This is a genomic window from Lawsonibacter hominis (assembly GCF_014287895.1).
GTDB lineage: Bacteria > Bacillota > Clostridia > Oscillospirales > Oscillospiraceae > Lawsonibacter_A > Lawsonibacter_A hominis.
In genome coordinates, this window is the sequence record NZ_JACOPP010000005.1 from 168,804 (window position 1) to 212,590 (window position 43,787).

Annotated in this window: 40 protein-coding genes; 24 read left to right on the forward strand and 16 right to left on the reverse strand. The window is 62.1% G+C overall.

The annotated features are described in order from the left end of the window. The first annotated feature begins 66 nt into the window (after positions 1-66). From glyA to H8S57_RS05980, 5 genes are all read left to right on the forward strand, one after another. Positions 67-1,308: a serine hydroxymethyltransferase gene (gene glyA / locus H8S57_RS05960; RefSeq protein WP_287881102.1), complete on the forward strand. Its 1,242-nt coding sequence runs from the start codon at positions 67-69 to the stop codon at positions 1,306-1,308. A 60-nt stretch (positions 1,309-1,368) separates the two neighbouring features. Continuing rightward, on the forward strand, positions 1,369-1,935 hold the full coding sequence (locus tag H8S57_RS05965) for a GNAT family N-acetyltransferase (protein WP_186907157.1): 567 nt from the start codon (positions 1,369-1,371) through the stop codon (positions 1,933-1,935). Between the two features lie 473 nt (positions 1,936-2,408). Then, entirely contained in the window at positions 2,409-3,182 is a 774-nt protein-coding gene (locus tag H8S57_RS18020; RefSeq protein ID WP_186907158.1) for an S-layer homology domain-containing protein, read from the forward strand. A gap of 84 nt (positions 3,183-3,266) precedes the next feature. Beyond that, on the forward strand, positions 3,267-4,547 hold the full coding sequence (locus H8S57_RS05975) for a replication-associated recombination protein A (RefSeq protein WP_186907159.1): 1,281 nt from the start codon (positions 3,267-3,269) through the stop codon (positions 4,545-4,547). After that, entirely contained in the window at positions 4,544-4,930 is a 387-nt protein-coding gene (locus H8S57_RS05980; protein WP_186907160.1) for a DUF3795 domain-containing protein, read from the forward strand. The genes H8S57_RS05975 and H8S57_RS05980 overlap by 4 nt, the downstream gene beginning before the upstream one ends. Positions 4,931-5,084: 154 nt before the next feature. Here H8S57_RS05980 and H8S57_RS05985 read toward each other — a convergent pair whose 3' ends face one another. Further along, positions 5,085-6,014, reverse strand: coding sequence for a S1 RNA-binding domain-containing protein (locus tag H8S57_RS05985; RefSeq protein ID WP_243204725.1), 930 nt, complete (start codon positions 6,012-6,014; stop codon positions 5,085-5,087). Positions 6,015-6,152: 138 nt separating this feature from the next. On the opposite strand from H8S57_RS05985, the gene H8S57_RS05990 reads away from it, so the two are divergent. The 6 genes from H8S57_RS05990 to sigE all read left to right on the forward strand — a co-directional run bounded on the left by H8S57_RS05990 (position 6,153) and on the right by sigE (position 10,639). Next, the gene (locus H8S57_RS05990; protein WP_186907161.1) at positions 6,153-6,353 is read left to right on the forward strand and encodes a DUF951 domain-containing protein; all 201 of its coding nucleotides are present in this window, start codon (positions 6,153-6,155) and stop codon (positions 6,351-6,353) included. Continuing rightward, positions 6,350-7,408, forward strand: a complete 1,059-nt coding sequence (gene hisC, locus H8S57_RS05995) for a histidinol-phosphate transaminase (protein ID WP_186907162.1) — start codon at positions 6,350-6,352, stop codon at positions 7,406-7,408. Before H8S57_RS05990 ends, hisC begins: the two co-directional genes overlap by 4 nt. Beyond that, the gene (locus tag H8S57_RS06000; protein ID WP_186907163.1) at positions 7,405-8,277 is read left to right on the forward strand and encodes a radical SAM protein; all 873 of its coding nucleotides are present in this window, start codon (positions 7,405-7,407) and stop codon (positions 8,275-8,277) included. Before hisC ends, H8S57_RS06000 begins: the two co-directional genes overlap by 4 nt. Positions 8,278-8,287: 10 nt before the next feature. Next, positions 8,288-8,626, forward strand: a complete 339-nt coding sequence (locus H8S57_RS06005) for a DsrE family protein (RefSeq protein WP_186907164.1) — start codon at positions 8,288-8,290, stop codon at positions 8,624-8,626. A 297-nt stretch (positions 8,627-8,923) separates the two neighbouring features. After that, the gene (locus H8S57_RS06010; protein ID WP_186907165.1) at positions 8,924-9,781 is read left to right on the forward strand and encodes a sigma-E processing peptidase SpoIIGA; all 858 of its coding nucleotides are present in this window, start codon (positions 8,924-8,926) and stop codon (positions 9,779-9,781) included. A gap of 135 nt (positions 9,782-9,916) precedes the next feature. Then, a complete protein-coding gene (sigE, locus tag H8S57_RS06015; protein ID WP_186907166.1) occupies positions 9,917-10,639 on the forward strand; it encodes an RNA polymerase sporulation sigma factor SigE in 723 nt (240 codons plus the stop codon). Between the two features lie 468 nt (positions 10,640-11,107). On the opposite strand, the gene H8S57_RS06020 is transcribed toward sigE, so the two are convergent. The 4 genes from H8S57_RS06020 to H8S57_RS06035 form a co-directional block, all read right to left on the reverse strand. After that, positions 11,108-12,874 (reverse strand): alpha-amylase family glycosyl hydrolase, encoded by a 1,767-nt coding sequence (locus H8S57_RS06020; RefSeq protein ID WP_186907167.1) that lies wholly within the window; start codon positions 12,872-12,874, stop codon positions 11,108-11,110. Between the two features lie 210 nt (positions 12,875-13,084). Next, positions 13,085-13,942: a carbohydrate ABC transporter permease gene (locus H8S57_RS06025; RefSeq protein ID WP_186907168.1), complete on the reverse strand. Its 858-nt coding sequence runs from the start codon at positions 13,940-13,942 to the stop codon at positions 13,085-13,087. Continuing rightward, a complete protein-coding gene (locus H8S57_RS06030) occupies positions 13,939-14,823 on the reverse strand; it encodes a carbohydrate ABC transporter permease (protein WP_186907169.1) in 885 nt (294 codons plus the stop codon). Before H8S57_RS06030 ends, H8S57_RS06025 begins: the two co-directional genes overlap by 4 nt. Before the next feature lie 91 nt (positions 14,824-14,914). Beyond that, positions 14,915-16,240 (reverse strand): ABC transporter substrate-binding protein, encoded by a 1,326-nt coding sequence (locus tag H8S57_RS06035; RefSeq protein ID WP_186907170.1) that lies wholly within the window; start codon positions 16,238-16,240, stop codon positions 14,915-14,917. A gap of 220 nt (positions 16,241-16,460) precedes the next feature. On the opposite strand from H8S57_RS06035, the gene H8S57_RS06040 reads away from it, so the two are divergent. Genes H8S57_RS06040 through H8S57_RS06050 form a run of 3 tightly spaced genes read left to right on the forward strand, consistent with a single transcriptional unit; the run spans position 16,461 to position 21,460 of the window. Then, complete coding sequence (locus H8S57_RS06040) at positions 16,461-18,260, forward strand: cache domain-containing sensor histidine kinase (RefSeq protein ID WP_186907171.1); 1,800 nt, start codon at positions 16,461-16,463, stop codon at positions 18,258-18,260. A 4-nt stretch (positions 18,261-18,264) separates the two neighbouring features. Then, on the forward strand, positions 18,265-19,818 hold the full coding sequence (locus H8S57_RS06045) for a response regulator transcription factor (protein WP_186907172.1): 1,554 nt from the start codon (positions 18,265-18,267) through the stop codon (positions 19,816-19,818). Further along, complete coding sequence (locus H8S57_RS06050; protein WP_186907173.1) at positions 19,805-21,460, forward strand: glycoside hydrolase family 13 protein; 1,656 nt, start codon at positions 19,805-19,807, stop codon at positions 21,458-21,460. The genes H8S57_RS06045 and H8S57_RS06050 overlap by 14 nt, the downstream gene beginning before the upstream one ends. A 103-nt stretch (positions 21,461-21,563) precedes the next feature. Here the strand turns inward: H8S57_RS06050 and H8S57_RS06055 are convergent, their stop codons facing one another. Beyond that, positions 21,564-21,941, reverse strand: coding sequence for an MmcQ/YjbR family DNA-binding protein (locus H8S57_RS06055; RefSeq protein WP_186907174.1), 378 nt, complete (start codon positions 21,939-21,941; stop codon positions 21,564-21,566). Positions 21,942-22,098: 157 nt separating this feature from the next. Here H8S57_RS06055 and sigG point away from each other — a divergent pair, with 157 nt between their 5' ends. Beyond that, the gene (gene sigG, locus H8S57_RS06060; protein ID WP_186907175.1) at positions 22,099-22,869 is read left to right on the forward strand and encodes an RNA polymerase sporulation sigma factor SigG; all 771 of its coding nucleotides are present in this window, start codon (positions 22,099-22,101) and stop codon (positions 22,867-22,869) included. Between the two features lie 128 nt (positions 22,870-22,997). Then, on the forward strand, positions 22,998-24,086 hold the full coding sequence (locus H8S57_RS06065) for a putative NPN-dependent ornithine cyclodeaminase (RefSeq protein ID WP_186907176.1): 1,089 nt from the start codon (positions 22,998-23,000) through the stop codon (positions 24,084-24,086). 186 nt (positions 24,087-24,272) lie between these two features. Here the strand turns inward: H8S57_RS06065 and H8S57_RS06070 are convergent, their stop codons facing one another. Then, positions 24,273-25,544, reverse strand: a complete 1,272-nt coding sequence (locus H8S57_RS06070) for a sensor histidine kinase (RefSeq protein ID WP_186907177.1) — start codon at positions 25,542-25,544, stop codon at positions 24,273-24,275. Next, complete coding sequence (locus H8S57_RS06075; RefSeq protein ID WP_186907178.1) at positions 25,541-26,218, reverse strand: response regulator transcription factor; 678 nt, start codon at positions 26,216-26,218, stop codon at positions 25,541-25,543. Before H8S57_RS06075 ends, H8S57_RS06070 begins: the two co-directional genes overlap by 4 nt. A 472-nt stretch (positions 26,219-26,690) precedes the next feature. Between H8S57_RS06075 and H8S57_RS06080 the strand changes: the two genes are divergently transcribed. From H8S57_RS06080 to H8S57_RS06095, 5 genes are read left to right on the forward strand one after another with little or no spacing between them, the layout of a single operon-like run. Further along, positions 26,691-28,493 carry an HlyD family efflux transporter periplasmic adaptor subunit gene (locus H8S57_RS06080; protein ID WP_186907179.1) on the forward strand — a complete coding sequence of 601 codons (1,803 nt, stop codon included), beginning with the start codon at positions 26,691-26,693 and terminating at the stop codon, positions 28,491-28,493. Between the two features lie 15 nt (positions 28,494-28,508). Continuing rightward, positions 28,509-29,246: an ABC transporter ATP-binding protein gene (locus H8S57_RS06085; RefSeq protein ID WP_186907180.1), complete on the forward strand. Its 738-nt coding sequence runs from the start codon at positions 28,509-28,511 to the stop codon at positions 29,244-29,246. Next, the gene (locus H8S57_RS17270) at positions 29,243-29,830 is read left to right on the forward strand and encodes an ABC transporter permease (RefSeq protein ID WP_243204718.1); all 588 of its coding nucleotides are present in this window, start codon (positions 29,243-29,245) and stop codon (positions 29,828-29,830) included. The genes H8S57_RS06085 and H8S57_RS17270 overlap by 4 nt, the downstream gene beginning before the upstream one ends. After that, on the forward strand, positions 29,758-30,423 hold the full coding sequence (locus H8S57_RS18025; protein WP_369807599.1) for an ABC transporter permease: 666 nt from the start codon (positions 29,758-29,760) through the stop codon (positions 30,421-30,423). Before H8S57_RS17270 ends, H8S57_RS18025 begins: the two co-directional genes overlap by 73 nt. Positions 30,424-30,447: 24 nt before the next feature. Then, entirely contained in the window at positions 30,448-32,487 is a 2,040-nt protein-coding gene (locus H8S57_RS06095) for an S-layer homology domain-containing protein (protein WP_186907181.1), read from the forward strand. A 44-nt stretch (positions 32,488-32,531) separates the two neighbouring features. Here the strand turns inward: H8S57_RS06095 and H8S57_RS06100 are convergent, their stop codons facing one another. Further along, on the reverse strand, positions 32,532-33,005 hold the full coding sequence (locus H8S57_RS06100; protein ID WP_186907182.1) for a superoxide dismutase family protein: 474 nt from the start codon (positions 33,003-33,005) through the stop codon (positions 32,532-32,534). 255 nt (positions 33,006-33,260) lie between these two features. Between H8S57_RS06100 and H8S57_RS06105 the strand changes: the two genes are divergently transcribed. Beyond that, a complete protein-coding gene (locus H8S57_RS06105) occupies positions 33,261-34,295 on the forward strand; it encodes a PBECR3 domain-containing polyvalent protein (RefSeq protein ID WP_186907183.1) in 1,035 nt (344 codons plus the stop codon). Here the strand turns inward: H8S57_RS06105 and rpmB are convergent. The 5 genes from rpmB to H8S57_RS06130 form a co-directional block, all read right to left on the reverse strand. Continuing rightward, positions 34,279-34,467: a 50S ribosomal protein L28 gene (rpmB, locus tag H8S57_RS06110; RefSeq protein ID WP_033116638.1), complete on the reverse strand. Its 189-nt coding sequence runs from the start codon at positions 34,465-34,467 to the stop codon at positions 34,279-34,281. The two genes, H8S57_RS06105 and rpmB, sit on opposite strands and share 17 nt — an antisense overlap. 109 nt (positions 34,468-34,576) lie before the next feature. Next, on the reverse strand, positions 34,577-37,057 hold the full coding sequence (locus tag H8S57_RS06115; protein WP_186907184.1) for an ABC transporter permease: 2,481 nt from the start codon (positions 37,055-37,057) through the stop codon (positions 34,577-34,579). Beyond that, on the reverse strand, positions 37,054-37,725 hold the full coding sequence (locus H8S57_RS06120) for an ABC transporter ATP-binding protein (protein ID WP_186907185.1): 672 nt from the start codon (positions 37,723-37,725) through the stop codon (positions 37,054-37,056). The genes H8S57_RS06115 and H8S57_RS06120 overlap by 4 nt, the downstream gene beginning before the upstream one ends. Positions 37,726-37,884: 159 nt before the next feature. Then, positions 37,885-39,030 carry a HAMP domain-containing sensor histidine kinase gene (locus H8S57_RS06125; protein WP_186907186.1) on the reverse strand — a complete coding sequence of 382 codons (1,146 nt, stop codon included), beginning with the start codon at positions 39,028-39,030 and terminating at the stop codon, positions 37,885-37,887. Next, positions 39,018-39,692, reverse strand: a complete 675-nt coding sequence (locus H8S57_RS06130) for a response regulator transcription factor (RefSeq protein ID WP_186907207.1) — start codon at positions 39,690-39,692, stop codon at positions 39,018-39,020. Before H8S57_RS06130 ends, H8S57_RS06125 begins: the two co-directional genes overlap by 13 nt. A gap of 148 nt (positions 39,693-39,840) precedes the next feature. On the opposite strand from H8S57_RS06130, the gene hprK reads away from it, so the two are divergent. Beyond that, positions 39,841-40,797: an HPr(Ser) kinase/phosphatase gene (gene hprK / locus H8S57_RS06135; protein ID WP_186907187.1), complete on the forward strand. Its 957-nt coding sequence runs from the start codon at positions 39,841-39,843 to the stop codon at positions 40,795-40,797. Between the two features lie 72 nt (positions 40,798-40,869). Here hprK and H8S57_RS06140 read toward each other — a convergent pair whose 3' ends face one another. Further along, the gene (locus H8S57_RS06140; protein WP_186907188.1) at positions 40,870-42,147 is read right to left on the reverse strand and encodes an MFS transporter; all 1,278 of its coding nucleotides are present in this window, start codon (positions 42,145-42,147) and stop codon (positions 40,870-40,872) included. Between the two features lie 64 nt (positions 42,148-42,211). Further along, the gene (locus H8S57_RS06145) at positions 42,212-43,012 is read right to left on the reverse strand and encodes a DAPG hydrolase family protein (RefSeq protein WP_186907189.1); all 801 of its coding nucleotides are present in this window, start codon (positions 43,010-43,012) and stop codon (positions 42,212-42,214) included. A 236-nt stretch (positions 43,013-43,248) separates the two neighbouring features. Here H8S57_RS06145 and H8S57_RS06150 point away from each other — a divergent pair, with 236 nt between their 5' ends. Next, positions 43,249-43,443: an RNA polymerase sigma factor gene (locus H8S57_RS06150; RefSeq protein ID WP_186907190.1), complete on the forward strand. Its 195-nt coding sequence runs from the start codon at positions 43,249-43,251 to the stop codon at positions 43,441-43,443. The last annotated feature ends 344 nt before the right edge of the window (positions 43,444-43,787 follow it).

Genomic DNA, 43,787 nt, shown 5'->3' on the forward strand with positions numbered 1-43,787 from the left:
CAGAGGCGTATTTTGTATAATATACTAAGCTAACGCGTAACATTTGGAAAGGTGGCGACAGGGGAATTGGTCAACGATATCATGGACTTCATCGCATCCCGCGATCCGGAGGTGGGCGCGGCCATCCGGGCCGAGTATGACCGCCAGCGGCGCAATATCGAGCTGATCGCGTCGGAGAACTTTGTCAGCGAGGCGGTGCTGGCCGCAGCGGGCACGGTGCTCACCAACAAGTATGCCGAGGGCTACCCCGGCAAGCGGTACTACGGCGGCTGCCAGTGCGTGGACGTGGTGGAAGACCTGGCCCGCGACCGGGCCTGCAGGCTGTTCGGGGCCGACCATGCCAACGTGCAGCCCCATTGCGGCGCCAATGCCAACTACGCCGTCTATCAGGCCCTGTGCGAGCACGGGGACACCGTGCTGGGCATGGATCTGGCCAACGGCGGGCATCTGACCCACGGCTCCCCCGTGAACTTTTCCGGAAAGAACTACCATATCGTGGCCTACGGCGTCAACGATCAGGGCTATATCGACTATGACCAGGTGCGGGACCTGGCGAAGAAGCATAAGCCGAAAATGATCCTGGCCGGCGCCTCCGCCTATCCCCGCGTCATCGACTTTAAGACCTTTGCCGAGATCGCCCATGAAGTGGGCGCCTACCTGTTTGTGGATATGGCCCACATCGCCGGCCTGGTCGCCGCAGGGCTGCACCCCTCTCCCGTGCCCTATGCCGACGTGGTCTCCACCACCACCCACAAGACGCTCCGCGGTCCCCGGGGCGGCATGATCCTGTGCAAGGAAGCGCTGGCCAAGAAGATCGATTCCGCCATCTTCCCCGGCAGCCAGGGCGGTCCGCTGGAGCACATCATCGCCGCCAAGGCCGTGGCGCTGGGCGAGGCGATGAAGCCGGAGTTCAAGCGCTATCAGGAGCAGATCGTGAAGAACGCCGCCGCCCTGGCCCAGGCCCTGATGCAGGAGGGCTTCGATCTGGTCTCCGGCGGGACCGACAACCACCTGATGCTGGTGGATCTGCGTCCGGCCCATCTGACCGGCAAGGAGATGGAGAAGCGTCTGGACGAGGTGAACATCACCGTCAACAAAAACGCCATTCCCAACGACCCGGAGAAGCCCTTTGTCACCAGCGGCATCCGGGTGGGCACGCCTGCCGCCACCACCCGCGGCTTCCGGGAGGAAGACATGAAGGTGATCGCCCGGCTCATGTGGCAGACCGCCACCGCGTTTGAGACCCAGGCCGGCGAGATCCGCGCCCAGGTGGCCCAGCTCACCGGGAAATATCCCCTTTACAACTGACCGGCTGAGCCGCCCCGCCGTCTGCGGCGGGGCGGCTTTCTTGGTTTTGGAGAGACGAACATGGAAATTCGCTTTGCCGGGGCGGCGGATGCCCAGGACCTGCTGGGACTTTACGGGCAGTATATCGATACCCCCATCACATTTGAATGCGCCCTGCCCTCCCGGGCGGAGTTTGCCCGGCGGATCGAGGGCATTGGCCGGGCATACCCCTATCTGCTCTGCCGGGAAGGGGAGCGGACCGTAGGCTACGCCTACGCCCACCGGCAGATGGAGCGGGAGGCCTACCAGTGGAACGCGGAGCTTTCGGTCTATCTGGACCGGGCGTTTACGTCCCGGGGACTGGGCGGGCGGCTCTACCGCGTTCTGATGGAACTGCTGCGGCTTCAGGGCGTGCGGACGGCCTACGGCTGCGTGACCCTGCCCAATGAAAAAAGCGAGGGCCTCCACCGGGCTCTGGGGTTCCGGCAGCTGGGCGTTTACCGGAATACCGGCTATAAATGCGGCGCCTGGCACGACGTGGCCTGGTTCGAGAAAGCCCTCGGGCCCTACGGCGGCGCCCCGGAGCCGGTCCGGCCCTTTCCCGCTGTGCCGGAGGAGGCGGTACGGGCGGTGCTGGCGGCCTTTTGAGGGCAGCGCCGCGGGCGGGCTTATCTCTTTTCCCTTAATTGTGCATTTAGAGTACCCTTGGTCAAAATAGCAGGGGCAGCCTCAAAAATGAGGCTGCCCCTGCAAATCCAGATTTACCTTTTATTACTTCCGATCCAATAGCAGCCTGTGCCGATTACGGTTCCCAAAAACCTTATCTCACGGCTTGGCACTCCGATACACAACGACAAAAAGTAAATTACCGCAAATACAGCGACGGAAATAAGCGCTCTTTTAATGGTATCGTTCATTTTCTGTTCCCCCTCAGATCCTGATTTATCACGCTTTTATACATATGTGTATGTTATCATACAGGTAAATGTTTTTCAATGTGTCGTGAAATCGCCCGAGATCTGGCCCGCGCGCAAATCGAGGAAAAGGGAGGCGGGCTTTGCAAGCTTGACGAAGGCCGCCGGGCGTGTTATTTTAAGAGTAAAAACAAGGAGTGGACGCCTGTGAAACGTATTTTGGCCCTGCTGATGACAATTGCAATAACGGTGGGCGCGCTGCCGCCCGCCATGGCCGCCTCCAGCAGTGCTGCCGACGGAAGCGCGGTGGTGCTGCCGGAGGACGTGCCCTCGCCCTGGGCGATTGAAGAGGTCACCCAGGCCATCGTGCTCGGCATGGTCCCTTCCAACCTGCAAAGCCGCTGGCGGCATTCGGTCACCCGCATTGAGTTTGCCCAGATGGTGGTTCACTTCCTGGCGTTCCAGTACGGCTATGACGACGACGGCTCCTTCCTGGGGGTGTACTGCTCCAGCGCGCTGGACCGGGACGGGATGCCCTTCGGCAATTCCAGCAGTTGGTGGAACCAGTTCTGCGGTCAGCTGGAGACCTTCCGCGATCTGGCCAAGCCCGAGGACCGGGGCTACGGCAACGCGGCCTACGCCCTGGGGATCGTCAACGGCCGCGGCGCCGGCACCTTTGACCCCAACGGCCTGATTACCCGGCAGGAGGCCGCCGCAATGCTCATGCGCTGCTACCGGCGCTATGGCGGCGCTTATGACGCGGCGGACCCCTCCGCGGCCCTGACCGACTGGAACAGCGTGGCCGACTGGGCGCAGGCGGACGTGGCCGCCGTGCTGGAGCTGGGCGTGATGAACGGCACGTCGGAGACCACGTTTGGAGCCCTGGGCACCTATACCCGGGAACAGGCAGTGGTCACGCTGCTGCGCCTGTACGCCAACGGCCCGGTAAGCCGCAGCAACCAGAATCTGCCCGCCATGTGACCCCTTTACGGATAATCGAACATGTGTTAGAATGGAGGAGAATTCGGTTCTCCTCCATTCTGCAGTAATAAGGGAGGCTTTTCCATGCCATACCGGCCCTTAGCGGACGAAATACGGCCCCAGACGTTGGACGAGGTGGTGGGACAGCGCCACATCCTGGGGAAAGACGGCCTGCTGCGCCGTATCATCGACAGCGGCAGTATTCCGAACCTGATCTTTTACGGCCCCTCCGGCACGGGGAAGACCACCGTGGCCAATATCATCGCCAAGCGTACCAACCGCCCCCTGCACCGGCTCAACGCGACCACCGCCTCCATCTCGGATATCAAGGACATCATCGGGGACATCGGCACCATGCTGGCCCCCGACGGGGTGCTGCTCTATCTGGACGAGATCCAGTATTTCAACAAGAAGCAGCAGCAGTCCCTGCTGGAATTCATGGAGAACGGGAAGATCACCCTCATCGCGTCCACCACGGAAAATCCCTATTTCTATGTCTATAACGCGGTGCTCTCCCGCGCCTCTGTGTTCGAATTCAAGCCCCTGGAATCCGCCGATGTGCTGCCCGCCGTGGAACGGGGCGTCCGGCTGATGGGGGCGCGGCTGGGGGCGGAGGCGCTCTGTGAGGACGGGGTGCAGCAGCACATCGCCTCCGCCTGCGGCGGGGACGTGCGCAAGGCCATGAACGCGGTGGAGCTGCTGCTGAACTCCGCCCGGCGGGAAGGGGACCGGCTTCTGGTGACCCTGGAGGACGCCCGCATGGCGGCCCAGCGCTCCGCCATGCGGTATGACCGGGCGGGAGACGACCATTATGATATCCTCTCCGCCCTGCAAAAGTCCATCCGCGGCTCTGACCCGGACGCGGCCTGCCATTATCTGGCCCGGCTGCTGGAGGCGGGAGACCTGATCTCCGCCTGCCGGCGGCTGATGGTCATCGCCTGTGAGGATGTGGGCCTGGCGTATCCCCAGATCATCCCCATCGTCAAGGCCTGTGTGGATGCGGCCAATCTGCTGGGCCTGCCCGAAGCCCGGATCCCGCTGGGAGACGCGGCGGTGCTCATGGCCACCGCGCCCAAATCCAATTCCGCCCACATCGCCCTGGACCATGCCATGGCCGACGTGCGCGCGGGCAAGACCGGGGACTACCCCCGGCACCTTCAGAACAGGCACGCCGACTCGGCGGGGCAGGAGCGGGAGCAGGGCTATCGGTACCCCCATGATTTTCCGGGCCACTGGGTCAGCCAGCAGTATCTGCCCGACGCGCTGGCGGGCAAACGGTACTACGAGTACGGAGATAATAAGACCGAGCAGGCCGCCCGGCGGTATTGGGAGGAGATCAAGGGCCGGGAAGGCGGCGGGACGTGAAGCGCGCGCTGGGCTTTGGCTACTGCGGCTTGGCCTGCTGCCTGTGCAGCGAGCAGGAGGGGTGCCCCGGCTGCCGCAGCGGGGGCTGTCCGGACAAGGCGTGGTGCAAAAGCTTCCAGTGCGGCCTGGCGCGGGGGCATGCGGGCTGTTGGGAATGCCCGGAGTTTCCCTGCCCGGGCGAAATTCGGGAGAAAACGCGCGTGCGGGCCTTTGTGGAATTCCTCCGGCGGCATGGAGAGACGGCCCTGCTGGACTGCCTGGAGCGTAACGAACGGGCGGGGCTGGTCTACCACTATCCCGGTCGTCTGACCGGCGATTACGACGTGCCGGAGACCGTGGAGGAGATCCTGGAATTGATCGAACGGGGCGCCGGCAATCCGTAGGAGGTGCGCCGCATGCGTCCGGGTGCGGCGGCCGGATCCAAGAATACCCGTAGGGGCGGGGGCTTCCCCCGCTCCTACGGGTATCTGCATTTGGCGCGGCAGGCTGTGGGCGACCCTGTCCCTGCCTGCGCGCAGGGCCCGGATCGGGGCCGGCTCAGGGCGCAAACACTGTTTCCGCGCCTACTTTGCTGCACCCCTCGGGGGCGTACTTCCATTTGCGCAGCGGTCCGCTGGTGATGAAATACTCCAGCGGCTCGGGCTTCTCCAGCGGCGGCAGGGCGTCGATCGCCAACAGCTTGATTTTCATCCGCTCGGGCAGGATGGCCTTCAGATAGACGGAAAAGCGGTCGCCCTCTTTCAGTCCGGGGCGCAGCTCGGCCAGACCGGACAGGTTGGGCGTCAGCTCGACGAAGGCGCCGTACTCCTTGATGCCCCGCACGATGCCGGGCACCGTCATCCCCGGCTGGAAGCGGGCCGCGTTTTCCGCCCAGGTGCCCAGCAGCTCCTTGTGGGTCAGATACACCCGCCCGGCCCGCCGGTCCAGGTCGAGCACGGCGGCGAAGATCGACTGCCCGGGCGAGAAGCGCTCCGCGGGGTGGGGGATGCGGGAGACGGAAATCGCTTCGATCCCGATCATGGAGGTCACGCCGCAGCCGATATCCACGAAGGCGCCGAAGGGCTCCAGGTGGGTGACTACGGCGGGAATCACCTGGCCGGGGGAGAGCTGGGCGAGCATGGCGTCCAGGGCCTTCTGCTGCGCCAGCCGCCGGGACAGCGTCAGGCGCACCGTACCGCCGGTCTCCTCCACGGCGGTGACCACGAAGCAGACCGGCTTGCCGACCCGGGAGAGGATGGCGATCTCACGGGTCGTGCCGTCGGTGATGCCCAGGGCGGCCTCGGCGCGGGGGATGCGGCCCTGATACGGGCCAACCGTCACCAGCAGGTTGTGCTCCGCGTCGCACAGGCGCACCATTCCTTCCAGGATCGTTTCCTCTTCCATGGCCCTGCGCAGGGCGGCGGGGGAGGCGCAGGCAGCCTGATGTTCCGGCAAAGAGAGCAAATGGCCCTCGGGCAAAAAGCGCATCGTCAAGATGACCAATCCTTTCCAGCGTCCATGGGCTTTTTTTCTTGATAGCCCACTATATGCGCAGCGCAGCCTTGAATTGACAGCGGGCGGGCTGGAATTTATAATGATAGAGATACAGGGAAGGGGGGAGCGGTCATGGACATCCATGTGGGTGACATGCTGGAATTGAAAAAGGCGCACCCCTGCGGCAGCCATACCTGGCAGGTGCTGCGGGTGGGGATGGACTTCCGCCTGCGCTGCCAGGGGTGCGGTCATGAGCTGATGATCCCGCGCAGCAAGGCGGAGAAGAGCATCAAAAAATGGATCCGTAATCCGGAAGGAGCACCGCAGGAATGAAGGAATTTTGGAGCAGCCGTATCCGGGGCCTGACCCCGTATACGCCGGGGGAACAGCCCCGGGAGCGGAAATTCATCAAGCTCAATACCAACGAAAACCCCTATCCCCCCTCGCCCATGGCCCTCTCCGCCATCCGCGCGGCGGCGGACGAGCCGCTGCGGCTCTATCCCGACCCGGATTGTACCCAGCTGCGGGAAGTCATGGCGGCCACCTGCGGCCTGAAGCCGTCGCAGGTCTTTGTGGGCAACGGCTCGGACGAGGTGCTGGCCCTCTGCTTTCAGGCCTTTTTTGACCCGGACCGGATCCTTCTCTTTCCCGACGTGACCTACAGCTTTTACCCGGTCTTTGCCGCGCTCTACGGCCTGCAATACCGGCAGGTGCCGTTGGACGAGGGCTTTGGGGTGCCTGTGGAGTCCTTCTTGGCCCCCAACGGCGGGGTAGTGCTTGCAAACCCCAACGCGCCCACGGGCCGGGCCCTCTCTCTGTGTGCCATTCGGCGGATACTGGAGGGCAATCCCGGCGCGGTGGTCCTGGTGGACGAGGCTTATGTGGACTTTGGCGCGGAGTCGGCGGTGGAGCTCATCGACCGCTATCCGAACCTTGTCGTGGTGCAGACCCTGTCCAAGTCCCGCTCCCTGGCCGGGCTGCGGGTGGGGTTTGCTCTGGCCCAGGAGAACCTGATCGCCGCGCTCAATTGTGTGAAGAATTCCTTCAATTCCTATCCCCTGGACCGGCTTGCCCTGGCGGGGGCGGAAGGCGCCCTGCGGGATCCGGACTATTTCCGCACCACCACCGCTCAGATCATCGCCACCCGTGACCGTACCGCGGCCCGGCTCAAGACACTGGGCTTCGACGTGTGCGAGTCTGCGTCCAATTTCCTTTTCATCGCCCATCCGAAGGCGCCTGCCAAGGTCTTGCTGGATGGCCTGCGGGAGCGGGGCATTCTGGTGCGCTGGTGGGATCAGCCCCGCATCCGGAACCATCTCCGGGTGAGCGTGGGCACCCAGACGGAGATGGACGCCCTGTACGACGCCCTGTCGGAGCTGGTGCGGTGAGGTACGAGGGCAGCATCTACCGCCCGCCCGGAGAACACGGCAGCTATCTGCTGCAGGTCACCGTGGGCTGCTCCCACAACGGCTGCACCTTCTGCGGCATGTATCGGGACAAGCGCTATCATGTGCGCCCTCTGCCGGAGATCTTTGCGGATATCGCCCTGGCCGGGGCTTATTACGGCGGCGTGGAGCGGGTCTTCCTCTGCGATGGGGATGCGGTTGCCATGGACACGGCGGACCTGCTGGCGGTGCTGGAGCGCCTGTACGGCAGCTTCCCGGGGCTGAAGCGGGTCAACGCCTATGCAGGAGCGCGCAGTACCCTGGCGAAAACGGATGGGGAACTGGCCGCCCTGCGGGAGGCGGGGCTGGTGCGGCTCTACCTGGGGGTGGAGAGCGGCAGCGACGCGGTGCTCCGGGCGGTCAACAAAGGGGTGACGGCCCCGGAGATGCTGACGGCCGGACAGCGCCTGGTCAAGGCGGGCTTTGACCTGTGGACCATGGTCCTCATCGGCCTGGCCGGACCGGGGGAGAAGAGCCGCTCCCATGCCCTGGATACGGCGGCGCTGATCAATGCCATGGGCCCACGGCATTTGTCCGCGCTGACCTATCTGCCAACGCCGGGAACGCCGCTGGCCCGTCAGGCGGAGCGGGGGGAATTCCAACTGCTGGATGCCCGGGAGGCACTGGAGGAGACCCGGCTGCTGCTGGAGAGCCTGCAGGTGTCTCCCCTCCATTTTACCAGCGACCACGCCTCCAATTACCTGCCGCTCAAGGGCGGCCTGCCGGAGGAGCGGGAACGGCTGCTGGCGCTCCTGGACGGGGCGCTGGCGGGCAGACAAGACGTCCGGCCGGAATTCTGGCGGGGATTGTGAGGAAAAGACGATGGAGGAGCATCTGCATATTCTCTGGACCAACGCCGATCCGGTGGTATTTGATAAAATGGTGCTGATGTACGCCGTCAACAGCCTGACCCACGGCTGGTGGGAGAAGGTCACCGTTATCCTTTGGGGGGAGAGTGCACGGCTGGCGGTCGAAGATCCGGCAGTGGCCGGGCGCATCCGCCTGGCCCGGGCGCAGGGCGTGGCATTCTCTGCCTGCGTTTCCTGCGCCCGCGAGCTCGGGGTGGAGGAGCAGCTGCGGGAGATGGGATTGGAGGTCATCCCCTGGGGCGAACCGCTGACCCGCCTCATCCGGTCCCGTGCCCCGCTGCTTACCGTGTAAAGGGAAATCACATTCGCCCAATACCGCGGCAGCAATATGGAAATTCATAAGGAAAAGCAGAAGGTGACAAGCTAAAAGGCTTGTCACCTTCTTTTTGCAGCGCGGCCCGAATCTGACCTTTTTTGAGAGCGGCTTGCCGTATAATGATCTCTGCTGGACGAGACCGCTGCCGCCGTCGCTGGCAAAGATACCGGCGCATGCCGCGTGAGCGGAAGCGAGAGGCAAGGCGCGGGAGCATCGCTCCGCAGGCATACAAAGGAGCGTCGGCCAGACAGGACGAACAGGGGGACGCGCAGAATGACGGTGGTGTATATCGACGCGCTGTTCCTGCTCAACTTTGTCGTGGATTATCTGCTGCTGCTGTGCGCGGGACGTTTGGCGGGCGAGGTGCTCCACCGGGGGCGGCTGGCATTGGGCGCGGCGCTGGCAGGCGCGTACGCCGCCGCCGTCTTCCTGCCGGGGATGGGCTTTCTGCTCCATCCCCTGTGCAAATTGGCCGCGGCGGTCCTGGCCCTGCTGATCGGTTATGGGGGAAGCCGCCGTCTGCTGCGGGTAACGCTGGTCTTCTTTGCGGTATCCGCAGCCTTTGCCGGCGGGATCCTGGCCCTGGAGCTGTTGGGCGGGAGGGGGCTCACGCTGGAAAACGGCGTATTCTCCTCCGCCATGGACCTGCGCCTCATCCTGCTCTCGGCGGCGGGGTGCTACGTGGTCATCACCCTGCTCTTCCAACGCTCCGCCCGCCACACCGCCGCACGGCAGGAGCTGGTGCCTGCGGTGCTTACCCTGGACGGGCGGCGGGTGGCATTGACGGCCCTGGTGGATACCGGAAACACCCTGACGGACCCGGCTACGGGCCGCCCAGTGATGGTGGCGGAGGGGGAGAAGGTGGCGGGATTGTTTCCCTCCGGGCAGGCGCCGGACGAAGCGGACCTGCGCGACCCGGTGGCGGCGCTGGAACGCTTGTCCCAGGCGGGCTTTCTGGGGCGGTGCCGCCTGCTGCCCTATCAGGCGGTGGGGGTGGAGTGCGGCATGCTGCTCTCTCTGCGGCTGGACGGGGCCAGGGTGGGCCGGGAGGATTACGGAACACTGCTGGTGGCGCTTTCGCCCAACCGCCTGTCCGACGGCGGGGGCTATAGCGCCCTGATCGGTACATAGATCCTGCCGGGACCACGGGAAACGCCCGGCCGGGGGGCCTTCTGCGTCAAACGCGGCGCCGGTGTTCCGCGCCGCCGGGCAGGTCCCCATGGCCTGAACGAGGCGGAAGAAAAAGAATGATTTGGGAGGCTGGATATGAGCGCCTGGCTTTTGCGCTGTTACGTCCGTGTGCAGCAGGCCCTGGCACGGCTGGGGCTGAAGCTGCCGGGAAAGATCATGTACATCGGGGGGAGCGACACCCTTCCGCCGCCCCTGTCCAGAGACGAGGAGTCGGACCTGATCGCACGGCTGGAAGAAGGGGACGAGGCGGTCAAGTCCCAGCTCATCGAGCGCAACCTGCGCCTGGTGGTCTATATCGCCCGGCGGTTCGAAAACACCGGCGTGGGCATCGAGGATCTGATCTCCATCGGCACCATCGGTCTGATCAAGGCAGTGAATACCTATCAGCCTGCCAAGAACATCAAGCTGGCTACCTATGCCTCACGGTGCATCGAAAATGAGATTCTGATGCATCTGCGCAAGATCGTGAACCTGAAGAGCGAGGTCTCCTTTGACGAGCCGCTGAACACCGACTGGGACGGCAACGAGCTGCTGCTGTCCGATATCCTGGGGACGGAAAACGACCTGGTGATGAAGCCGATCGAGGATGACGTGGATCGTAAGCTCCTCTTCGACGCAATGGAGAAGCTGGAAGCACGGGAGAAGCAGATCATCACCATGCGCTTTGGGCTGGACGGCCGGCCGGAGCGGACCCAGAAGGAGGTGGCCGATTCCCTTGGGATCTCGCAATCTTATATCTCGCGCCTGGAAAAGCGCATCATCAACCGTCTCAAGCGAGAGATTTTAAAAATGCTGTGATCCCGGTGCAGGCAAAGCCGGGCGGCGCTGCCGCCCGGCTTTGCTTGTCGAAAAAGGCCTTTGGCCTTTTTCGACAGAGGAATACATGACGGACAGGGCTCGATTCTGGCAGAAAAGTCGCCCTGTCCGTCATGAGAGGTGTCATTTCCGACGCACGTGTCGCCGGAAATGACGGAGCTTCCTTTCCTTCCGTCGTCTGCGGACGACTCAACTCTGCGGGGCTCTTCTCCAGGAGGGGGTTTCGACAGCCTGGCAGGCGGAGGCGTGGAAGCGGAAACCTGCTTCCACGCCTCCGTCTGCGCGCTCCCCCAAACCCTCCAGGGGTTCCGTGCTGCGCGGATACCATGGCGCACCTGCCGGGCGCAGGCAGACGGCGAGGTAAAGCTCAAATCGTTTACGGGACGAGCCCGTCGCTTCCTTTGCGTTGACCGCCCATCTGCGTGATCGGTTACGTACTGCAATGCCGGGTCAGAAGCTGGGCCAAAGTTCGATTGTGCCGCCCGCCTGGACGACGTGGTTATTTCCGGATTCCCAGGTCGTGTCGTTCAGGAGGACCTTGAACGCCAGGTTGCCGGAGACGGGGCGCTCCAGGATGAACTGCCACGTAGCGGCGTCGACGTTTTCGCACCTCTGCCCGAAGTCCCAATGGAGCGGCAGGGTGTCGCCGCGGATCGAAAGGGTGTTGCCGAATCCGGTGTCGTAATGGATGATGACCCTGGTCTGGGTATAGACGGGCTGATGGTATTCGGCCGGGCAGCCGCTGGTCAGCATCCTGGCGCTGTTCGGAGGCAGCGTAACCGTGATGCTCCGGCTGTTCGGAACGTCCCCCTCCTGGACTTGAATGACCGAGTCGGTATTTAAAAGGTCGGTGAGCTGGGCGCCGGTCGTGAAGCTGGCGCCCCCCGGGTTGAGTGTGATGGTTCTGGTCTGCTCGGAAGCGGAATTGTTGAAGAGACAGATCAATTCATTGCCGTTTTTCTCGTTTCGGCGGCTGAACGCATACACGGGGTCGCCGTGAGAGTAATAGAGCTCACGCTGTACGCCTTGCGTAAAAAGGTCGCTGTATTCCCTGCGCAGCCGGTTGAGCCGCCGGAGATACTGAAAGGTGGTCGTATTCTCGCTGAAGCTGCTCATCATCTCACGGTTGTAGTAATTGATGGTGTCCTCCGTATATTTGAAGTCGCCCGCCATATTTTGTTCCGTGCCATAGTACACGACCGGGATACCGCGCACGGCATACTGGAAAGCCAGCGCCAGACGCAGCTTGGCCCAGTTGTCGCCCGCATTCGCAAGGAAACGGGAACGATCATGGTTATCCAGGAAGGTGAAGAGCCGGTTCGTGTCGTTGTACTTATCATCCTGGTCCAGCACCCACTTGACGCCGCCCCACGCTTCGCCCTTGCAAAACACCTTGTTCATCTGGAAGTAGAGCGGAAAGTCGAGCATGCCCCACATATAATTCTGGAATGCGGCATTGGCATCTACCGAGCCGGTAAACGCTTCCCCAAAGCTGGGCTTGCCGGTGTGCTGCTCATAGAGGGCGAGGTACTGCGGCGGAATCTCGATGACCGCGTCGACCCGGGAGCCGGCAAAGCCATAGCTGAACCAGCCGCTGTCCGTGTCCGGATTCCAGTAGGCATCCATGAGCGCCTGCCAGCAGTCTGGATTTTCCTGCGCCAGATCGTCCAGGCCGCCAAGACTGTAATTTTGGGCCTCATTGGGGTCGTCAAAATTTACGATGTTGGGGGTGTTGTGATACCAGGCGGGATTGTCGAAGGGGGCCGCCGGTTTGTAATCAGCGGGGGAGTAAGTGGTGGAAGGGTACTCCAGGTAATCCGCGGTATGGTTGAGCTGGGCATCGATGATAATCTTTAGACCGAGATTATCTGCGGCTGCAATAAGCGCCTTGAGTTCCGCTTCCGTACCGAAATGCGAATTGGGGCGGTTGAAGTCTTTGGTATAGTAACCATGATATCCGGCCTCGTCGCCGGAGCGGCTGTACTTTTCGTTCTCCTGGGGGGCGGAGATCCAGATTGCGGTAAAGCCCAGGTCCTTGATGTACTGTAATTTCTGCGTCAGGCCGGCCCAGTCGCCGCCCTGGTAGTAGTGCAGGTCCCCGGGACGGTACTCTTCTCCAAGCGTACCGTTGTTGTTGGGATTCCCGTCAAAGAAACGGTCGGTCAAAAGCATATAAACGGTATCGTTCTCGCTTAGGCTGCTGGCAGAATAGCCCACGGATGCGTCACCACCTGAGTCAGAACTTGCTGCGGCTGGGGAAGGCTGGAATAGGGCAAGGCGAGCTGCAAGGGCAAGCGTTACCGTGATCCCGTTTCTCCGCGTCCGCTTCCTTGCCGGCGCCGGTCTCGGCTCGCCGGAAGGCGTGTTGTCCCTTGCCCTGTGAGGGTGCTCCAAACAGATACATCGCCCACGCGCGATCCGCGCCCGTCATCCCTTGACGGCGCCGGCGGCGATTCCATTGATAATATGCTTCTGCATGAGCAGAAAGAAGAGCACGACCGGGATCGTGGAGACAACAAACCCAGCCATGATAAGATTCCATTGCTGGTTGTACTGACCGTAAAAATACATCTGGCTGAGCGGAATCGTGACGGGCTTTGCAAGGATCAGGTAGGGGAGCAGAAAGTCGTTCCAAATCCAAAGAGCGTTCAAAACGGCGACAGTGGCCAGGATGGGCTTAAGCATGGGCAGGACGACGGAAAAGAACAGACGGACGGTGCCGCAGCCGTCTATCATGGCGGCCTCCTCCAATTCCTTCGGCACGCCGTCCACGAAGCCCTTTATTAAAAAGATGGGGATCGGGCACTGAAGCCCGCAGTAAATCAGGATGAGCCCGTAAATGTGACCGGTAAGGTGCATGCCTTTGGCGGTGGTCAGCAGCGAGATCATGATCGTGTGGAACGGAACAAACATGGACGAGAGGAAGAGCAGCGTCAGGACATCGGCCCAGACGGAGTTCCAGCGGGCCAGCGCGTACCCGGCCAGCGTGCTTACGATCAGGTTCAGGACGATTCCGCCGCCGGTAACCAGGCAGGAATTGAGAAACGCGGTCGGGAAATGGGACGCCTCCAGTACCGTTCGGTAGTTTTCAAGGGTCGGCGCCTGAGGCAGCGTGAGGGCCGAGGCAATGATTTCGCCCTTGTCCTTGAAGGAATTGAGCACGGCGATTAGAACGGGGAAGAAGAACACCAGCGCGATTAAGGCGGTCACGACGGTGATCCCAACGCCGCGCCGCTGGCGGCGCAGGCTCCGCCGGCGCGTATGGAGCGTAGCGACGCGGTTCATGTATCCTTGGCCCCCTTTCGATTCTGGAAGATAGAAAGGACCGCTGTGATGGCGCAGATGATAAGAAATAGGATGACCGATTGGGCGGTCGCATAACCGGTCCGGTTGGCCCGAAATCCGGTGTTGTAGATTTGAAGCGCAATCGTGGTGGTCGCGCCGGCAGGACCGCCGGAGGTCATCGCCATCGGGATATCGAAGGTTTTCAAGCAGGCGGTCACCAGAAGGATCGTATTCATGAAAATAACAGGGGCCAGCAGAGGCAGCTTGATCTTGCGGACAATGTTCCAGGAACTGGCGCCGTCGATCTGTGCGGCTTCGATCAACTCGTGCGGGACGCTTTGCAGCCCGGCGATGTAGATGAGCATATAGTAGCCGGCACACTGCCATACCGCGGTGATCCCCATGGAGATAAGAGCCATATGTTCATTCCCCAGCCAACTGATTTGAAGCGCCTCCGGGATCTGCAGCAGTTCCGCGAAGGACTGGTACACGCCGCCGTAGAGGAAGACCCAGACAAAACTGACGATAATGAGGCTCATTAGGTTGGGAAGAAAGAAAATGGCCCGAAACAGCTTTTTAAAATGGACGTTGCCGTCCAAGAGAAAGGCGAGGCCCAGGGCGGCCAGATTGGCAAGGACCGTAACAAAGAGCGTGTATTTCAGGGTGATCCAAAGCGCGTTCTTAAAACTCGGATTGGAGAGGGCCTCCTGATAATTCTTAAGCCCGATCAAATGCACATCAGGGTTATAGCCATAGGCGTCGGTAAAGGAGAGCCAGAGGCTTTTCAAAAACGGAAAAATAAAAAAGGATACGAAAAAGAGCATCGCTGGAAGGATGAATGCGAAATAAGTAAGGCTGCGCCTGCGTTTTGTACGCTGCATGACCAACGCTCCTTCAAGAAGGCCGGGGCATGGAGGACGCCCTGTATCGCGTCTCCACGCCCCGGCCCATATCAGCTATTGATCCATAGGGTCAGGACTGGCTGGCCGCTTTTGCGGTGTCCCAGGCGGAATCCAAGCTTTTCAGAATATCCGGCAGAGAGGCCTTGTCCAGCAGGTAGTTCGGAAGAGCGGCCTCGAACTCCGGCTGGAAGGCGGTCGGCCAGCCGCGGTCGGCCTGTGTGCTCACCATGCCCGCGTCAATGTAGGCGTTGACATCGGCCGCCAGGGGATCAAAGTCCACCGATACGCCCTTCACCGCGGAAAACAGCTTTGCAGTGCTGCACCAGAGCTCCGCGCTGTCAGGCCGGGTCAGGAATTCCAGGAATCGTTTGCACGCTTCGGGATGCGGGGTGGAGGCAGAGATGGAGAGGCCGAAGTCGGGGAACTGGAACAGCTTGGTGTCATCCGGATTTTCGGAGACCGGCATTGCCATCATGCCCAGGTTTACATCGGGGTTGACGCTCTTGATCGGCTCCAAAGCCCAGAGCCCCTGCACCATCATTGCCGCTTCGCCCCGGGCCACCATGGCGCAGGCGCCGTTGTAATCGGTGTCGAAGGCGGTCTTGGTGTTGCCGTTCTCATAGACCTTTTTCAGCAGTTCAAAGGAGGTGGTCCAGGCAGGCGTATCCGCAAAGGCTGCCTGGCCGGAACTCTTTTTCGCGTTCCAATCGGCATCGATCGCGTAGACCGCAGGCGAAGCCGCGACCAGAGCGATGGGCTTGATGGTCCAGGCGTCTTTAAACCCGAGGGCAAACGGGGTGACGCCGTTGTCCCTCAGGGTCTCGAGCAGGGCGTCAAACTCGGAGAGGGTTTTGGGAGGCGTAAGGTCATACGCTGCAAAGATATCCTTGTTATAGAAGATGCCCTCGCAGCTGCCGTCCACCGGCATGGCCCAGGTGTGTCCGTCCGCGTCTGTAAAGGAGGCGTCGCGCAGCGCCTCGCCCGTAATGTTGTCCAGGAAAGGCTCTCCCGCCAGATCCATGATGTAGCCGCCCTGGGCGATATCCATGGTGTCGAGGGCGCCCTGGAAAATATCAGGCACCTCATCTGTGGCGATGCGCGCCTTCAAGATGGCGGAGGGGTCGTTCGTGACGATTTCCTGTTCCACCGTGATGTAGGGATACGCGTCGTGGAAGGCGTCTATGATCTTTGCGAAGGTCTCTTGGGCCTCCTGCTTTTGATGGAAAAGGTGGATGGTCACCGGCTCCTGAGCGGGGGTGTTGGAGGCGGCCTGGGCGGGGTCGGAAGAAGACGTGGAGGGGGGCGCGGTTTCACCGGCGCCCTGCTTTGCGGAACACCCGGCAAACAGGGTCAGCACCATTGCCAAACACAGGAGCAAAGACAGGTTTCGTTTCATCTATGGGGACCTCCTTCTGATATGATTGAGTAATGCGCGGCAGCCGCTCCGTCAGTTATGATTATAGCAGACAATCGCCCGGAAGCATTGAAACGATTTAGCGTGCGATTGAAATCATTTAGCATCTTGGATGATGTGCCCGAAAAACGCTTTGTTTTATAACGCAGATTTGCTATAATCACAAGGAACACGGGAACGATCGGATGGGTGGTGGAGCACGATGCCGAATGCAAAAAAGCTGCGGTATAAACTGATCGCAGTAGTCACAGTACTGATGACCGCCACACTGGTTGCCGTCGCCGCCATTACGCACAGCCAGTCGCTTGCGGTGATCCGGGAGCAGTCGCTGACGCTGAACAGCCGTCTGGTGGAGGCCGGGGTGGAAAAGCTGGGCACGTCCTATTCGCAGCTCAACAACCTGTTTCAATCCATCTACCTCAATGAGAACTTTGAAGCGTTCCTGCGCACCCGCGGACGGCGGGAAGGACACAGCACCTTTCAGGACGCCGCGCTTATGAAGACGGTCTTTCTCTCGACGCTGAGCAGCCGTTCCGATTTATACAGCATCATCTTCGTTGACTGGAACGGACGGCTGTTTTATGCCACCCGCGATGAAGCGGGATTTTATGAAAGCTATCTGGCGTGCGGCCTTCCAGAGACATACCTGGCCCAGCTGGAGGGGGTTGACGGCTGGGAGCATGGCCTTCGCATGCTCCCGACGCAGCTGCACATTCCCCTGCGCAGCAACAGGTCCCAGCCCCCCTATGTCTATACCGCCGCACGGAAGATCGTCAATACGGAAAAACGGTTTGAACCGGTCGGCGTCATGTTTATTACCGTGGACTTGAGCGATCTGGAGCGGCTGACGAATCTGATCCGTCCGGACGAGCAGGCGATCACATACATCGCAGGCGCCGGGGGCAGGGTGATCTTTGACTCGTCAGGGGAGCGGACCGGGGGAGTGCTGCCGGACCGGCTCGCCGGACGTCTGGGCGGGGAAACGAAGCAGGACGTAGTCCTGGAGGACGGCCGGACCTATGTGATGGTCTCTGCGAAGGCGGCCGATCTGGATTGGTATGTCATGACCCTGATACCGGAGGCGGCCTATACGGCCGATGCGCTTTCCGTATCGACGAGCATCGTGGTCACGGCGCTCCTTGCGCTGCTGATTGCGATTCTGATCACGACGGTCTCCTCTCGGGCGATCAGCAGGCCAGTGGAAGAATTGGCGGCGGTTATGGGCCGCTCGGGGCTCCAAAACCTGAGCCAGCGCGTCGAGGTGCACGGCGCGGATGAAATTGCCCAGCTCGGAGAAAGCTTCAACCACCTCATGGACAAGCTGGAGACCTCCATCCATAACGAATATGTGATGAATATCCGTCAAAAGGAGGCGACCATACGGGCGCTGCAGGCACAGATGAATCCGCATTTCCTCTACAACGTGCTCCAGTCCATGGGGAGTATTGCGCTGCTGAACCACGCGCCGGAAATCAATACGATGGCAATGGCGCTGGGAAGTATCCTGCGGTACAGCATCCAGGGGGAGGATTCCCTTGCAACGGTGCGGGAGGAGATCAAGCACGTCAGAAACTACCTGTCCATCCAAAAGATCCGTTATGGAGACCGCCTCCATGCTCTCATCGACGTCCCGGAATATGTCATGGATTATCTCCTGCCCCGGGTTTCTCTTCAGCCTATGGTGGAAAACGCAATTATCCACGGGTTTGAACAGCGTCAGGAGCCGGGCAATATTTCCATCCGGGGTTGGATGGAGGAGGACAGGCTGATGTTCGAGGTTGCCGACGACGGACAGGGAATACCGCCGGAGCGTCTGGCTGAGATCAAAGCGGATCTTGCGGATTGCAGCGGCGCAGGGGGCGGAAAAGAAGGCGGCATCGGCATCAGCAACCTGAATGCCCGGCTGAAGCTGCTCTATGACAAGCAGGGCGCTCTGGAACTGGAAAGTGATCTTGGGATCGGCACGGTCATTCGGATCGAGGTCACTGCCGTGAGAAGGTGAAACGATGTACCAGGTGTTGATTGTAGAAGATGAGGATTGGATCAGGCGGGGGATCGTTCAAAGCATTCGCTGGCGGGAGCTCGGCATGGAATTGGCAGGAGAAGCGGAAAACGGTGCGCGCGCCCTGCAGATCCTGGAGCGCCGGCCCGTTGATATCGTGCTGACCGATATGAAGATGCCGGTCTGTGATGGCCGGGGGCTGCTCCGGGAGATGAAGGATCGGAAGCTGGACTGCGAAGTCATCGTACTCAGTGAGTATACCGACTTCGCATATACCCGTCAGGCGATCCACGCCCGCGTAGCCGAGTATCTGCTCAAGCCCATTGATCCGCGCCAGCTCAACGAGGTGTTGTGCTCCGCCGCCAAACGGCTGACGGAAAAAAGCCTGTCCCGGAAAAGGGACGCCGATCCATATGACGCGGTATTCCGGACGACCATCGCCCGTACGTCGCAGGAACAGCTTGAGACAGTGTGCCTGCGCCACCAAGGTGCCTTCCGGAATCGATGCGTCGTGATTTCGTGCATACAGCCCGAGATCAGCCAGAGCGGTACGGCAGGCTATCAGGAATCGCTGGAACGCCTGGCGGCGGAAGCGCCCTATCCAACAAAGGTATACCCGTATCACGATGATCGGAATATCATTTGCCTTTTTTCCCTGGCTGCCTGCCCATACAACGCGGGAGCGAAGCTCGCCTATAACAACTGGCTGCGTCTTTTTTTTCAAAATTATAAAACGATGTGGGGCGGCGATCTCCGCATCGGGACCGGCAGAGAGGTGAACGAAATCGCCCGCCTGCGAAGCGGACTGGACGCGGCCCTGGCCGCGCTCCGGTTCCTCCACCGCGGGCGGGGAGCAATCATATGCTGCGATAGTGCGCAGGCCCATAAGAATGCGCCCGAGGAGCCCGTCATCAGCGAGCAGCAGATCACAGAACTGCTCGCGCGCTGTAAGAAAGAAGAAGCGTCAAAGCTGAGGCAGGCCATCATTGGAACGCTGAGTCGATCCGAGTACGTTTACCTCCCCGCAATGCGGCAAGTGCTGATCGACTTTACGCTTACCCTTGAAAAATGCAGCAGCAGGGCCGGCTATGCGGTGAACATTACCACTGCGATCGGTGAAAACTACATTGACCGGATCAACCGTATTGAGTGGATGGCGGACGCCGATGCTTTTTTGAGTCAGGTCTTCGACCAGGTGTTCCGGAATATCGCGGCCAAACGGGCCTTAACGACTGCAGATGTGGTGGAGGAGGTCATCCGGCGCATCGAGACGAACTACATGGATGAGATCAACCTGATGCAGATTTCCCAACAGTATCATATCAACTACGTCCATCTGAGCAGGCAGTTTAAAGAGCGCACCGGCGAGACATTCATTGATTTCCTCCTGCGGGTCAGGATGAGCAGGGCCAGGGAGCTCATCGAGAACAACGGATTGAGCGAAAAAGAGACCGCGGCCCTGGTGGGATATTCAAACCCCTATTACTTTGCGGCGAGCTATCGAAAATATTTCCATGCGGGGACACAAAAGGAGGATGCTGCGGATGGAAGAGCATGAGTGGTGGAAGGACGCCGTCGTCTACCAGATATATCCCAGGAGTTTTCAGGACTCGAACGGGGACGGCGTCGGCGACCTGCAGGGGATCCTGCGGCGGCTGGACTACATTGCGGAGCTTGGCGCCAATGTTATTTGGTTATGCCCGATATATGCCTCGCCCAACGAGGATAACGGGTATGATATCAGCGATTATCAAAAGATACAGCCCGATTTCGGTACGATGGAAGACTTTGAGTGCCTGCTGCGGGAAGCGCACAAGCGCGGGATCCGGATCATACTGGACCTTGCCGTCAACCACACGTCGGATGAGCACCGGTGGTTTGCGCACAGCCGCGCCGACCGCGGCAATCCCTGCCGTGACTACTACATCTGGCGGGAGGGACGCGGCGGCGGCCCGCCGAACAATTGGAATTCCTGGTTTGGCGGGTCCGCCTGGCAGTATGACGCTCCCAGCGGGATGTACTATCTGCACATCTTTTCCCCGAAACAGCCGGATCTGAACTGGGACAACCCGGCCGTGCGGGAGAGCGTCTTTCAAATGATGACCTGGTGGCTGGATAAGGGAGTGGACGGTTTTCGCATGGACGTGATCAGCCTGATCTCCAAACCCGAGACGCTGCCGGACGGGCCGGGCGGCGACCTGTCTCCGTTTTGTATCAATGGACCCCATGTCCATGCGTACCTGCAGGAGATGAACGAGCGCGTCCTCTCCCGCTTCGATATCATGACGGTGGGCGAATGCCCGGGCGTTACGGTGGAGGAGGCAAAAAAATATGCCGGCTTCAGCCGGGGCGAGCTGAATATGGTGTTTCAGTTTGAGCACACCAGTACGACGGACGGGCCTTATGGAAAGTGGAGCGACCGGCGCGTCTGGCTGCCGGATCTCAAAAAAATCTTTTTCCATTGGCAGAACGGCCTGAAGGGCGCGGCGTGGAACTGCCTCTTTTGGGGCAACCATGACCAGCCCCGGGCAGTCTCCAAATTTGGTGACGAGCGGGAGGAATACCGCGCCCGGTCGGCAAAGATGCTGGCCACTTGCCTTTATCTCATGCAGGGCACGGTATTCCTCTATCAGGGAGAAGAGCTGGGCATGACCAACGCGGCGTTTGATTCCCTTGGAGATTACCGGGATATCGAAACGAGGAACGCCTATCGCGACCTGGTAGGCGGCGGATGTGTCACCCATGATGAAATGATGCGGTATATCCACCGGGTGAGCCGGGACAACGCGCGCACGCCGATGCAATGGGACGCATCTCCCAATGCAGGCTTTACCACAGGCACGCCCTGGATTGGAGTAAATCCAAACTACAAAGAGATCAACGCCCAACAGGAGCAAAGCGACGACCGCTCCGTGCTTTCTTACTATAAGCGGCTTCTGCGGTTCAGACGGGAGAACGCGATCGTCCGGGACGGAGACTTTATGCCGTTCTGGCCGGAGCACGATAAGATTTTGGGGTATACCCGCTCGCTCAACGGGGATACGCTCTACGTCCTCTGCAATTTCACCGATGAGCGGATGCCGCTGCTTGAGATCGATACCCATGGCAGATATCTGGAAACGGTGTTCTGCAATTATGAGGAACCGGGCCCGTGGGCACTGCGGCCGTTTGAGGCAAGGGTGTACCTGGTCAGAGCCTGATTTCCCATCGTCCTGGGCTGCGTCGGGCGTCCCAGGGCCTGGATCCCTGGCGCAGCCCAAACGCTGACGGGAGCCCCGGCAAAGCCGGGGCTCCCGTCTTCCGTTATTCGGTCAATTCCCGCTGAACATACTTGGGCAGCTTGGCCGCCACCAGCTGGTAGGACATATCGCACAGGTCGCGCAGTACCTGCTCCGGCACTGCGCCGTCCAGATAGACTGAATTCCAGGTGCGCTTATCGGAGTAGAACCCCGGCACGATATCCGGGTACTCTGCCCGGAAGGCCTCGGCAAGCCGGGGATCGCATTTCAGGATGACCATGGTCCGTCCGGCGTGGGGCCGGTGCTCCGGGCCGGGCGTACATACCGCGGCAAACAATTTGCCGCGTACCATATACCGCTGCCACTGCCACTCAAGCTTAAAATCCTGCTCCGCGCCGGGCTTGGCCATCAGGTAATCCTCCAGCCAGGGGTAAAGATTCATAAAGACCGCCTCCTTTTCAGCGTATCCAGCATACCATAAACGAAGTCCATCGAAAAGCGTCCCACGATAAAAAATATCGTTGCGTTCCCAGCCGTATGAAAGCTACCGCCCCGGAAATACTGTTAACACAGTTTTTCAGCAGGAGGGAACCATGGGAATGCAGGGCAAGGTAGAGATCTGCGGGGTGAACACCTCCAAGCTCAAGGTGCTCAAAAGCGAGGAGACCATGGAGCTGTTGAAGCGTGCGCGCGGGGGGGATATGGAGGCCCGGGAGCAGCTCATCGCGGGCAATCTGCGCCTGGTGCTCTCGGTGATCCAGAAGTTCACCAACCGCGGTGAAAATGTGGATGATCTGTTTCAGGTGGGGTGTATCGGGCTGATTAAGGCCATCGATAATTTCAATACGGATCTGGATGTGCGCTTTTCCACCTACGGCGTACCCATGATCGTGGGGGAGATCCGCCGCTATCTGCGGGACAACAGCTCCCTGCGGGTGTCCCGCTCCATGCGGGATACGGCCTATAAGGTACTGCAGGCGAAGGAGAAGTATATCAGCGAGCACCAAAAGGAGCCCACGATCGAGGAGATCGCCAAGATCCTGGAGATCAAGCGGGAGGAGGTCGTCTTCGCGCTGGACGCCATCGTGGACCCGGTCTCCCTGTATGAGCCGGTCTATGACCACGGCGGGGACACCATTTGCGTGATGGATCAGGTAAGGGATTCCAAAAATACGGACGAGAGCTGGCTGGAACAGATCGCCCTGAAGGAGGCCATGAACCGCCTGAGCGACCGGGAGCGGAAGATCCTGAACCTGCGCTTTTTCGAGGGCAAAACCCAGATGGAAGTCTCCGCCGAGGTCGGCATTTCCCAGGCCCAGGTCTCCCGCCTGGAAAAGAACGCGATCAGCCAGATCAAAAAGAACCTGTAGAGGCTTCGCCGCAAGTGCGGCCAGCCGAGCGCTTTGCCGCAGACCAAGCCGCCGCCGGGCGGCTTTACATAGGGTGGCCTTCCGTGCTATACTGCTTGCAGAAAGCAAAATGAGGGAGGTCTTTTTTCATGTCCTTTATCCTGCCGGAATACCGCGCGCCCGATTTCAGCCAGGCACGCTTCCAAACGGTCCCGGACGCCATCCTGCGTCCGGCGCCCCGGGATGGGGTAGCCCCGGAGGGCTACCACGCCACCACGATCTTTCCGGAATATTTCAAGATCGGCGGCCGGTGGCTGCTGGCCGAAGAGAGCCGTATGGACTGTGTGGCGGTGCTTCGGGGCGGGGCGGTGGCAGCGGTGGAATTCCGCAACCTGAAAGCGGGCGAGCCGGTGGTGGTGGGGCGCACCGAGGACGGCTCTGAGGGGATCTACGTCCACGCCGCGGGCTTTGAGCAGCCCGGCGGGGAAGGGGAGACCTTTGCCTTCCGTCAGGGGCGCTCCCGGGAGACGGCCTATTCCATGGATTACGACTCGATCTACGAGCTGCTTCGGTATGAAAAGGAGCACGGGTATATCGTCTGGGTGCTGGGACCCGCCTGCGCCTTTGACGCGGACGCCCGCAGCGCCTTTGCCGCTCTGGTGCGGGGAGGCTATGTCAACGCTCTGATGGCCGGCAACGCCCTGGCCACCCATGATCTGGAGGCGGGCTACCTGCGCACCGCGCTGGGCCAGGACATTTATACGCAGAAGAGCCAGCTCAACGGCCACTACAACCATATCGACACCCTCAACGCGGTCCGGGCGCTGGGCTCCACCGCCGCTTTTGTGAACAGCGGGAACGTAAAAGACGGCATCCTCTATGAGTGCGTGAAAAACCAGGTGCCCTATGTGCTGGTGGGCTCCGTACGGGACGACGGCCCGCTGCCCGAGGTCTACGGCAACGTGTATGAAGGCCAGAATGCCATGCGGGAGCAGGTCAAGCGCGCCACCACCGTCATCTGCATGGCGTCCACCCTCCACACGGTGGCCACCGGCAATATGACTCCGTCCTACCGCGTCGTGGACGGGGCGGTCCGGCCGGTCTACTTCTACTCGGTGGATATTTCGGAGTTTGCGGTGAACAAGCTGCGGGACCGGGGCAGCCTTTCCGTGCGGACCATCGTTACCAACGTGCAGGACTTTATCGTCAACGTGCAAAAAGGCGTACTGGCGAAGTGAGCGCCGGTTCAGCCGTAAGAAGGGCCCCCTGCCTGTGCGCCGGTGGTCCGAAAACGAAAAAAGCATCCTGTCCGGTATCAAACCGGACAGGATGCTTTCCGTTTTCGACCTGCTGCAGCTGCCGATGCCGATGGCCCGAACCTTCCGCGTTGCGGGCCGGAGCCCGTTGCAGCGGGGCCGCTGCGCTTATTTGCGCGGCAGGACGACGGTGAAGCACGTACCCGTCCCGGCGCTGCTGGAGACGGTGATTTTTCCGTGGTGGGTCTCGGCCACGCTTTTGGCGATGGCCAGGCCCAGGCCGTACCCGCCCTGCGCCCGGTCCCGGGCCGCGTCCACCCGATAGAAGCGCTCAAACAGATGGGGCAGGTGTTCCGCCGGGATGGGAGCGCCGGTGTTGTGGACCGTGAGGCGGACCTTGTCCTGCTGCCGGACGAGGGTGAGCGCGGCGCGGCCGCCGGACCCGGCATACTTGACGGCATTGTCCAGCAGGATCATCACCAGACGGCGCAACTGTCCCTCATCGCCCAGCACGCTTACGCCGGGGGCGATCGCGCTCTCCAGGGATACCCCCGCCTCAAAAGCCACCGATTCGAAGGGGAGCAGGCAGCCCAGAGCCAGCTCGCTCAGGGAGACCTCCAGGGGGCGGGTGGTGCGGCGGGCGTCGTCGCTCTTGGCCAGGAAGAGCAGATCATCCACCAGGCCTTTCATCCGGGCGGCCTCCTCCCGGGTGTACTCCAGCCACTTGGCCTGGGAAGACACCGTATTCTCCTTATGGGAGAGGACGATGCCGGTGTTGGCCAGGATCACGGTGAGCGGGGTCTTGAGCTCGTGGGAGGCGTCGGCTACAAACTGGCGCTGCTGCTTCCAGGCCTTTTCCACCGGACGAACCGCCAGGGAGGCCAGAAAGAGGCTGATAAAGAAGAAACCCACCATAGCCAGGGCCCACACCAGAAGACAGGTGAGCACCAGGTTGCGCAGCGAAGCGCTCTCCCAGCTGCAGTCGGCAAACGCGATGCGCGATGCGCCGCCGGAGCCGTGCTCCACCTGAAAGCGCAGGCTCAGCCCACGCAGCACGCCCTGGCCGGAACCGGACGACAGGACCTCCTGGACGGCTTGGGAGGCCACCTCGTCGGATACGGCCACCTGGCCGCCGTCGTTGATGGCCGTGACCCGGCCGTCCTCCACCGTCACCACGAAAACGGGAACCATGGAGAAATGCTGGGCCTTGTTTTCCCGGCCGGAGCGGTCCGGTTCCCAGCCGTCGGGCGGAGATGCGATCTCAAAGCGGGGCGGAGAGCCGCCGTCGGCCCACTCCAGGGCCATGCGCAGCGAGACCCGGCTCTGCTCGCCCAGCCGCTGGGCGTTGGAGCCCACCAATACGCCGAATACCACCGCCAGCACCAGGCCCACCAGCAGCAGATTGATCAGAATGAATTTTCGCCGCAGAGAGCGGATCATAGCACGGGCACCTCCAGATGATAACCCACCTTGCGCACCGTGCCGATGGATACCCGGGAGCCCAGGAAGGCGAGCTTTTTGCGCAAAAAGGAGATGTACGCCTCCACGTTGTTGTCCTCCGCCTCCGAATCCAGCCCCCACACCTTGGCGATGATGTCCTCCTTGGGAACCACCGCCTTTGGGGTGGACATGAGCAGCCGCAGCACATCGTACTCCTTAAAGCCCAGCCGCACGGATTTGTCCCCCCGCCGCAGGCTGCGGCTGGTCAGATCCAGCGTCAGATCCCCGGCGGAGAGCTGCTCGGTGAGCACCTCCCCCTGCCTCCGGGTGAGGGCCCGCACCCGGGCCAGCAGCTCCCCTGCGTCGAAGGGTTTGGTCATATAGTCGTCTGCCCCGTGGTCCAGCCCGGCGATCTTGTCCGGCACCTCGTCCCGGGCGGTGAGCATCAGGATCGGGGTGGATACATGGGCGCACCGCAGCCGCCGCGCCACCTCGAAGCCGTCCAGCTTGGGCAGCATCACATCCAGAACGATCATGTCGTACTGGCCCGTCAGGCCGTAGTCCAGCCCGTCCGCCCCGTCGTATACCAGGTCGGCCTGATAGCGCTGCTCCTCCATGATCTGGCCCAGCGCCTCGGCCAGCCGCCGCTCGTCCTCCACGATCAGTATCCGCATATCGCTCGTTCCTTTCCGGTTGGCTCGTTTGGTCCCTATTATAATGCGTACGGAACAAAGCCAAAGGCCTTGAATCCCAAGGTTTTCAAGGCCGATTGGCGTTGTTCGGGCGCAAGGCTTTTGGCAGATGAGCCGGAAAACCTTGCCCCTTCCGCTGGAGCAATACGGCGCTTTGGCGGAAATACGCATTGCAACAATGTCTAAACTTCATCAAACGGGCTGTTTATAGCCCGTTTTGATGAAGTTATGCGGCAGTGGCCGCACGAATCAACCGCCTGGCGGTTGATTCAGTAGACATTATTATACACAAATATCTGAAATCTGTCTGAAAAACTTTGCCTTCGAACGAAAAAAGCTGATGGGACAGGGGAAAGCGTCCCGTTCACAAATTCTTTACCAACAGTTTCAGGGTAATTTCAGGTTGTCACGCTATACTCCACACTATCAAGCGGACGAAGTGGAGGATGCGCATATGCCAATCATGGAACAAAACGGGAAACCGGCCGAGGAAAAAACGGCTGGAACGGCAAGGCGGCCCCGGCGGAAATTTCCGAAGAAGCGCCTGATCATCCTGGTCGTGGCATTCGCTCTGGCGGGCGGAGCGGCGTTTGGAGTCAAGGCCCTGTTCTTCCGTACCGAAGGGGCCGCAGCCCTGACCGAGCGTACGACCTACGGTTCCCTGTCCACCACCCTTGAGGGCACCGGGACCACCATGCCGGCCGACAGCGTGACGGTCACAACCGCCTCCGCCGCGGAGATCACCGGTGTGTACGTCTCCGCGGGCGACACGGTGGCGGCGGGCGATTTGCTCTACACCCAGGACGACTCCGAACTGGACGAGCAGATCGAGGAATATGAGCAGGAGATCACGACGCTGGAGGAGGAGCTGGACGACTGCTATGAGCAGCTCGCACAGCTCAGCGAGACCATGGCCGCCCTGACGGTGACCGCGCCGTTCTCCGGCCGGATCACCGAGGTGGCCGCAGACGCGGGCGACAGCGTTATGAGCGGCGGGAAACTGGCCGTGCTGGTGGACGACAGCCAGATGACCCTGACCCAGTATTTCAGCTACGCCTATGAGGACGAGATTTTCGTCGGTATGGACGCAGGCGTGTCCATTGCCAGCCTGATGCTCAACCTCTCCGGAACGGTCACGGAGATCCAGAAGGTGGAACGGCTGACCGCCGAGGGCGCCCGAACCTTCGCCGTAACGGTGACCCTGGATAACCCCGGCGCCCTGACCGAGGGGGTGACCGGCGCGGGCTATCTGGTGTCCGCCGCCGGCGAGCAGATCTATCCCGCGGTAGAGGGCGCCCTGAAGTATGCGCAGAGGCGCACGCTCACCGCACAGGCCGGCGGCGAGCTGACGGACGTGAACGTGGTGGACTACCAGAAGGTCACGGCGGGCGAGACGCTCTTCGTCATCGACGGCACGGATTACCAGACCCAGACGGCGTCTGTCGGCAAAAAGATCACGCAGACCCAGGAACGCATTGCCTCCTATGAGGAAAAGATTGCCGAAACGGAGGAAAAACGCGCAGATTACGCCGTCACGGCGGAAATTTCCGGAAAGGTCATCCTGGTGGCCGTCCGGGAGGGAGAAAAGCCCCGTCAGGCGGGGCAGACCGCCGTGTCGGTCTATAACCTGGACTCCATGACCATTTCCGCCAATATCGACGAGCTGGACATCGACAGCGTCGAGATGGGGATGGAGGTGACCATCACCCAGTCCGGGGCGGAGAGCGATACGACCTATACCGGCACAGTGAGCGAGATCAGCTACGAGGCCACCAACAGCAACGGCGTGGCCTATTTCCCCATCACCATCACCATCCCCAGCGAGGGGAACCTGTCCGCGGGCGTCAACGTGTCCTATACCATTACCGTGGGCGATGCGTCCGAGGGCGTACTGGCCCCCATCTCCGCCCTCAAGAGCACCAGTGAGGGAACCTGCCTCTTTGTTAAGGCGGACGCCCGGCCGGAGAACGCCGTCGACCTGGAGGATGCGGAGATCCCCGATGGCTTTTACGCCGTGCCGGTAGAGGTAGGCGTGATGAACAGCCGCTATGCCCGCATCCTCTCCGGCGTGGAAGAGGGGACGGAGGTCTTCACCCGCTATCAGCAGGCGGCGCCCAGCGGCGGCGACAGTACCAGTCAGGGCGGCGGCAGCGAGGAATCCACCATGCCCGGCGGTATGGACTTCTCCGGCGGGGGCATGCCGGACTTCTCCGGGGGCGGCATGCCCGGCGGCAATATGGGCGGCCCCATGGGCTGAACAGGAGGGAATACCATGAGCCTGATCCGATTGGAAGACGTATATAAGATTTACGGCGAAGGGGAGGAAAACCAGGTCAACGCCCTGGACGGCGTGACTATGGAGATCGGCCAGGGGGAATTTGTGGCCATCATCGGCACCTCCGGCTCCGGAAAGTCCACCATGATGAATCTTTTGGGGTGCCTGGACGTGCCCACCCGCGGGGAGTACTACCTGGACGGCATCTCCATCCGCCGGCGTACCCAGAAGGAACTCAGCGACATCCGCTCCCGGCGCATCGCGTTCATTTTCCAAGGGTATAACCTCATCCCATCCCTCAACGTGTGGCAGAACGTGGCCCTGCCTATGGCGTATCAGCGCGTCCCGCCGGCCCAGCGCCGGGCGCGCGCACTGGAGGCGCTGGAGCAGGTGGAGATCCTCGCCAAGGCGGAAAACCGCCCCTCCCAGCTCTCCGGCGGCCAGCAGCAGCGGGTGGCCATCGCCCGGGCCATCGCCACCCGCTCGCCGGTTTTGATGGCCGACGAGCCTACCGGGGCCCTGGACTCCAAGACCGGCGCCCAGGTGCTCCAGCTCATGCGAAAGCTCAATGCGGGGGGGACCACCGTCATCCTCATCACCCACGACAACGGCATCGCGGCCCAGGCCGACCGTACCGTACGGGTCATGGATGGAAGGATCGTCCACGACAGCCTCTGGGACGGCGTTCTCATCCCGGGGCTGGGCGCAGCCGGGGCGGGAAGGGCGGCGCTATGAATGCACTCATCATGGCGCTTGACGCGATCAAAGAGAAAAAGGGCCGTTCCTTTCTGACCATGCTGGGCATCATCATCGGCGTGACGGCCGTGCTGGTGCTGGTGGCGCTGGTGTCCGGGTACAACGCGGACATCACCGCCTATTACGAGAAGCTGGGCGTCAACAAGGTCAACGTCAGCGTGACCTGGTACGATACCAGCCGGGCCGTGGACGTGATGGACACGCTGTATGACTACGGCAACGGGGAGCTGAAGGACCTGGTGCTGGGCGTCAGCCCGTCCCTCACCACCACTCTGCCGATGAAGTACCGAACCGCCACCCTGGACACTGGCAGCATCTATTTCGGCAGCGACCAGTTTGCCGCCTGCAACAACTACGTGCTGGAGAACGGCCGGGATCTGAGCCGCTACGACGTGGAAAACCGCAGCCACGTGTGCGTGCTGGGGGCCTATGTGGCGCAGAGCCTGTTCCAGTACGCCGATCCCATCGGGCAGACCGTCTATCTGGCGGCGTGCCCTTTGAAGTGGTGGGAACCTACTACCAGAAGGACGGGGGGACGGAGGAGTCCATGGACGATATGGTGAGCATCCCCTATTCCATGGCCCGCTCCCTGATGAGCACCGATCATCTGACCGGTTTTACCGTCAAGGTAGACAAGTCGGACAATGTGGACACGGTCATCCGCCGCCTGGAAACCGTTCTGGACGAGACCATCGATTCCAGCGTCGGCACCTATCGGCTGGAGGATGGAAACTCCGCCATGAGCGAATCCACCGAGGAGACGACCTCCATGAGCGTGGTGCTGGGCGGGATCGCGGGAATCGCCCTGCTGGTGGGCGGCATCGGCATCATGAATATCATGCTGGTCACCGTGACCGAGCGTACCCGGGAGATCGGCATCAAAAAATCCATTGGAGCCCCCCGGCGGGAGATCGTCACCCAGTTCCTGGTGGAGGCCGCTATTCTGAGCGCCATGGGCGGGGTCATCGGCATCGCCCTGGGTTATCTTCTCTCGCTGATCCTGGGCAAGGCGATGTACGACCTGATCCTGTTTCCCAGTGCGCTGGTCAGCGCGGGGGCGTTCGCGTTTTCCGTGGTCATCGGCATCGTGTTCGGAATCTATCCGGCGGCCAAGGCATCCAATCTCCAGCCGGTGGATGCGCTGAGGGCCGACTAAATGGAGTTGAGAGGAGAATCACAGATGAAACAGCGTATTCTCGCCCTGCTGCTGGCGGCGGGGCTTTGCCTGGGGATCATCGGCGCCTGCATTCCGGCGGCCCTGGCCGCGGACGAGACCGGCGTGGAGGAGGCGGTGGAGGTGCTCGCCGGCCTGGGCATCGTCTCCGGCTGCAGCGACGGTTCCTATCACCCGGAGGACAGCCTGACCCGCGCCCAGTTCTGCAAGCTGGCCGTGCTGGCTGAGGGCCATGGGGACAAGATCAATGCCGGCGCCTACCGCACTCTGTTTTCCGACGTGCCCGGCTCCAATTGGGCGGCGCCCTATGTGAACCTGGCGTATGAGGAGGGACTGGTCTCCGGCTACGGCGACGGCACCTTCGGCCCAGATGATGCGGTGACCACGGCACAGGCCGCTACCATCGTGCTGCATCTGCTGGGCTATACCGACGACGCCATCGGCCCCTTCTGGCCGGAGGATGCTATGTCCTTGGCCGATTCCCTGGGCCTGCTGGACGGGCTGGACAAGACGGCGGCCCGGGCGCTGAGCCGGGGCGACGCGGCGCTTTTGCTCTACCACCTGCTGGATCAGACCACCGCCGACGGCCGGGACTACTACACCGCCCTTTGCAGCTCCGCGATCAAGAACGCGCTGCTGCTGGACAACGACAGCGAGGCGTCCGACGGTACGCTGAACACCGCCCTGGTCTACGCCGACAACGCCCTGACCTGCTATGAGCAGGCTGACTGTCTGCCCGAGCTTCTGGTTGGGCGGAAGGGCACCCTGCTGCTGGACAGCGCCGGCAAGGTGTCGGGCTTTTTGCCCGACGACACGGTCTGCCGGCAGGTCGTGCCCGTCAAGACGACCTCCAGCGCCCTGACCGGAGTGGATGGGGCGGAGTATTCCGTCAACAGTGCGCTTCCCGTCCTGCTGGACGGGGAAAAAAAGACCTACGGCGATTGCTGGTACGACCTGGCGGGCCGTGCCCGGACGACGCTGTACTATGCAAGCTCCGGAAACCTGGAGCTGATCGTGGCCTCGGAGGCGGTGGCCTACGAGGGCGTGACCCTCACCGGCTACTATGAGAACGCCGCGCCCAACACCGGCTCGCCCACCCGGATCACTCTGCTGGGGATCACGCTGGACGTGGCCAATACCGCCCGGGCCGGTCTGTCCCGGTTCGCGGTGGGCGACCGGCTGACCGTGGTCCTGAACGGCGCGGGCGAGGTAGCCGCGGCCCATACCACCTCGGAGAAAAAGGGAGAGCTGTACGGCGTGCTGGGGAGCGACGGCAGCGTGGCGCTGACCTGCGGGCTTACCGTCAAGGGAACGATCGCCTCCGGCTCCGCCCAGGCGGGCGACCTGGTGAAGGTCAGTTCCATCGGCGTGAATCAGCTCTCGGTCAGCGCCCTTTCCAAAAGCTGCCGGTACAGCCTCAACGTCTCTGCGGCCGCGCTGGGCAGTATTCCGCTGTCCGACGACGTCAAGATCTATGAACGGGTGAGCGCCGGCCCTGTGGTGGAGATCGGATTGGACGACATTCTGAGCGATACCGTCTCCTCCGCGCGCATCGACTTCTACGCCACCGACGACGAGGGGCGGGTCTGCCTGCTGCTGCTGGACGACGCTACCGGCTACGCCTATACCTACGGTTTCCTGGTCGCCGACACCAAGACCTCGGCGGGCATCAGCTCCGACGATACCGTGACCAACAAGACCATCGCGGTGAAGAACAGCGCGGGTACCACGCAGGCATACATTACCGGCCTGTCCCTGAAAAACGGCGACGTGGGCGGTATAGCCGGGACCGCCAAGGGGACCCTGGCGGGGGCGGTGACCCTGACCAAGGCGAGAAACATCGCCCGCTCCGCCTTTGACGGCGGCGATGCTGTGGTAGTGGATGAGATCCGGGTGCCTTTGGCGGACAACGTACAGGTCTACAATACCGCCACCGGCCAGTGGACGACGCTGGAGGCGGCCAAGTCCTACGCGGACCGCTTTACCGTCTATTACAGCGGCGCCTTGGGCGCCAACGCCCGGGTGTGGGTCATCTGCACGGAATAAACGCAAGCGGACTCCCGCATCCCGACGCGGGAGTCCGCTTGCGTTCAAAATGCTTCGATCACGCCGCAGGCGATGCGGCCGCCCGCGTCTCCAGCCGGCTGGGAGCGGTAATCGTCCGGGCTTTCATGGAGGACAACGGACCGGCCCAGCACCTCCTCTGGCCGGAAGCGCCCGGTAAACGTCACCGAAAAGGCCCGCCCGCGGTGGGAGAGCAGCACCGGCAGGTCTCCGGCGTGGTCCGGGTGAGGTTGCTGCTGCGGGTCGAAATGTCCCCCGGCGCAATAAAAGGGGATATCGCCTCCGGTGCGGCAGCAGCCCAGCGTATGGATATGCAGGGCAAAAAAGCCGTCCCGCGGCAGCCCGGCGGCCCGCGTGACCAGCAGAGTACCCTCCTGCCAGGGATAGAGCAGGACTTCTCCCAGCAGACCGGGATAGGCGCCGTTTCCACGCAGCACAGCGCGGAGCGCCGGGACGCCCTCCAGCAGGACCTGGGGCAGGGGAGAATGAGCACGGTTCATGGCAAACGCCTCCAATCTTACCCCAGCGTATGCGGCCCGGCCCCGTCCCGGACCAACCAAAACAGGACCAGCCGAGTTCGGCTGATCCTGTTTCCGTCTCACGATTACGCAGCGCGGGCGGCCTTGTTCCACCGGACTGCGGTGTATATTGGCGGCACCCGTCCCATCCGGACAGCAAACGCCGCTCCTGCGGGCGCTGTAGAGGCAGCAGGGCAAAATAAAACCGCCTCCACGGGGGAGACGGGGACAGGCCTTGTGCCTTTAACGGAGCAAGCGGCGGCAAACCTCGCAACCGGGAAAAACAATATCGTAGCCAGAACGATCAACGATATTGTGTCCTTCGTGAAGAATGCGCGCTCAAAAAAAGGCGGTAGCGAACGTTTATACATGGGAACAATTCCTGACTCCGCAGCAAGACTAATCCGAGACCAAACGGGAGTGGAAGTTTCCGGATATACCGCTATCCTTCCTGGAAGTTCCGTTCAGCACATTTTCAAAAACCACGGGGACACCCAGAAAGAGGCCACAAGGGGGCAGCGCGCGGTCTCGGCAGAAGATATCGCACAAATCCCAAAGGTTTTAGCCTCGCCCGATGCGGTAACGCTATCTGAGGATACAGATGTCTTTGGACGGCCCGTGCTGCTATTCTCCAAGCAAATCGGAGATACTTATATCACCGCTCAGGCAGTAACGGACGGACGGCATATGCTGGCGACAAATACCCTCTGGATACAAAAAAAGAAGAACCCACTTGTTACGGAGTCCAATGCCGCTAAACGCGACCCTGCACATAACGCCCAAAGCGTACCGCCGTCAGGTTCTTCCTTTGAAAGCACTCCCTCCGAGATGAATGCGGACGAAACCGCCCCCGTCCCTACGTCCAAGACGCCAGAGCCTGTGCTTCCTACTGCCCCCATTATAGCAGATTCCTCCGCAAAGGGCAATACCCAGTATGCCCAAAATTCCGGGGGGCAAACCGGGGATGACGGCGTAGGGGCCGCGAATGCGGGATTTGCCGGGGATTACAACCGTTTGCAGAACCAGTCGGAGCGCTTCCACCCGGAGGGCGAGAAGGCGGCCCGCCCGGTGGACGTTCCAGTGGAGGATTTTCAGGGGCGGAGCATCCCCAAGTCCACAGCCACCGTCCTGGAGGCCGGGGCGACGCCGGACAGGGAATTTACCCAAAGGATCGATTCGAATCGGAAGGGATCTCAAAAAGAAAAATCCCCAGAACCGGAACGGTTCTGGGGATTTGTGCCTGATGTCGTGCCTATTACACAGCGCGGGTGACCTTACCCGAACGGAGGCATCTGGTGCACACGTACACGTGCTTGGGCGTACCGTTTACAATCGCCTTGACGCGCTTCACGTTGGGCTTCCAGGGACGGTTGGAGCGGCGGTGGGAGTGGGAGACCTGGATACCGAACACAACGCCCTTATCGCAAAATTCACATTTGGCCATTCGCTTATACCTCCTCGCTTTAAGGGATAGCTTTATAAAGCATCGAATGATATATTAGCAGAATCAGGCGGAAAATGCAAGAGGAAATTTGAAAAAAACGCCCCTTTTCTCATTCCGCGCCTGCAATGGCGGTCACAGGGTCCATTCGCCCCACGCTGCGCAGGGGCGCGCAGGTGGCCAGCAGGCAGGCGAGCAGAGACGCTGCGGCGGCCTGAAGCACGGGGACGGCGGGGAAGGGGACCCATTGCAGCGTATCGGTGACGGCGGCCTGTACCAGGACGGTGCACCCGTAGCCTGCGGCAGCGCCCAGTACGGCTGCGGCGGCGCCGTAATAGACCCCCTCCCACAGAAAGGTGCGGTACAGGTCCCCGGTGCTCATGCCGATGGCGCGCTGTACGCCGATCTCGCTCAGGCGGGTATGGATGTTGGTGAATACGGTGTTGACGATGTTGAGTACGCCGATGGCGCCGATGAACAGGATCAGGCCCCAGCAGAGCAGGGAGATTTGAGCATAGCTCTCCGCCAACTGCCGGTCGGTGTTCTCATAGGAGAGCCAGTAGCCGCCGCTGCCGGCGCACAGCGCGTCCAGCCGCGTCTCCAGCGCGGCGCGGTCGGTCCCCTCGGACAGGGTGAGATAGAGCTCGTTGTATCCGCTCAGACCGGTGAGCCGGTCAAAGAGCCCGTCTGAGACGATGACCTGCACGCCGTTGAGAAATCCCTCTCCCTCCGGGGTGATCCGGGCGGGGCTGATGCCGGCCACCGTCAGAGCGACGCCGGAAACCGTAAGGCGCATCCCTGCCTCTACCTGGGTGCCTGGATAAGTCTCGCCGTCGAAGGAAAACGGGATCGGCCCTGCGGCCAGACAGGAGCGGCCCGCCAGCAGCTCCTCCAGAGCGGCGGGGGAGAGCCCGTCGGCCAGTTTGCACAGCCGCTTGTCGTCCAGCCCGACCAGATGAAGCACCTCGCCGCTCTGAAGGAGCAGGTCGGTATCCAACTCCAGCGCGCCGGACGCATCCTGCTGGTAGACCTTGTGCTTGAGGGTGGACAAGCCGGATACCGCCGGGTCGTCCGCCAGGGCCTCCACGTCGGCGGGCAAAAAGCCCGCGTCCAGATTGGATACGGCATAGTCGCCCAGATGCATCTGCTCCACGCGGCGGGAGGCGTCCAGCAGTCCGCTGAAGTTCTGCAGGGCCACGAAGACGGTAATGCTCATCACCAGGGAGCAGATCGTGATGGCGGTGCGTCCGGGGCTGCGCTTCAGATTCATCCGGGCATAGAACGCGGGAAAGGAGCGGATGGGACGCAGCCGGCGGCCGTGCCGTCGGATGCGCAGTGCCGGACCGGCCATGGCGGCGGTGGGGGAGACCCGCGCGGCGTACCGTGCGGCAGGCAGGGCGGCCAGGGCGGCGAAGAGCAGCGTGATCCCCCCGCTGAGGAGCAGGGACGGCAGCCTGACGGCGCTGTTCTGCTGGATGAGTGCGGCCAGTTCTTCCCGGCTGCCCGCCAGGAGCACGTCGGGGGAGAAGAGCGCGGTGACCGCCAGCGTGATGCCCTTGGCGCAGAGAAGTCCCAGGACCGCCCCCGCCGGGATGCCCGCGCCGCACAGCAGCAGCAGCTGCAGCCCGACCAGCGCGTAAAGCTGTCCCCGCCCGGCCCCCAGAGCGCGCAGGGTGCCGTAGCAGCGGATGCGCTTGGCGACGGCGATCTTCAGAATATTAAAGATGACCAGCCCGGCCGCCAGCAGCACCAGAGCGGCCACCAGAACTCCGGCGGCGGCCAGATAGGGGAAACCCGCCCCGCCGGCGTCCGAAGCGCCTTTTCCCCGGTAGGAGACGCCCAAAGCGTCCAGCAGGGTGTCGTTATACTGGATGCAGGCCTGCGGAAGATCGAATTGCCCGGCCAGATCGTCCACCGTCTCCTGGAGACGTTCCGGCTCCCGAAGCCGCAGGTCCAGACTGTATACCTGATAGCGCTCCGGCAGCAGCTCCGCCGCCGAACCGGGACCTGCCGCGCCTGCTACGGAACGGCTGACATAGCCCACATAACTGCTCTCAAAGATGCCGGTCAGGGTGAATTCCGCCGTGTAGGAATAGCTGGACGCGGCGTCCTGGATGCGGGAAATCTGCAGGGGAAGGACGAGGGTGGCGCCCGGGCCGCCGGAGTAGCCCAGCAGTGTCAGCACATCCCGGGGCAGGGCGATCTCGCCCGCCGCCCGGGGCAGCGCGCCTTCCGCCAGCTTCAGGCTGGCGCTGTAGGCGCTCAGGGCGCCGCCGTCATACTCCCGCAGCAGCAGCGTCAAACTGCTGTTCTCCAGCCTGCAGGTGCCCAGCGCCGTTATCCGCCCGGCAAACGCCACCCGTTCGTCGGCGGAGATGGCCTGCGCCTGCTCCGCCGTCAGGTTGTGCAGGGTGACATGCCGGTTCCCGTTGAGCGAGGCCGCCTGCTGCAGGCGCAGGGCGTTCAGGGTGCCCAGCGACTGGCCGATGGCGGCGGTCATGGTGGTGGAAAGGATCACGGCCAGCAGAATGAGGACCGAAGTCACCCGCTGCGCCCGCAGCTCCCTCCAGGCCAGGGCGGCGCAGCCTCTCATACCTCCACCTCCCGCAGCGTCCCGTCGCACATCTCCAGCCTGCGGCAGGCCAGCGCGGCCACCCGGCTGTCATGGGTGATGACCACCACGGTCTTGTTCAGACGGGCGTTCACGTCGCGCAAAAGCTCCATGACCTCCCGGCCGCTGTTGCTGTCCAGGTTGCCCGTGGGCTCGTCGGCAAAGAGCACCTCCGGGTCGGCGCACAGGGCCCGGGCGATGGCCACCCGCTGCTGCTGCCCGCCGGAGAGCTCATGGGGCAGATGCTCCAGCCGGTCGGCGATGCCCAGCGGACCGGCCAGCTCCTCCAGCCGGTTGGAGTCTGGCCTGCGCCGGTCCAGAAGCAGGGGCAGCAGGATGTTTTCCCGGGCGGTGAGCACCGGCAGCAGATTGAACTGCTGAAAGATAAAGCCCACCCGCCGCCGCCGCAGAGCGGACAGGGCCCGGTCGTCCAGCTGCCCCAGATCGGCCCCGTCGTAGCGCACACAGCCCGAGGTTGGCTGATCCAGGGCGCTGAGCAGATGGAGCAGGGTGCTTTTTCCGCTGCCTGAGGGCCCCATGACGGATAGAAATTCTCCCTGCCGGATGCGCAGGCTGACCCGATCCAGCGCAGTCACCTGTCCGGCGCCGCAGCCGTAGCGCTTGGACAATTCGGTTGCTTCGATCAGCATAAAAACAATCCCCCGATCGTATTGATCCTGTGCTCCCGTCCGCGGCAGGACACGTTTCGCGGCGCGGACGCACAGCGCCGCCGCGCCGCAAAACGAAAAGGCGCGTTTGCGGAAGCGGCCGGTATAAGGGGAGTGTAAGGGATAAATCTCAAAAAAACATCAAGAAGCGGAAATTTGGAAGCAGGCCTGCGCCACCGCCCCGCCGCCGGCATTCTCCAGCGTCAGGGCGCCTCCGTGCTTTTCACACAGCATGCGGCACAGGTAAAGCCCCATGCCGAAGTGTCCGTCGCAGCCCTCCGTCCCCCGCAGGAAGGGGGCGCCCGCCCGCTCCAGCACAGGGGGCGGGAAGCCCGGGCCGTCGTCGGCCACCGTCAGCGCCAGCAGACCGTTTTCAAGGGTAAGGGAGACGCGCACCGCCCTGCGGGCATACCGCAGGGCGTTGGCGCACAGGTTCTCGGCCGCCTCCTGGAACAGCGCCCGGTCCAGCGTCAGGACCGCCGGCAGGGGAGCGGCGGTAAAGGAGAGCGCTTTTCCGGCTCCCTGTGCCAGAAGAGTCAGCGCATGCTGCAGGGCGGCGGCAAAACAGGCCGCCTCCACCGGGGCGGGAGCGCAGGTCAGGTCCTCCAGCCGCTGGGCCCGGGTCATGGCCTCCACATAGCCCTCTACCCGACGGGCGTACTGCCCCATCAGCGCCACGGCGGGTTTGGCGCTCTCCGCCGTCAGGCTGCCCTGCTCCAGTCCCTGCTCCAGCAGCCGGGCACAGCCCTTGAGCACCGTCACCGGGTTGCGCAGGTCGTGGGCAAACGCGGCGTTGAGCCGCTGGCGGTCCTCGGCCTGCCGCCACAGCCGCCGGTTGCTCTCCAGCAGGGCGCGGCGCATCGCTTCAAAGGCGGAGCACAGCCGTCCCAACTCGTCGGCGGAGGCGGTGTGCAGCGCAAAGTCCAGATCCCCCGCCATGATCCGCTCCGTCCCGGCCTGGAGCCGCTCCAGCGGCTTTTTCAGCTTCCAGCGGTAGAAGAGCCCGCCCGCCAGCAGCAGGCTGCCCGCCAGCACCACTGCGGGCAAAATGATCTGGAGCACCCCCAGCAGGTTGGCCAGGGCCGCCCGGTCCCGGGAGACCTCCGGAAGCTGGAGGACGGCGGGCTGCTCTCCCATCTGAAGTACCACGCCGCTGGGAGCGGCCGCCTGCTGCAGCGCGCCCAGCCCCAGGATCAGGGCGGCGCAGGCCGCGGCCGCCCCCGACAGACACCAGAGGGTGATCCAGAAGAGGGCGCGCTTGAGTCCCATGCCCTTCAGCCGTTCCATTTGTACCCCACCCCCCAGACCGTATGGATGTATTCGTGCTTGGTACAGCGCCCCAGCTTGGCGCGGATCTTGCGGATGTGCTCCATGACGGTATCGCTGCTGCCGTCGCCCTCCAGCCCCCACACCCGCTCGTAGATGCGCTCCCGGTCGAAGACCTGCCCATCGTGGAGGGAGAGCAGGGCCACGATGTCGAACTCCTTTTTGGACAGGGGCACCGTTGTGCCGCCCACCTCAGCCGTCCGGCTCTCATAGTCGATGGTCAGCGCTCCGAAGCAGCGCAGGGCGGGGCGCCGAGGCCCCCGGCGCTCCCGGCGCAGGTGGGCGGCCACCCGGGCGCCCAGCTCATCCAGGTCGAAGGGCTTGACAATGTAATCGTCGCCCCCGGCCTGAAAGCCCAGTACCTTGTCCGCCGTTTCGATCCGGGCGGTCAGAAAGAGAATGGGGCAGGATACGTGGGACCGGATGCGGCGGCAGACCTCCAGCCCGTCCACATCCGGCATGCTGATATCCAGCAGGATCAGGTCGGGCCTGCAGGAGAGCCGCTCCAGGGCCTCCCGCCCGCTGGAAGCGCAGACCACCCGATAGCCGGCCGCTTCAAAATACTGCCGCATCAGCGCCGTGATGCCCGCCTCGTCATCCGCCAGTAAAAGCGTATCCGCCATATCGTCATCTCCCATCCGCAGGATACGGTGAAAATCTCAAGATTTTCTCAAGACCAGCATATCACGCCCCCGGTCTTTTTTCCATCCGCAGTTGCAAACCGGCCGTCAACGATGGTATACTACGGCTATAGAGAAGGAGGCGACGCCGATGGAGAGCCTTTACAGCGTAAAGCTGGGGAAACTGATCCAGGAATTCAATCTGGAGGTGCTGCGGGGCGCGGAAGGGTACGCGGAGCGGCCCATCCGCACGGAGGACGTGAACCGTCCCGGACTCCAGCTCACCGGCTTTTTCGATTATTTTGATCCCAAGCGGCTTCAGGTCATCGGGCGGGTGGAGACCACCTACCTGTCCGGCCTGACGGAGGAGCAGCGGCGGGAGAGCTTTGAGCAGCTCCTGAGCCAGGAGATCCCCGCGCTCATCATTTCCCGGGGTATGGAGCCTTACCCGGAGTGTATGGAGATGGCGGAGAAGTACGACCGCACGATCCTGCGCAGCCAGGACACCACCTCGGTGTTTATGAGCAACGTCATCGCCGCGTTGAAAAACTACCTTTCGCCCCGGATCACCCGCCACGGCGTGCTGGTGGATGTGTACGGCGAGGGCGTGCTTCTGCTGGGCGAATCCGGCGTGGGCAAAAGCGAGACCGCCATCGAGCTGGTCAAGCGGGGACACCGCCTGATCGCGGACGACGCGGTGGAGATCAAACGCACCGCCGCCATGCGCCTGATGGGCAGCGCGCCGGAACTGATCCGGCACTATATCGAGCTGCGGGGCATCGGCGTCATCGACGTGCGCCGGCTGTTCGGTATGAGCGCCGTTAAGGACGAGGCGGAGATCGACATGGTCATCAATCTGGAGCAGTGGAAGGATGGGGCCATGTATGACCGCCTGGGCCTGGAGAACCTGTACACCACGATCCTGGACGTGCAGGTGCCCTCTCTGACGGTGCCGGTAAAGCCGGGGCGGAACCTGGCGGTCATCGTGGAGGTGGCGGCCATGAACAACCGCCACAAGAAGATGGGCTATAACGCCGCGCTGGAATTCACCAAGCAGATCAACGAGCATTTTGACCAAGCGATGAGCGCCCAGATGAAACAGGAATGAAGCAGAAGAACGCGCGCCCGGCCAGATGGCCGGGCGCGCGTTGTTTTCCGCCGGCGGGCGGCGGGGAGAAGCTCAGTCCTGTTTGCCCTTGCACTTGCCGGTGACGCACAGCAGCAGCGCCGCGCCGATGACGTCGATGACGATGAACACGCCGTAGGGCAGGGCATAGTCGCCTCCGGAGACGCCCAGCAGCACGGCCATGATGAGGAAGGCGAACTTCTGCAGCAGGGAGGCGATGGGAGAGACGAGGCTGTTGGCGGCGGTGAAGTCATACTTGCCGTACACGGAGATGACCATGGAGGGCATCAGGTTCAGCAGGCCGCCGATGCCCAGGCCCACAAAGACGATGGCGATGTAGGTGAAGATGGGCAGCTTGGCGAAGATGAGCAGCAGCAGGGCGATGATGTAGGAGGCGGAGTAGACCACGCTGGCGGGCTTGGTGCCGACCTTCTGGTCCAGCCAGCCCCAGAAATAGCTGCCAAACAGGCCCACGACGGCGGCCGCGGTGAGCATCATCAGGGCGGCGGGCTGGGAATTGCCCACGCTGATCATGCGGGGCACGAACTGGCTGACGATGCCGACGGTGACCATCCACAGCAGGCCGAAGCCCAGGCCCATGCACCACATGTCCTTGTCCCGGAGCAGTTTGGATACCGTGAAAGCGCTCTTGTGGCTGCGGACGGCCTCCGCCTGAGCTTTGAAGTCCACGCCCTCGGCTTTGATGTTATCCGGGTAAGCGCCCACGTCGTGGGGATAGTCCTTCACCCAGACGAGGGAGGCCAGGCCGAAGATGACGACGACCACGCCCACGATGGTGCAGCCGGTGGGGACGCCGAACTTGCCGAACAGACCGGAGAGGATGGCGACGAAGGTGGCGGTGCACAGGGGGGCGCCCATGGTGGCCCAGCCCAGGGCGATGCCCTTCTTGCGGGGGAACCAGTTGTTCATCAGAGTGGAAGTGCCGATCAGACCGAAGGCGTTGGAAATAAAGGTGAACAGGGTCAGGCAGACCAAAAACAGCACGGGGGAGTTCACGTGGCCGAACCAGATGTAGAGCAGGCCGGTGAGGACCAGGGTAAAGGTGCACAGGATGCGCACGCCGGTCTTCATGACCAGGCGGCCGAAGACGATGCCGCCCAGCACGCCGATGATGCCGGCGGGGGTGGCGAAGCCCAGCAGTACGTTGGGATCCCAGCCGTGCAGAGCGGCGAAGGCGCCCGGGTAGACGTTCAGGCCGTCCACGGCCAGGCCGGCCCAGAAGTAGTAGAGCAGCATGGAGTAAAGGATCATACTCCAGCCCCACTTGCCGAAATTGCTGTTGGTGAGCTGTTTGTCAGGTGCTTGATTCATGAACGATTCCTCCTGTCGTGTAGTAAAAAGACGGTAGTGTGAAAAAGCCGGAGCATCCGCCCGCTCAGAAACGGTCCCGTTCCTCGGCGTAGACCTGGGGCAGGATGGCGGCCAGGTTGGTGAATTCCTTTGCGTTGTGGTAGACCAGGGCGCGGGGGACTTCAATGGGCAGCGCCGCCCCCTCGGGCAGCATCCGGCGGGCCTTGCCGGAGATGATGTGCCAGCCCATCCAGAAGCGGGTGCGCAGCTCGCTGCCGCCGGGGACGCTGCGCAGGAAATGGGTCATCACCACGCTCATCTGGGCGGACCTGGTGGTGCCTGAGTTGGCGCAGACGATGGTGGAGCAGGCGTCCGTGCCGATCTTGTCCTGCTCATAGCCCAGCTCGCGGGGTTCCCGGAAGCTGGCAAAGAGCTCGTCGGCGCCCATGCCGATGTCCTCCCGGATGATGTGGGTGGTGCCCCAGTAGCGCTCCTTCATGGACAGGGCGGCGCAGCGGGCCTGTCCATAGTTGAGGGACACGGCGCCGGTGTGGTCCTCCGGGTCCCATATGGTGTAGCGCAGGGGGCCGCAGCCGTGCCAGGCGAACCACCAGTCGAACATCTCCGCTGTGACGCCGGGCATGGCCGTATGATTCGCAACGAAGCCGGTGCCGTCCTCCAGCACGCAGTAGCCGGTCTCCACCGGCAGGTAGCCGGGCAGAAACAGGTCGTTGCGGTGGTGGATGTCCAGCGCGCAGCCGGGATCGCAGGGGCCCTTGGCCAGCAGCGCCAGCTTTTCCGCTGGGATCGGGGCCGGCTCCCTGTGGTAATACTTGCTGATCGGCAGGGCCTCCTGCTCCGGGGTGATGGGGATCTTCGTTCCCATACAGTGAAACCTCCTCTCTTGCGCTGCATATATTGCAAGAATCGTGCCAAATCGTAAAAAGCGGGATTTGTGCCCCTGACCCACGACAGGACGGGCCGGTTTGGGCGCAGGGTCCCCGCAGGGAAAGATACAGTTGTATTACTTTTGAACAAATGGATAGAGACAGACGAAACGGTTTTACAGCCGGGCGGGATGTGCTATACTGAGGCTAAACGGATGCGAAGAGGAGGGCGGATATGCTGACGCTGTGCCTGATGCTGCTGGAAGGGGAGGAGGACAGGGCGCTCTTTGTCCGCTTTCATGCCAAGTATGAGAAAAAGCTGTACGCCGTGGCCTTGAAGATCCTGGGCTCGGGGGCGCTGGCGGAAGAGGCGGTGCAGGAGTCCATGGTGAAGATCGCGGTGCATTTTGAACATTTTGAAAAATTTTAGCAAGAATGAACGGGAGACAGCTGGCTAAGGAGTGAGGGGAGCCTACCTCTTTTATGGGGGCAGAAATTTTTGAGATTAGTCAAGAATAAACTGGATTTCTACAGTAGTGTCAACAGGACCAAACACGGATATTACCTATTCGGTATGTGATGCTTTATCTGTAATTTATACTGGCTTGAAAGCAATCGGCATCAGCAGATTTTCATCCGCGAAGGAAGCCAAGGGCTAGAGTCTGTTTTAAAACCTAGCCATTGTGTGAAAAACGACGATGTAATAGAATGGGAGCATGAAGAGACATGAAATAAGCGAAAAACAATGGAATAGGATCAAGGACAAGTTCCCGC

What these genes read in the sequence shown, in the direction of transcription:
- H8S57_RS05965 (WP_186907157.1), top strand. Translation starts at nt 1,369, where the DNA reads ATGGAAATTCGCTTTGCCGGGGCGGCGGATGCCCAGGACCTGCTGGGA.
- H8S57_RS05975 (WP_186907159.1), top strand. Translation starts at nt 3,267, where the DNA reads ATGCCATACCGGCCCTTAGCGGACGAAATACGGCCCCAGACGTTGGAC.
- H8S57_RS05985 (WP_243204725.1), bottom strand. Translation starts at nt 6,014, where the DNA reads ATGCGCTTTTTGCCCGAGGGCCATTTGCTCTCTTTGCCGGAACATCAG.
- H8S57_RS05990 (WP_186907161.1), top strand. Translation starts at nt 6,153, where the DNA reads ATGGACATCCATGTGGGTGACATGCTGGAATTGAAAAAGGCGCACCCC.
- hisC (WP_186907162.1), top strand. Translation starts at nt 6,350, where the DNA reads ATGAAGGAATTTTGGAGCAGCCGTATCCGGGGCCTGACCCCGTATACG.
- H8S57_RS06005 (WP_186907164.1), top strand. Translation starts at nt 8,288, where the DNA reads ATGGAGGAGCATCTGCATATTCTCTGGACCAACGCCGATCCGGTGGTA.
- H8S57_RS06010 (WP_186907165.1), top strand. Translation starts at nt 8,924, where the DNA reads ATGACGGTGGTGTATATCGACGCGCTGTTCCTGCTCAACTTTGTCGTG.
- sigE (WP_186907166.1), top strand. Translation starts at nt 9,917, where the DNA reads ATGAGCGCCTGGCTTTTGCGCTGTTACGTCCGTGTGCAGCAGGCCCTG.
- H8S57_RS06025 (WP_186907168.1), bottom strand. Translation starts at nt 13,942, where the DNA reads ATGAACCGCGTCGCTACGCTCCATACGCGCCGGCGGAGCCTGCGCCGC.
- H8S57_RS06030 (WP_186907169.1), bottom strand. Translation starts at nt 14,823, where the DNA reads ATGCAGCGTACAAAACGCAGGCGCAGCCTTACTTATTTCGCATTCATC.
- H8S57_RS06035 (WP_186907170.1), bottom strand. Translation starts at nt 16,240, where the DNA reads ATGAAACGAAACCTGTCTTTGCTCCTGTGTTTGGCAATGGTGCTGACC.
- H8S57_RS06040 (WP_186907171.1), top strand. Translation starts at nt 16,461, where the DNA reads ATGCCGAATGCAAAAAAGCTGCGGTATAAACTGATCGCAGTAGTCACA.
- H8S57_RS06045 (WP_186907172.1), top strand. Translation starts at nt 18,265, where the DNA reads ATGTACCAGGTGTTGATTGTAGAAGATGAGGATTGGATCAGGCGGGGG.
- H8S57_RS06050 (WP_186907173.1), top strand. Translation starts at nt 19,805, where the DNA reads ATGGAAGAGCATGAGTGGTGGAAGGACGCCGTCGTCTACCAGATATAT.
- H8S57_RS06055 (WP_186907174.1), bottom strand. Translation starts at nt 21,941, where the DNA reads ATGAATCTTTACCCCTGGCTGGAGGATTACCTGATGGCCAAGCCCGGC.
- sigG (WP_186907175.1), top strand. Translation starts at nt 22,099, where the DNA reads ATGCAGGGCAAGGTAGAGATCTGCGGGGTGAACACCTCCAAGCTCAAG.
- H8S57_RS06065 (WP_186907176.1), top strand. Translation starts at nt 22,998, where the DNA reads ATGTCCTTTATCCTGCCGGAATACCGCGCGCCCGATTTCAGCCAGGCA.
- H8S57_RS06070 (WP_186907177.1), bottom strand. Translation starts at nt 25,544, where the DNA reads ATGATCCGCTCTCTGCGGCGAAAATTCATTCTGATCAATCTGCTGCTG.
- H8S57_RS06075 (WP_186907178.1), bottom strand. Translation starts at nt 26,218, where the DNA reads ATGCGGATACTGATCGTGGAGGACGAGCGGCGGCTGGCCGAGGCGCTG.
- H8S57_RS06080 (WP_186907179.1), top strand. Translation starts at nt 26,691, where the DNA reads ATGCCAATCATGGAACAAAACGGGAAACCGGCCGAGGAAAAAACGGCT.
- H8S57_RS06085 (WP_186907180.1), top strand. Translation starts at nt 28,509, where the DNA reads ATGAGCCTGATCCGATTGGAAGACGTATATAAGATTTACGGCGAAGGG.
- H8S57_RS17270 (WP_243204718.1), top strand. Translation starts at nt 29,243, where the DNA reads ATGAATGCACTCATCATGGCGCTTGACGCGATCAAAGAGAAAAAGGGC.
- H8S57_RS06095 (WP_186907181.1), top strand. Translation starts at nt 30,448, where the DNA reads ATGAAACAGCGTATTCTCGCCCTGCTGCTGGCGGCGGGGCTTTGCCTG.
- H8S57_RS06100 (WP_186907182.1), bottom strand. Translation starts at nt 33,005, where the DNA reads ATGAACCGTGCTCATTCTCCCCTGCCCCAGGTCCTGCTGGAGGGCGTC.
- rpmB (WP_033116638.1), bottom strand. Translation starts at nt 34,467, where the DNA reads ATGGCCAAATGTGAATTTTGCGATAAGGGCGTTGTGTTCGGTATCCAG.
- H8S57_RS06115 (WP_186907184.1), bottom strand. Translation starts at nt 37,057, where the DNA reads ATGAGAGGCTGCGCCGCCCTGGCCTGGAGGGAGCTGCGGGCGCAGCGG.
- H8S57_RS06120 (WP_186907185.1), bottom strand. Translation starts at nt 37,725, where the DNA reads ATGCTGATCGAAGCAACCGAATTGTCCAAGCGCTACGGCTGCGGCGCC.
- H8S57_RS06125 (WP_186907186.1), bottom strand. Translation starts at nt 39,030, where the DNA reads ATGGAACGGCTGAAGGGCATGGGACTCAAGCGCGCCCTCTTCTGGATC.
- H8S57_RS06130 (WP_186907207.1), bottom strand. Translation starts at nt 39,692, where the DNA reads ATGGCGGATACGCTTTTACTGGCGGATGACGAGGCGGGCATCACGGCG.
- hprK (WP_186907187.1), top strand. Translation starts at nt 39,841, where the DNA reads ATGGAGAGCCTTTACAGCGTAAAGCTGGGGAAACTGATCCAGGAATTC.
- H8S57_RS06140 (WP_186907188.1), bottom strand. Translation starts at nt 42,147, where the DNA reads ATGAATCAAGCACCTGACAAACAGCTCACCAACAGCAATTTCGGCAAG.
- H8S57_RS06145 (WP_186907189.1), bottom strand. Translation starts at nt 43,012, where the DNA reads ATGGGAACGAAGATCCCCATCACCCCGGAGCAGGAGGCCCTGCCGATC.
- H8S57_RS06150 (WP_186907190.1), top strand. Translation starts at nt 43,249, where the DNA reads ATGCTGACGCTGTGCCTGATGCTGCTGGAAGGGGAGGAGGACAGGGCG.